At 34.5% G+C, this 57,671-nt stretch carries 49 protein-coding genes and 1 CRISPR repeat array (2 of these 50 cut by a window edge); of the genes, 30 read left to right on the top strand and 19 right to left on the bottom strand.

Features of this window, described 5'->3' with window-relative positions:
- The 3 genes from EG359_RS04870 to EG359_RS04860 form a co-directional block, all read left to right on the top strand.
- Positions 1-114, top strand: partial view of a cryptochrome/photolyase family protein gene (locus tag EG359_RS04870; protein ID WP_228434879.1) — the 3' portion only. 1,170 nt of this gene lie to the left of the window's left edge; only the last 114 of its 1,284 coding nucleotides appear in the window; its start codon lies beyond the left edge, outside the window; its stop codon occupies positions 112-114.
- A 35-nt stretch (positions 115-149) separates the two neighbouring features.
- Entirely contained in the window at positions 150-1,178 is a 1,029-nt protein-coding gene (gene hemH / locus EG359_RS04865) for a ferrochelatase (protein WP_076351421.1), read from the top strand.
- Positions 1,179-1,241: 63 nt separating this feature from the next.
- Entirely contained in the window at positions 1,242-1,922 is a 681-nt protein-coding gene (locus EG359_RS04860) for a MarR family winged helix-turn-helix transcriptional regulator (RefSeq protein ID WP_076351423.1), read from the top strand.
- A 165-nt stretch (positions 1,923-2,087) separates the two neighbouring features.
- On the opposite strand, the gene EG359_RS04855 is transcribed toward EG359_RS04860, so the two are convergent.
- The gene (locus tag EG359_RS04855) at positions 2,088-2,327 is read right to left on the bottom strand and encodes a hypothetical protein (protein WP_076351425.1); all 240 of its coding nucleotides are present in this window, start codon (positions 2,325-2,327) and stop codon (positions 2,088-2,090) included.
- Positions 2,328-2,582: 255 nt separating this feature from the next.
- On the bottom strand, positions 2,583-3,425 hold the full coding sequence (locus EG359_RS04850; RefSeq protein ID WP_076351427.1) for a M12 family metallopeptidase: 843 nt from the start codon (positions 3,423-3,425) through the stop codon (positions 2,583-2,585).
- 571 nt (positions 3,426-3,996) lie between these two features.
- On the opposite strand from EG359_RS04850, the gene EG359_RS04845 reads away from it, so the two are divergent.
- Positions 3,997-6,174, top strand: a complete 2,178-nt coding sequence (locus EG359_RS04845) for an ATP-binding protein (protein WP_076351429.1) — start codon at positions 3,997-3,999, stop codon at positions 6,172-6,174.
- A gap of 213 nt (positions 6,175-6,387) precedes the next feature.
- Here EG359_RS04845 and EG359_RS04840 read toward each other — a convergent pair whose 3' ends face one another.
- From EG359_RS04840 to EG359_RS04815, 5 genes are all read right to left on the bottom strand, one after another.
- On the bottom strand, positions 6,388-6,747 hold the full coding sequence (locus tag EG359_RS04840) for a prevent-host-death protein (RefSeq protein ID WP_076351431.1): 360 nt from the start codon (positions 6,745-6,747) through the stop codon (positions 6,388-6,390).
- A gap of 320 nt (positions 6,748-7,067) precedes the next feature.
- Complete coding sequence (locus tag EG359_RS04835; RefSeq protein ID WP_076351433.1) at positions 7,068-7,622, bottom strand: DUF6705 family protein; 555 nt, start codon at positions 7,620-7,622, stop codon at positions 7,068-7,070.
- Between the two features lie 17 nt (positions 7,623-7,639).
- Complete coding sequence (locus EG359_RS22365) at positions 7,640-8,944, bottom strand: hypothetical protein (protein WP_076351435.1); 1,305 nt, start codon at positions 8,942-8,944, stop codon at positions 7,640-7,642.
- A gap of 370 nt (positions 8,945-9,314) precedes the next feature.
- A complete protein-coding gene (locus EG359_RS04820) occupies positions 9,315-9,761 on the bottom strand; it encodes a KTSC domain-containing protein (RefSeq protein ID WP_076351437.1) in 447 nt (148 codons plus the stop codon).
- Positions 9,762-9,879: 118 nt separating this feature from the next.
- Entirely contained in the window at positions 9,880-10,548 is a 669-nt protein-coding gene (locus EG359_RS04815; RefSeq protein ID WP_076351439.1) for a hypothetical protein, read from the bottom strand.
- A gap of 582 nt (positions 10,549-11,130) precedes the next feature.
- Here EG359_RS04815 and EG359_RS04810 point away from each other — a divergent pair.
- Both EG359_RS04810 and EG359_RS04805 read left to right on the top strand, forming a co-directional pair.
- Entirely contained in the window at positions 11,131-11,784 is a 654-nt protein-coding gene (locus tag EG359_RS04810; RefSeq protein ID WP_076351441.1) for a TetR/AcrR family transcriptional regulator, read from the top strand.
- 231 nt (positions 11,785-12,015) lie between these two features.
- A complete protein-coding gene (locus EG359_RS04805) occupies positions 12,016-12,654 on the top strand; it encodes a TetR/AcrR family transcriptional regulator (RefSeq protein WP_076351443.1) in 639 nt (212 codons plus the stop codon).
- Between the two features lie 621 nt (positions 12,655-13,275).
- Here the strand turns inward: EG359_RS04805 and EG359_RS04800 are convergent.
- From EG359_RS04800 to EG359_RS04790, 3 genes are all read right to left on the bottom strand, one after another.
- Complete coding sequence (locus EG359_RS04800) at positions 13,276-14,481, bottom strand: MFS transporter (RefSeq protein WP_076351445.1); 1,206 nt, start codon at positions 14,479-14,481, stop codon at positions 13,276-13,278.
- 88 nt (positions 14,482-14,569) lie between these two features.
- On the bottom strand, positions 14,570-15,481 hold the full coding sequence (locus EG359_RS04795; protein WP_076351447.1) for a helix-turn-helix domain-containing protein: 912 nt from the start codon (positions 15,479-15,481) through the stop codon (positions 14,570-14,572).
- 98 nt (positions 15,482-15,579) lie between these two features.
- Complete coding sequence (locus EG359_RS04790) at positions 15,580-16,092, bottom strand: hypothetical protein (RefSeq protein ID WP_076351449.1); 513 nt, start codon at positions 16,090-16,092, stop codon at positions 15,580-15,582.
- Between the two features lie 113 nt (positions 16,093-16,205).
- On the opposite strand from EG359_RS04790, the gene EG359_RS04785 reads away from it, so the two are divergent.
- From EG359_RS04785 to EG359_RS04770, 4 genes are all read left to right on the top strand, one after another.
- A complete protein-coding gene (locus tag EG359_RS04785) occupies positions 16,206-17,621 on the top strand; it encodes an aminotransferase-like domain-containing protein (RefSeq protein ID WP_084180274.1) in 1,416 nt (471 codons plus the stop codon).
- Between the two features lie 484 nt (positions 17,622-18,105).
- Positions 18,106-18,282: a histone H1 gene (locus EG359_RS04780; RefSeq protein WP_076351451.1), complete on the top strand. Its 177-nt coding sequence runs from the start codon at positions 18,106-18,108 to the stop codon at positions 18,280-18,282.
- Between the two features lie 287 nt (positions 18,283-18,569).
- Complete coding sequence (locus tag EG359_RS04775; RefSeq protein ID WP_123867273.1) at positions 18,570-19,685, top strand: hypothetical protein; 1,116 nt, start codon at positions 18,570-18,572, stop codon at positions 19,683-19,685.
- Between the two features lie 176 nt (positions 19,686-19,861).
- Entirely contained in the window at positions 19,862-21,433 is a 1,572-nt protein-coding gene (locus tag EG359_RS04770) for a M20/M25/M40 family metallo-hydrolase (RefSeq protein ID WP_076352076.1), read from the top strand.
- Positions 21,434-21,517: 84 nt separating this feature from the next.
- Here the strand turns inward: EG359_RS04770 and EG359_RS04765 are convergent, their stop codons facing one another.
- Positions 21,518-22,150, bottom strand: a complete 633-nt coding sequence (locus EG359_RS04765) for an HAD family hydrolase (protein ID WP_076351455.1) — start codon at positions 22,148-22,150, stop codon at positions 21,518-21,520.
- Between the two features lie 49 nt (positions 22,151-22,199).
- Complete coding sequence (locus EG359_RS04760; RefSeq protein ID WP_076351457.1) at positions 22,200-24,323, bottom strand: Tex family protein; 2,124 nt, start codon at positions 24,321-24,323, stop codon at positions 22,200-22,202.
- 214 nt (positions 24,324-24,537) lie between these two features.
- Between EG359_RS04760 and cas9 the strand changes: the two genes are divergently transcribed.
- The 4 genes from cas9 to EG359_RS04740 all read left to right on the top strand — a co-directional run bounded on the left by cas9 (position 24,538) and on the right by EG359_RS04740 (position 32,492).
- Positions 24,538-28,347 carry a type II CRISPR RNA-guided endonuclease Cas9 gene (gene cas9 / locus EG359_RS04755; protein ID WP_076351459.1) on the top strand — a complete coding sequence of 1,270 codons (3,810 nt, stop codon included), beginning with the start codon at positions 24,538-24,540 and terminating at the stop codon, positions 28,345-28,347.
- A 5-nt stretch (positions 28,348-28,352) separates the two neighbouring features.
- Positions 28,353-29,246: a type II CRISPR-associated endonuclease Cas1 gene (gene cas1, locus EG359_RS04750; RefSeq protein WP_076351461.1), complete on the top strand. Its 894-nt coding sequence runs from the start codon at positions 28,353-28,355 to the stop codon at positions 29,244-29,246.
- Positions 29,243-29,581 carry a CRISPR-associated endonuclease Cas2 gene (cas2, locus tag EG359_RS04745; protein ID WP_076351463.1) on the top strand — a complete coding sequence of 113 codons (339 nt, stop codon included), beginning with the start codon at positions 29,243-29,245 and terminating at the stop codon, positions 29,579-29,581. The genes cas1 and cas2 overlap by 4 nt, the downstream gene beginning before the upstream one ends.
- Positions 29,582-29,638: 57 nt before the next feature.
- A CRISPR array of direct repeats spans positions 29,639-31,533; the repeat unit is 47 nt; unit sequence GCTGTGACTAATCACGAAGATAATAATTTTTGAAAGCAATTCACAAC.
- Between the two features lie 284 nt (positions 31,534-31,817).
- The gene (locus EG359_RS04740; protein ID WP_076351465.1) at positions 31,818-32,492 is read left to right on the top strand and encodes a YceI family protein; all 675 of its coding nucleotides are present in this window, start codon (positions 31,818-31,820) and stop codon (positions 32,490-32,492) included.
- 131 nt (positions 32,493-32,623) lie between these two features.
- Here EG359_RS04740 and EG359_RS04735 read toward each other — a convergent pair whose 3' ends face one another.
- Positions 32,624-32,980, bottom strand: coding sequence for a hypothetical protein (locus tag EG359_RS04735; RefSeq protein ID WP_076351467.1), 357 nt, complete (start codon positions 32,978-32,980; stop codon positions 32,624-32,626).
- A 141-nt stretch (positions 32,981-33,121) separates the two neighbouring features.
- Here EG359_RS04735 and EG359_RS04730 point away from each other — a divergent pair, with 141 nt between their 5' ends.
- From EG359_RS04730 to EG359_RS04695, 7 genes are all read left to right on the top strand, one after another.
- The gene (locus tag EG359_RS04730; protein WP_084180275.1) at positions 33,122-33,373 is read left to right on the top strand and encodes a DUF1294 domain-containing protein; all 252 of its coding nucleotides are present in this window, start codon (positions 33,122-33,124) and stop codon (positions 33,371-33,373) included.
- Positions 33,374-33,619: 246 nt separating this feature from the next.
- Entirely contained in the window at positions 33,620-35,425 is a 1,806-nt protein-coding gene (gene typA, locus EG359_RS04725; RefSeq protein WP_076351471.1) for a translational GTPase TypA, read from the top strand.
- A gap of 141 nt (positions 35,426-35,566) precedes the next feature.
- Positions 35,567-37,177: a glycoside hydrolase family 10 protein gene (locus EG359_RS04720; RefSeq protein WP_076351473.1), complete on the top strand. Its 1,611-nt coding sequence runs from the start codon at positions 35,567-35,569 to the stop codon at positions 37,175-37,177.
- Positions 37,178-37,486: 309 nt separating this feature from the next.
- The gene (locus EG359_RS04715; RefSeq protein WP_076351475.1) at positions 37,487-38,038 is read left to right on the top strand and encodes a ferritin; all 552 of its coding nucleotides are present in this window, start codon (positions 37,487-37,489) and stop codon (positions 38,036-38,038) included.
- Positions 38,039-38,237: 199 nt separating this feature from the next.
- A complete protein-coding gene (ychF, locus tag EG359_RS04710) occupies positions 38,238-39,329 on the top strand; it encodes a redox-regulated ATPase YchF (RefSeq protein ID WP_076351477.1) in 1,092 nt (363 codons plus the stop codon).
- A gap of 481 nt (positions 39,330-39,810) precedes the next feature.
- Positions 39,811-40,749: a helix-turn-helix domain-containing protein gene (locus tag EG359_RS04700; RefSeq protein WP_076351479.1), complete on the top strand. Its 939-nt coding sequence runs from the start codon at positions 39,811-39,813 to the stop codon at positions 40,747-40,749.
- A 90-nt stretch (positions 40,750-40,839) separates the two neighbouring features.
- Positions 40,840-41,604 (top strand): SDR family NAD(P)-dependent oxidoreductase, encoded by a 765-nt coding sequence (locus EG359_RS04695; RefSeq protein ID WP_076351481.1) that lies wholly within the window; start codon positions 40,840-40,842, stop codon positions 41,602-41,604.
- 82 nt (positions 41,605-41,686) lie between these two features.
- Here the strand turns inward: EG359_RS04695 and EG359_RS04690 are convergent, their stop codons facing one another.
- A complete protein-coding gene (locus EG359_RS04690) occupies positions 41,687-41,902 on the bottom strand; it encodes a hypothetical protein (protein ID WP_076351483.1) in 216 nt (71 codons plus the stop codon).
- Between the two features lie 113 nt (positions 41,903-42,015).
- Positions 42,016-43,164 (bottom strand): methionine aminotransferase, encoded by a 1,149-nt coding sequence (locus tag EG359_RS04685; protein ID WP_076351485.1) that lies wholly within the window; start codon positions 43,162-43,164, stop codon positions 42,016-42,018.
- Between the two features lie 243 nt (positions 43,165-43,407).
- Between EG359_RS04685 and EG359_RS04680 the strand changes: the two genes are divergently transcribed.
- From EG359_RS04680 to EG359_RS04640, 9 genes are all read left to right on the top strand, one after another.
- Positions 43,408-43,947 (top strand): DUF2867 domain-containing protein, encoded by a 540-nt coding sequence (locus tag EG359_RS04680; RefSeq protein ID WP_076351487.1) that lies wholly within the window; start codon positions 43,408-43,410, stop codon positions 43,945-43,947.
- A gap of 222 nt (positions 43,948-44,169) precedes the next feature.
- A complete protein-coding gene (locus EG359_RS04675) occupies positions 44,170-46,059 on the top strand; it encodes a DNA topoisomerase IV subunit B (RefSeq protein WP_076351489.1) in 1,890 nt (629 codons plus the stop codon).
- Between the two features lie 83 nt (positions 46,060-46,142).
- Entirely contained in the window at positions 46,143-46,559 is a 417-nt protein-coding gene (locus EG359_RS04670; protein WP_084180276.1) for a hypothetical protein, read from the top strand.
- 8 nt (positions 46,560-46,567) lie between these two features.
- The gene (locus EG359_RS04665; RefSeq protein ID WP_076351493.1) at positions 46,568-49,159 is read left to right on the top strand and encodes a DNA gyrase/topoisomerase IV subunit A; all 2,592 of its coding nucleotides are present in this window, start codon (positions 46,568-46,570) and stop codon (positions 49,157-49,159) included.
- 16 nt (positions 49,160-49,175) lie between these two features.
- Positions 49,176-49,736, top strand: a complete 561-nt coding sequence (locus tag EG359_RS04660) for a hypothetical protein (RefSeq protein ID WP_076351495.1) — start codon at positions 49,176-49,178, stop codon at positions 49,734-49,736.
- Between the two features lie 10 nt (positions 49,737-49,746).
- Complete coding sequence (locus EG359_RS04655) at positions 49,747-50,388, top strand: rhomboid family intramembrane serine protease (RefSeq protein ID WP_076351497.1); 642 nt, start codon at positions 49,747-49,749, stop codon at positions 50,386-50,388.
- Positions 50,389-50,418: 30 nt separating this feature from the next.
- The gene (locus EG359_RS04650) at positions 50,419-51,507 is read left to right on the top strand and encodes a helix-turn-helix domain-containing protein (protein ID WP_076351499.1); all 1,089 of its coding nucleotides are present in this window, start codon (positions 50,419-50,421) and stop codon (positions 51,505-51,507) included.
- 159 nt (positions 51,508-51,666) lie between these two features.
- Positions 51,667-52,452, top strand: coding sequence for an SDR family NAD(P)-dependent oxidoreductase (locus tag EG359_RS04645; protein WP_076351501.1), 786 nt, complete (start codon positions 51,667-51,669; stop codon positions 52,450-52,452).
- The gene (locus EG359_RS04640; RefSeq protein WP_076351503.1) at positions 52,449-53,420 is read left to right on the top strand and encodes an NAD-dependent epimerase/dehydratase family protein; all 972 of its coding nucleotides are present in this window, start codon (positions 52,449-52,451) and stop codon (positions 53,418-53,420) included. The genes EG359_RS04645 and EG359_RS04640 overlap by 4 nt, the downstream gene beginning before the upstream one ends.
- A gap of 91 nt (positions 53,421-53,511) precedes the next feature.
- On the opposite strand, the gene EG359_RS04635 is transcribed toward EG359_RS04640, so the two are convergent.
- The 4 genes from EG359_RS04635 to prmC form a co-directional block, all read right to left on the bottom strand.
- On the bottom strand, positions 53,512-55,071 hold the full coding sequence (locus EG359_RS04635) for a lectin-like domain-containing protein (RefSeq protein ID WP_076351505.1): 1,560 nt from the start codon (positions 55,069-55,071) through the stop codon (positions 53,512-53,514).
- Positions 55,072-55,078: 7 nt separating this feature from the next.
- Positions 55,079-55,654 (bottom strand): hypothetical protein, encoded by a 576-nt coding sequence (locus EG359_RS04630; RefSeq protein WP_076351507.1) that lies wholly within the window; start codon positions 55,652-55,654, stop codon positions 55,079-55,081.
- 768 nt (positions 55,655-56,422) lie between these two features.
- On the bottom strand, positions 56,423-56,782 hold the full coding sequence (locus EG359_RS04625; RefSeq protein ID WP_076351509.1) for a DUF4180 domain-containing protein: 360 nt from the start codon (positions 56,780-56,782) through the stop codon (positions 56,423-56,425).
- Between the two features lie 41 nt (positions 56,783-56,823).
- Positions 56,824-57,671 carry the 3' portion of a peptide chain release factor N(5)-glutamine methyltransferase gene (prmC, locus tag EG359_RS04620; RefSeq protein ID WP_076351511.1) on the bottom strand. The gene runs 1 nt beyond the window's last position, so only the last 848 of its 849 coding nucleotides appear in the window; the start codon is cut by the window's right edge — 2 of its three bases fall inside, at positions 57,670-57,671; it ends in the stop codon at positions 56,824-56,826.

Here is a 57,671-nt window from a genome sequence, read left to right as displayed (position 1 = left end):
GCTCAATATATCAGAAAGTGGCTTCCGGAAGATTATAGGGAAGAGCCCATCGTGGAACACAAAAAAGCCAGAGAAAGAGCATTAAAGGCTTACAAAGAAGCTTTGGCAGAATAATCTTAGTATAATTATTCACTAATAAATAAATAACATTGGCTAAAAAAGGAATTTTATTGATCAATCTTGGTTCTCCGAGATCTACTGCGGTAGAAGATGTAAAGGAATATCTGGATGAATTTTTGATGGATGAAAGGGTAATTGACTATCGTTGGATCTTTCGGGCACTTCTTGTTCAGGGAATTATCCTGAAAACAAGACCTGCTAAATCTGCCGAAGCCTATAAAACGGTATGGACTGATGAGGGTTCGCCATTGATCGTTATTACGGAAAAGATTCGCAAAAAGCTTCAAAAACTGATGGATGTGCCTGTGGAAATAGGAATGAGATATGCGGAACCAAGCATTGAAACAGGTATCAGGAATCTTGTTGAAAAAGGAGTCACAGAAATTGTACTGTTTCCTCTTTATCCACAATATGCAATGAGCACCACTGAAACTGTTATTGAAAAAGCAGAAGAGATCAGAAAGAAAAAATTCCAAGGTGTAAGAATCAACTACGTACAACCTTTTTATAACCGGGATCTGTATACGGACTGTCTGGCGGAAAGTATCAGAGAGAAGCTTCCAGAAAATTTTGATGCTTTATTATTTTCTTACCATGGCGTTCCTGAACGGCATATTTACAAAACAGATCCAACAAAGACGTGTAATATGAACGATTGCTGTTATAAAGACACGAATCCCAGTCATTCATTTTGTTATCGACACCAGTGTTTTAGTACTACCGATAGGGTTGCCAGAAAGCTTGAATTGCCCAAAGATAAAATAATTGTTTCTTTTCAGTCCAGATTAGGAAAAGACAAATGGATAGAGCCTTATACGGACCATACCTTGGAAACTATTCCACAAAAAGGAATTAAAAATCTTGCGATTGTTTGTCCGGCGTTTGTTTCAGACTGTCTGGAAACTCTGGAAGAAATCTCTGTTGAAGGAAAAGAGCAGTTTCTGGAAGCTGGTGGTGAAACTTTCACCTATATACCTTGTCTGAATGATGAGGATCGTTGGATTGAAGTCGTTCGTATATTGTGTGAAGAGCAGCTTAATCAATTCTATTTACTATAGTTTTGATCATATATTGCGTAACTCTTTAAAGAATTAGGTATTTTTGTAAACTATTTAACGGATATGAATTATACACTTATTAAAGATTTTATAGACTTACTACAGGAGTTTGAAGCCGAGGTTCAGGTTTGTCCTGATTTGTATCCGGGAACGATTCAAGGTTTTAAAGCATGGATTTCTGATAAGGATAATAGTAAGCCGGAAAATCATTCTGAAGAACCTTATTGGGATGGGAAAGAAAATGGAAGAACCCCGGAAAGTGCTATAAGTACATTGCTTGTTCATCTTAACCGATATGCGAAAACATACTCAAAATCTGCAATCTCAGATTCAGAATTCTCTACCCAGGAAGACTTTATTTATTTGATTAATCTGAAAGCTTTTGGTGAGATGAGTAAGATGGCACTTATCAAAAAAAACATTCATGATAAACCCGTGGGTATGCTTATTATTGGCAGACTGCTACGCCAGGGACTTATTGAACAAACAGATTCTGATTTGGATAAACGCAGTAAGTTAATCCGTATTACTGAAAGAGGATTATTGATCCTGGAAAATCAAATGGAAAAGATTCGTCAGGCAACCAATATCGTAGCCGGAAATCTCAATTATCATGAAAAGATGGAACTTATCCGTATTTTAAATAAACTGGATCGCTTTCATTACCCTATTTTTTCACGAAATATTAATGCTGATCAGCTCATCAATACAGTGTATAATGAGTATACATTTAAGGATTCTTAGTGTTTACTTTAAAATTTAATGGGTAATCAAATATTTCAATTCATTTAGTGATACTGCTGTAGTATTGCAAAATGTAGGGGATATTTAAAAATTTAGTCAAGTCCTCATAAAGGTATTCAGAACTGTGTCTTTTTGGTCACTTTTAACCCCTTTTCAGTTTTTTTTTTATTCATCTGAGGTTGGGATTCTCTCAGAAAATTGAGGGTGTTCAGTATTGTGAACATCAAAAGTTATGTCTCTAGGTTCATCTGTTTGAGTATATCGCCAAAACCAATGCTTTTCTCCATTTGTAATGGTGTAATCAATCCATAATAAAAGCTTTTCCTCGTATTTATTCCAAATTACGAAGTAGTAACCGCTTTCAGTCGGTTTTTCTGTTGTAAAATTTAATTCTCCAAAGAACATAAGTATGTTATTTTTGTTGTTTTCTAGTCATCCACTGGGCTGCTTTTAGCTTAGCGGGTGATAATTTTATTTCTATTTTTCTTAATTTGGATTTTTATATTTGGGTGTAAGAGATAGTTCTATATACTTTTCTCGACTCATTTAATGTAAATATAAGAACATAAATCAGAAAATCTATTTTGCTCCATTATAAACAAAAGCAAAGTCTACCCTGATTTCACACAAGGTAGACTCATATTGAGATAAGTAGATTTCTTATTTTGGATATACTGTTCCGATAAATTGTTTGTCTGTTGCAGATAAAACGGTATTGTTACCCACACTGAATCCGTTTGTGGTTAGCGTTGAGCTGATGCTATAATGCATAATAGATTGGGTGTCATAAGCGCTATATTGTGTTTGTGAAGTTGAATACTTTGCAAAAAGGTTATTGTCTACCTGAGCTTGAGTCCAGTAATTTGGAGCACCTGCATAATAGGCATATACTTTTGGCTTATCCCACGGAATAGCTGCTAAAGGATGCTGATGCTCATGAATCATCCCAAGAGCATGGCCAAATTCATGAATGACTGTTCTGCTGAATTCGGTGTCACTTGTGGTATCGGTAAACCAGCCGAAGTTCATGGTTTCTTTATTGGATGCTATACTAAGAGCATCTTTTCCTATATATGAATAAGATCCGGCACCAGAGGTAAATGTTACACGAATCTGCGGTGTTCCGCTGGTAACAAAATTAAAAGTAATATTGGCATATTTGGACCATTCCTTAGCGTATTGTATCACCTTGTTGCGAACGTAAGTGCTACCTCCGTAAAGACCTACCGTGATAACACTCCCATTTGTCCATTTTTTATTGGTAATAACTGCTCCCCTTGAAGTTGTTCCGGGAATATGATCCTCTCCGGGAAGATAAACATCTTTACACATTTGTGTGTTTTCGAAACCTGCGGGAATATCTGCTTTTGGAATGGTTTGTAGTGCTGAAAGCGATTGTTGGTCTTGTGGTATTTTTTCATCCACATTATCATTGGTAGTATTACATGATACTATAGCCATTGAAATAAATGATCCTAATAAAATTTTCTTGTGTAATTCCATAATGTTGGTGTTTTATGTTGATTAATTTTTTTTAATGAGTAAGAAAATAGATAATCCATTATGTGTGAATTAAAACTATAATAAAAATTAATTCTCTTCCTTTTTTTCTTTTGTAAATTACGATTAGGGTATATCTACACAGGTACTACATTAACTTAATTGCCTTTCTATAAAGGGATTTCATACGTGTAGAGTTATATAATTTCAATCTTATACTGTCTCATATTTGCATTATTGTATTGTATATTAAATAAAATTAAGCGTATTATGAGTACGAATTTCGCTAAATAATTTCATTTTAGTTAAGTTTTGTTTATGAAAAATCAAAATTAAGTGATTTAAGTGCGTAGTTGTTTTTGAGGAAAAGGCGAAATGAAAAGATGAATCTTGAGTTTTACTGATAATGATAATAAGATTTCAATTGAAGAAATAAATTTCTGTATTTTAATTATAGTTTAGTATTTTAGTAAATATATTCGATATCGTTTATTCAGCGTGTTTAGCTGTATTCTTAATCATAACACTCTTAAAGGTTTTTGAATATTACAGTTTTATTTTAAATAAGGAAATTATGCTTCAGGTTGGATGTCATGAAGAGCAAATACATCTTTGCGGAAAAATCCAGTATTTTGGTTATCTATTTGTTTTTGAAAATGATATATGTATTGCAGCCAGCAGTAACGCGGTTGAAATTACAGAGCTTTCCTTTGATAAAATATTGGGGATTACAATAGGTCAATTGCTGAATTTGATTGTTGATGACGGCAGATTTATGATCCCTGAAATAGAGAAACATACATCTGTCCCACTTAAAAGGTTTACAGAGCGTATTTCTATTCATAATCAAGAATACTATATCTGTATTTATCAATATGATAAAAAAATATTTTTTGAAATTGAAGTTTGTAATGATTATGTGGTAAAATTTACAGATTTAAATAATTATGCAAAGGAACTTGAGCGTAGTGAAGACGGTTGGCAGACACTGACCGGTCTGATCAAAGAAATAACGGGTTTTGACCGTGCAATGGTTTATCAATTCCTTGAGGACAATAGCGGACAGGTAATTGCAGAATCAAAAAATGAAGAACTATCCTCTTTCTTGTCATTTCGATATCCTGAATTTGATATCCCTATACAGGCTCGCGAGCTGTATGCAAGGTTTCCTGCCCGTAATGTTTCGAATGTAGATGGGCGAATATTTGATATTCTTGGAGTTTCTCCTGATAAACTAGATTTGAGCTATTGTAGCCTTAGAGCTTTTTCGCCTATACATCTGCAGTATCTTCGTAATACAAATACCTATGCCAGCGCTAGCTTTTCAATCATAATTGAAGAAAAACTTTGGGGATTGGTTACCTGTCAAAATATAAAGCCTAAACATGTTGATCTTGAACAGAGAAACTTATGTGCTTTCTTGGCGCAGTATGCTGCAAACTGTCACCTTTTGGAGAATCAAAAAGAATTGATTACTGCCCATAAGATCATGGCAGCTGTTGAAAGGGATCTTAAAGCCGAACTTTTACTACAGTATGATTTTGAGGGTGTTCTAAAAAAATATGCCCCAAAAATCATGGATATTGTTGCGGCTGACGGTATTGTTCTGAAGTATAATGGTGAGTTGAGCCGTATAGGGGAGGCTCCCGATAAAAATGGAATAAAAATAATAGATGATTCTCTTTTAAATAAAGAAGAGGAAGGTTTTTTCTCTACAAACCAATTTAATTACCTTCAATCAGGATATGAGGATGATACTTACTTTCCTGGTGTGATTCGGATCAGTTTACTTCCTGGAAATAAATGGTTTCTCTACCTTTTTCGAAAAGAAAATATTGTTGAGGAAATATGGGCCGGAAAGCCAGAAAAATTTTTTATAACACCTGAAGGAAGCCAGGTTTCTTATCCTAGTCCACGAACATCTTTTGAAAGCTGGAAAAAAATGACCAAAGGGGCGGCTACAAACTGGAAAATAAGAGAACTCGCATTTCTTGAAAAAATAGCATACGTTATCCGACAGGCAATTACCCAAAGAGCTGGGGAGATCTTCAAATTGAACAGAGAACTTATCCGTGCAAATAGTGCGTTAGATACCTTTGGGTATATACTCACTCATGATCTTAAAAATCCTCTGGCGATGATTAATTTGTCAGCAGATATGATTCTTAACCGCGAAGAAGACAAAAGCAAATTGTTCAATAGGCTGGCAACTAATATTCTTAATTCAACTCGGCTTATGACCGAGATGATGGATAAGGTTTATGAACTTTCACAGTCTACTTACATCCATTTTGAGCTTGAAATGATTAATCCGGAAAGAAAAATAATGGATATTTTGGAGAACACAAAGAAACAATATGAAAGTGAAAATCTTAAATTTATTCTTGGGGAAACAATAGCAATTCCGGGTGAAAGAACACTCCTTTATCAAATGTTTTTAAATCTTATTGGTAATGCTGTTAAATATAGCTCTCAAGAAGAATACCCTCTTGTAGAGGTTAAAAGCTATAGAAAAGGTTTATCGGTTATCTATGAAATTCGAGATAACGGTATTGGTATTGATTTGAGTCATGGGGCCAATATCTTTGAAATTTTTAGACGAATGCCTAATACTGTAGGATTTGAAGGGGCAGGGATTGGATTATCCATTGTGAAAAGAATAGCAGATCGTTTAGGAGCTAAGATCTTCGTTGAGAGTAAGATGAATATAGGAACTTGTTTTTTTATTGAATTTACCAACGTTCCTCTATAATAAAGGCTTTTAATGCTTTTTGAACGTTAGGGATTTAAAATTTTAGTTTTCACTATGATGAATATATTGTTATAAAATTAATCAGGAATAGGATTCATGAAAAATAGCCCAATTAATCTAATAATCAGAGTGTAGCAGAAATAAAAATAGAGTAGAATTGAAAAAAAGACACGAGCGTTGAGCCCGTGCCATAGAATTTAATTACCGAAAATATTAATTCAGATTATAATTAGCAATAACTAAGCTCAAAATGAAATGAACATAATTCTGCTCAGCCTCTTTTCTATTGATCAGTTTATTTTTATACTCATAAGAACTCAAAACCCTCGTTAGTTTTTGATAGGTTTCAAAATCATCTCCCTTAATCTTCACCCTGATGTTATTGTCCTTTCTTTTAATGAGCTCATTGTCTATAGTTCTTACTTTAAATAAAACTTCACACAGTGTTGGACGAGACTTCATAGACCCAATAAATCTTTCAACAACATTAATCTTAAATGCATCAAATAGGATGTTGTGAAAAACAATTTTAGAGTTAGGCTCTTGAGTATTGAGCTCAAGCTTATAATTCATTATTTTAAATTTTGGTAAATATAGGCTTAATTATAACAAATAACAGCGTATTTTAATAGAAGGTTCCCATCATAATGATTGAATTTTATTCAATACATCATAAATAAGGCATTGAGAAAATATAGTTTTTGTTGATAATTAATTGAAATATAGGATTCTAATTCAACTAAGAGAGCGATTTTAAATGAAGACTTAAAATGTTATATGAAATAATAATTTTTCAGTTAAATATAGTTCAGGATATGAAGATAGTATGATCTATAAGCTAACTGTATAAGAAAAGCGCTCTAATTGAGCGCTTTTTTTGTATTTAAAATTATTTATTGTTTTGTTAGAATAATAGTTTTTGGTAAAGCTTCTGGAATTTGGGTGTTGTAATATGGACATTCGTTTGTTATCATGTTACTTCCATAGTTAAGTTTCCAATTAAGTTGTGTCTTGGATGAATCTGTGAAATTAATAGCTATACCACCTGTAATATCACATAGGTCAGAATCAATATATGATAGAGAGTATTTATCACCATATTTTCTAAAGCTAACACCTTTTATTTTTGAATTATCATCTGTGAAATTAGTATTATCAAAAATTACATTTCCATTTGAATTTATCACTTTAAACTTTCCAACTAAATAATCTCTATAACGATTAAATTTAGGATCATATTTATGAGTAAGCTTTGTAAAAGTTATAAAAATGGTTTTATTATTCCAATTTCCTTTCCAAGTACCCTCATAAAAGGGAAGTTCATTGTTAGTATCTTTCTCATAAGAATTAGCATCAAGGCTAATTTCTGTTGGTCTAAGTGAGTAAATTTGTTGTGCATTGTAAAAAGTACCAACAAAAAAGCATATAATAAAAAATATATTTTTCATAATTATTGAAATTAATTTTAACAAGGGGTTGGCTTAGCAGGCTTGTCTTTTCCATCATAATTTAGTTTTGAGGGAGTGCCTGTTTCTTTTTCACTTTTATATATATCTAACCCATCGACTTTTACAACTTGTTCTAAAAACTGTGTAAATAACTCTTCTATTTTTGTAGGATTATTAAGTTCTTCCTGAGTTAGACGTTCAAATGTATCAACATACCATGAATTCCAATTACCTAACGAATTTGAATTCATTCCTGTATTTCCATTACCAGAATACTTGAGAATATAATTTCCTTGAGAAGTAATAACCATTGCATATGCATCCGTTATTGATCCTTTTGATTTTGCATTACCTACACATGTAGTCAAGAATGTTGAAACATCCATCGGTGAAAATATTTTCACGACTCCTTGTTTATCCAAATGAGTATGCATAAAACCAAAATATTTATTTCCTTCTGGCATTTTCACATTACCTTTGTCTGTATTGGCCAAAGTTTCATAATTTGTTTTTGGCTGACCATAAGCAGATGCAAACCCTGATTCTTTATCCTTATCAAACTTATCCTTAGTATCTAAGTCTTTTACTTTGTCCTTAAATTCAGTACTTTGGTTTTGTTCTTTCATTTTCTCACAAGGATTCTGAGTCTGTGGCGTGTATGGATTGCCACCACCTCCACCATTTCCTCCAAAATCCCCGTTTCCGCCTCCCATGTCATGTCCGGGATTACCAAGGCCACCGTTTCCACCCCATCCGTCATACATATTCAATTTTACAGGTCTTGTTACAATAATAATAACTTCTCCCACATCAATTGGATTGTTGCTATTTCGGGAAATCGTCTTGGAGTCATAATAGTCTTGAAATTTATTAATAAGATAAAGAACATCAGAATTTGTGTTTTGGTGAACATCAAAATAGAGATAATCTCTCTCTCCATTTACCACTCCGGCTATTACAGCCACTACTTTTCCATCCTTGAGCATAGGGAAAAATAGAAGTTTCCTATTGTCTCCCTCATCTCCTCCTATATCTTGAGAAGATACGCTAAGATCCACTGTTCCATACTTGTTTTCAAGTTCTGTTTTCTTTTCGGGATACTTCTCAAAGTAAGCCAACATTGAGTTTCCAAAGGGTATTGCATAATTACTGGAACCTGCATTCTTTGAAAGACTTTTTTCCTTTTCAAAGCGTTCAAAAAACGAGATTTTTTCCTTTTGGGTTTGTTCTGTACCTGTTAGCATCTCATCTGTCCTGCATGAATTAAGGGAAACAGATAATGTGGAGAGCAATAAAAGCCCATAGACTAAATTTTTCTTCATAAGCATTTGTGTGTTTGTAAATATAATAATTAATTCTATTTGATGTGATTTTTTATCACGTGATAAAAGTAAATTAATTTTTAATAATCATATTACGGGAATCCGTAAGGAAATAAAAATTAAAAATGCACTCGATTGAGTGCATTTTTAATATGGTTTAAATGGTCTTTAAACACTCTTTAAAATGTTTTGAATTTTTCAGTTGAATGTCGGTAGACATAGCGATTATTTTTTTTTACTTTTCGTTTCGCCGATTATGTAAATGTGAAGTAGGAAGTAACACAATTTTTTCCTCCTTTTATTTTTGTATAAAAAAAAGACTTTCGGAATAAATCGAAAGTCTCTTTTTTTTGTTTTTTTGAATGAAAAATTAATCTTCCATAGCCTCACCAGCTTTTCTGTAGATAAAGTTTCCATAAATGTGTCTTCTTGCAAAACGGCTTGGTGAATCTGCATTAACCATTTTTATATAAGTATTTCTTGGTACACCTATATATTCATACATTTTTCCATTCAAATGCTGAATGTTCAAAATCTGTTTTTCAAAATAGAAATCATGAATATTAGACTTCGTTATGGTTTCAGTATATTCTTCCTTATATTTTTCCTGTGTTTCCTGGTTGATGCTAACCAAAAAATGATAGGCTTCAATTACAGCCTTGCTTTTTTCTTCAGCTTCCAGTTTTCCAGTTTCATCATTAACAAATTTATCAGGATGCGAATCTTTCATCGTATTTCTGTAAATTACTTTTAGTTCTTTTAAAGTTACATTTTTGTCAACCCCAAGAAGCTTTCTGTGCTCACCAACTCTTTTCATAATTTGAATCCCTATTTTCGGGGTGCAAAATTAAGTAAATTAATTCTAAAAATCATAACTTATTCATTATTAATTTATTTGAAACCCCAAAAGCAGGTTGTAACTTAATTTAAACAGGTTATTCAAGTATTGAACCGTCAGAATATACAATTTTCTGAACATCAAAGTCAAAACTTAGGTCTTCAAGCTTTGCAGCGGCTATTTTTTTATCCTCATTAGAAAACTGGTTATAGTCAAAAGCAGCATCACCCTTAAAAGTAGCGTTACCTGCAATTCTGTCATCTGTAAAGTCCATGCTATAAGAATCTCCAATTTGTTCCCCTAAGGAGTTATAGATCTTGAAGCTAATTTTAGCTGCCTTTATTTCCTTTGTAGATTTATTTTGAATGGCATATTTGAATAAGTTGTAATCATCTAATCTTCCGGCTTCAAAGTTACTCGGAACATATTCTTTATCAAAGATTGTTACGATAAGCGCTTCTTTCATTTTCTGCTTTCTTGCTTCAGCTTCTTTTTTTGCCTTTGCTGCCAAAGCTTCTTCCTCAGTCTTAAATTTTTTGGCTTCATCCAGAATACCCTGATAGGTCTTGTTTTCTAAAGATTCACCTTTCAGCTTAGCTCTTATCAACCATCCGGCAAATAATCCGGCATCTTGTTCGTTCCATTTTTTGCTTTCCCCAATCTCTTTTAGGTCTTCAGCCATGGTAGCTTCATTATATTTTTTGCTTGTTGGGTTTGAGCAGGCAGTTAGAAATACAAGCCCACATAGTACCAAAATTTTTTTCATGATTTAGTTTGTTTAAATTGATTGATAGTTTTTATAATATTTATTAAAGATAAAAATGTAAATATCGTAATGTGTAAACCGAATAATTTGTAATAAATAGTTCGGAAATATAAAGATAGCATCATTAGAAACCTTGTGTTTCTGTTAGTGTTGTATGTTTTTACCTTTTAGTCTCTGAATATTTTATAATTCTTGTAGGTTTTAATTAGAAAAGTCTTTTAACGAGAGGATCATTCAGTTTAGATTTATCTATTTATACAGTGTTTGGCATGTATACTGTGGCAAAAGTTTTACTGGATGATCCTGCACGAAATCTGGAATTCTGAGCAATTACGATTTTAGTATCAACATTTGTGTTGCTATTCCAAGAGCAACACAAATGTTTCTATTTTCCTTAGGTCTGAATGTTGTTGGTTTTAAATGGACAATAACGTCATCAAAATTGGTCATAGTTTTTTTCAATCTAAATAGTGTTTTATATATGTAAAATGGTTTGGTTTGTGCAAATATATAAAATAGGACACTTGTTAGTGTCTAAAATAATTAAAAATTTCATAAACTTGTATAATTGAATGTTTAATCATGGAAAGAAAATCAGCAGCAGGCAGTATCCGAAACAAGGAACGCAGTAAAAAGAAATTCTTGGATGCAGTTGGAAAAATTCTGAAAACCAAGGGTTATGCAGGATTAAAGGTAAATGACATTGCTACTACGGCAGGTGTAGATAAAAAAATGATTTATACATACTTTGGCGGTATGGATGGTCTGATAGATGAGTACATTCGGTCTCAGGATTATTGGATTAATGCAACAACAGATAAAACAGACAAAATTTTACCGGATATAAAAGACGGTGGAGAAGCTTTTATCAAAGAAATGCTACTTTCGCAGTTTGATTATGTATACACCAACAAAGAAGCCCAAAAATTGTTGCTTTGGAGTTTGTCTGAACCTCGAAAGTCATTAAAAAAGCTAATTGATACCCAGGAAGAAAACGGTGAACATATTTTTAAATATATTTTTCATCCTTATTTTAAAGGAAATTCACAGGATTTTCGAGCGATTATGGCAATCATGGTTTCCGGGCTTTATTATCTGAATATGTTTGCTTCTGTGAATGGCAGTATCTTTTGTGGCCTGGATATGAATAGTCCCGAAGGGCGTGAGAGAGTTAAAAGGGCGATCTCCTTTATGGTAGAACAGACCTATGAGAATCTTAATTCTCAAGAAGATTGAGGACAAAACTTCTATTTTTAAATAAAAACAGCATCATTAGAAATCTAGTGATGCTGTTACTTTTAGTGTTTTTACCTTAGTGTTTCGAAATTCTTTACATTTTTTTTCACCCAGATCGTTTTTGAAAATATATAGAATGGTTCTTAGTTGATGCAAATATACAAAATAAGACACTAACTAGTGTTTAAAATGATTAAATTTTCTTAAACTTGTAGGATTGAATGTTTAACCATGGAGAGAAAGTCAACAGCAGGCAGTATTCGGAATACGGAACGTAGTAAAAAAAAATTCTTGTATGCCGTTGGAAAAATTCTTAAAACGAAAGGACATGCAGGTCTAAAAGTCAATGATATCGCTTCTACAGCCGGGGTTGATAAAAAAATGATCTATACTTATTTTGGCGGTATGGATGGCCTGGTGGATGAATATATCCGTTCAAACGATTACTGGAGTAAGATCACTACTGAAGAAATTGAAAAGATGAAGCCAAAGATAGATGATGGAGGGAGATCATTCATGGAGGAAATGTTACACTCACAGTTTGATTATATATATAAAAACAAAGAGGCGCAAAAATTATTGCTCTGGAGGTTATCCGAATCTCGAAAATCATTAAAAAAACTCACAGACAAACAGGAAGAAAACGGAGAATACATATTTAAATTAATGATGGATCCTTATTTTAAGGAAAATTCAAAGGACTTTCGGGCGATTATGGCAATAGTAGTTTCGGGTCTTTACTATCTGAATTTAAGATCTTCTGTGAACGGCAATATTTTTTGTGGTGTAGATCTCACTTCTACTGATGGACGGGATAACATCAAAAGAGCAGTATCTTTTTTAATAGGGCAGGCCTATGATAATTTGTAATGCTAATAATTTCAATAGTTAGTAAACGTCTCTTCTTGTGCCAACAATCAGAATGAATCCTTTTTTTAAATAAAAACAGCATCATTAGAGTTCTAGTGATGCTGATACATTTAGTGCTTTTACCTTAGTATTCGAAATTTTTTTTTCTCAACCTAGTGTTAAAAATATATAGAATGGTTTTTAGTTTGTGCAAATATATAAAATAAGACACTATAAAGTGTCTAAAATTATAAAAATTTTCTAACGTTTTATAATTGAGCCATTAATCAAGGAGATGAAATGAGTACTAGTTGGCTTTTGCAAAGAAAATGGATACTTTAAGAAATCTGAAAATAAAGATTATCTGCATTGATTGTATATGAAATCCAAAAACTAATAAAAATTAAAAAAAACAGTAAGTGGTATGCTTATTTTTAACCTATCATCTATCAACATTAATAGTCAAAAAAGCAGAGGTAAAACCTTGTGTACTTTGCTCCACATAAAAATGGCAAATGCTTATTAATGGAAATTATACCGAGGGAAGCATTTCGGTTTATCCGGTTTCAGAGAATGGGTTTGTTTTGAAAAAATACCTGGAAAATCTTAAGTAATAAGATATCCAAAATAAAAAAGCAGAGATTAATTCTCTGCTTTTTCTTTTTTTACGGCTTGGTGCATCACAAGAATAATCCCGAGGAGTAAACATGCGATAATGAGATAACGCCAGGAAAGATCTTTTTGCTCTGTCACTGTTCCGCTTATGGAAATAATAAAGCTGGTTATTGAAGTAATTACATACACCAATCCGCCCATTAAACCACCTGCTGTTCCTGCATTTTTAGGGAAGTATAGCATACTTGTGGTGAAAAATGAGGTAAATAAAATTCCGGAGCAGATATGAATAAAAAAGGCAAAAGGAATCATAATGAAAAGACTTTCTGCAAAGTAACTGGTGATAATTAAACCTGCAATCAGAATCAATTGAAGCAAAATTGGCTGTAGAATTCTCGGTTTAAAATCCAATGTAAGCCTGCGTTTTCCAATAAAGCCACCAATCATCCATGAGAATCCCAGGATTAGGGTGCAATATCCTATCACTACAGGAGTAAAATGAAAGGTATTTTCAATAATAAACGGTCCGGTAATATTAAACAGCATCACAATCGAATAGCTTAATCCTAAGATGAAAATTCCCAACATAAAGATTCTGTTTTTAAGCATCATCTTGTACAGGCTGATATTTTCTGAAAGGTCCAGTTTCTTTTTCTGTGGAAGACTTTCTCCACTAAAGAACCATTCAAAAAGGAATAAAAATCCCGCATAAAAGGCCAGGAAATAGAAGTTAGCATGCCAGTTGAATAGCTTTTCAAGATAGCCTCCAAGAAAAGGAGCCAGAATAGGGCCGCAGGACCACACAATGGTAAAATAACTTAGATAATGCTTTACCTTTTCTGAGTCATAAAGATCTACAAAAATAGCACGGGTAGCTACCACAAGAACAGAAACAGCAGCTCCTTGAAGAATACGGAGCAGGCATATTAAAAAAATACTGTTAGTCATGGTGATTAAAATACTACTCAGTATCAAAATAAATAAGGCAATCAGCTTAGGACGGTAGCGTCCAATGCTGTCCAAAATTCCACCTACAAATAATTGGGAAATCCCATAGCTCAGCAGGTAAGATGTTAAAGTAATCTGGATATCTTTTTCCGAAACCATCATCTCCTTAGCCATGGAAGGAAAAGAGGGCAGGTAAATATCCGTGACAAACCCCGAAAGAGGAATAGACACAAAGGCCATAATGGTAATTAATCTGATGCGTTGTTCAGATGCTTCTCTCAACATATTCATTCTTTTTTACAATGCAAAAATAGTTCAAGAAATAGAAAAACCAATTTTAAAAGACAAAGTAAAAATTACAAAATTCAAATATTTAAATAGCATTCTTAAATTTTAAAGGAGAAACCTGAGCATGCTTTTTAAAGAAGTTGTTAAAGTGAGAAGGTTGTTCAAACCCCAGAGTATAGCCAATTTGAGCAATGTCCCAGTTAGTATATTTCAGCAGGTTTTTAGATTCTTCAAACATTTTTTCCTTAATAATTTGTGTTGTAGTAAGATGGGTTACAGATTTTACTGAAGAATTCAAGTGATTAACATGTACATTAAGGTGGTCTGCAAAGTCAGAAGCGGTTTTTAAAGCCAATGGATAGGCAGGAGAGTCCAAAGGGAACTGTTTGTTAAGAAGCTCATCAAATAGTCTGTACAAGCGGACGTTGGCTGGAAGTTCACCAAGGCTTACATCTTCTACACGGCTTTCTAGGGCAAGATGCAATACAGAGGCAAGATTACTTTTAATGCCGCTGCAACGAAACGGATAAGCAGAATGGTTTAGCTTATGCATCTGCTCAAAATACATATTGGACAACTGCGTTTGCTCCTCATTCAGAAAGATAAAAGGCTTGCTCCATTCTTTAAAGAGCGAAGTTTTTTTAAATAAATTAAATTCTGGATTTCCATTAAAAAATTCCTGATTGAACAAACAAAAATACCCCTCCTGAATATTATCCCCACATTCCCACGAATAAGGGATATTGGGAGACGGGAAAAAAAGCACCGGACGGTCAATATATAGTTTATGCAGGCCATAATGAATTGTTCCTTTTCCTATCATAAAACAGATTTTATAATAATCCCGACGGTTATAAGGACTTTTGAAGCCACAATACTTCCGTGGAAATATATTGAAATGAGACTTTCCTTTTTCAAGCTCTGAATATGACATTTCCAGCAGGTCCTTTCGGGTGCGCTTGTAATAATCCTCTATGGTTTCCAGTTGATCGCTCATTACTTTAAAATTATAAAAATCAAAGATAGGTAAATCTTTTGTCTTTAGATTTGCCTTTGGATAAGTTTTATAGGATCAGAATTCTTTTAAAGTTTTTTCTAATTTTTAGTGATTTGTAATTCCATAATATAAGAGGGGAGTAGGAATGGATCTGCCTGTGAGTTTTCCTTAATAACAAAACCAGACTCCTTGAAAAACTCCAATAAAGGATCCTCTGTGATGATATTAGTCCATAGGATGTCCGTAAATGATGCTGCAGATCTGCATTTTTTCCAAAGAGATTCCCTAATTTCAGGCGAATTATATTCCTGAAGAACAACGAAGTTAAGTTCTGTCATCCTTTTATCTTCTGAAAAACCAGGGTATATGGAACCGCTTTTCAAAATGCAATATCCCACCGGATTTTGATCTGCATAGGTAATGATAAGCTGATTAGACAGATTATTCAGTTCATTAATCATTTTTCTCGGATCCCAATCCTCAATGTATTTTCTGATGCTTTCCTCTGAAATAAGATTGTTGTAAGTATTGCTGATCGAAGATTTAATTACTGTAAAAAGATTATCAACTCCCTCGTCTGAGCCTATGGTAAATTTTGAAATGACTTCCATTCTTTTTTTATCAAAATTATAAGATTAATCTATTCAGAATAGGTACAGTTTGTTAAAATATAACCGATACAGATGGGTATTTTGTAAATTTGTTCAGTACAGATTGAGATAGCATGATGAAGTCTTATAAATATGAAGTTTTTACAAAGGGGATTGAGGAGCAAATCCGCAAAGGGGCTTTGAGGGCTAAGGATCGCTTGCCTTCCGTCCGCGAAATAAAGGAAAGGTACAATCTAAGTACAAGTTCCGTACAAAGCGGTTTTGAATCTCTTATGATTAAAGGTTTAATTGAGAGTCATCCACGCTCAGGATATTTTGTTGCAGAGATGAAAGAAGGCTGTATTTCGGAAATAAAGACAAAGCTTTCTCCGGTAGTAAGGGATGAGGTATTCATGAAGAACATGATGCTGACATCCAAGCAAACTTCCGAAGCGACTTCCTTTAATAATGCGGTGCCGGGAGATCTCCTGATTCCACAAAAACTGATCCTCAGGACAATGCAAGAGGTTATTCGTGAAAAAGGAGCATCATTGCTGAGGTATTATCCCTCCAACGGGCTTGAACCATTGAGGAAACAGATTGCTCAGAGAATGGGAATATATGGCTGTACATTAAACCCCGAAGAACTGATTATTACGGATGGCGCCTTGCAGGCATTAACAATTGCATTAAGCTCTGCAACGAAGGCTGGAGATGTTGTGGCTGTGGATAGCCCGTGTGTGTTTTCTGTATTGGAGGTAATTACGAATCTGGGACTAAAGGTAATTGAAGTTCCAGCTAATGATCATAATGGCTTTGATTTGAAATATTTTCAAAAGGCTTGTGCGGAAAATAATGTGCGTGCCCTAGTGGTAACTCCCAATTTTCATAATCCTACAGGAATAATGATGAGTGACGAAACCCAAAAGGAATTGTTAAGAATAGCAGAAGCCCATCAGGTATGCATTATTGAGAATGATATCTATTCTGATCTTTATTTTGGAGAAGAGAGACCATCCAGTATTAAAAGCTTTGATAAAAAAGGATTGGTAATGATTTATTCTTCATTTTCAAAGACATTGGCACCTGGGATTCGTTTGGGTTGGCTGTATGCAGGTCATCATTATTCAAGAGCAGAGAGGACAAAGTTTGTATTAGGAAGAACGGTTTCTCCAATTTATCAGGAGCTTGTTCTTAGGCTTTTGCAGGAAAAAAGGTATGAAAGACACTTACGTTCATTCAGGAAAAAGTTACATCAGCAGGCAGTTCAGCTATTGGATGTTTTAAGGGAATACTTTCCTCAGGACTCATACTTTCTTCAGCCGCAGGGAGGATACAGTATTTGGGGACAAATGCCGAAAAATATGAATATGCAGAAATTCTATCAATACTGCGATGATCATAAGGTTCTGTTTACTCCCGGAGATACATTCTCACTTACAGATCAATATAGCCATCATTTTCGGATTGTTTTTGCAGAAAGAATTACGCCAGAAAGTATTATTTTACTGGAAAAAATAGGCAAAAAAGCACACGATCTTCTTATTTAATACTAAAGTTGTTTAGACTTAACCACAAAAGTCACAAAAGATTTTATTTTTTTAACACTTGAGTACACTTTAGAAAGTGTAAGAGATACTGTATCATTAAGTTCACATAAGATGAAAATCCTTGATTTTCAACAAAACTTTACTTCTTACACACTAATTATATCACTTAAATAGCTTAAGTGTATAGAAAGCTTTTGTGACTAAGTTTAAACGGACTTATGAGTAGAGAAATTACTGTCTGCCTTTTTAGTTTGTTTTTGATAGCGAAAAAGAAGTGCTTTTTGAAACATTCCCAATCTCTTGAGAACCTGCTCTCAGGTGATGAAATAGGCTTTTTTAAAGATTTTGAGGGTGTTAACTAGAGAAAAATCTACGTTCACATAGAAATATGTTGAAAAAATAGCTTTTTGCTCTAAATTTTTTTCACTGTAGTTAGGCTCGAATCACCATAAAACCTATATTTGCAGCCTAAATTTTTAAATAAATGAAAGAACTAATTGAAAAAATCAACGCGGAATTTGAAGCGTTCACAACTGAGGCAAACCAACAAGCGGAAAAAGGAAACAAGGCAGCTGGAACAAGAGCTCGTAAATCAGCTTTAGAACTAAGCAAATTGTTCAAGGATTTCAGAAAAGTTTCTGTAGAAGAAGCTAAGAAGTAATTCTCCTTTAGCCGGCTTTTGTAGCCGGTTTTTTTATGTCCTGATTTCATCTCAGGCAGATATACATTGTACGTAAAGTGATTTTCCATTTGTATATTCTAACCAGCTCACTTTCATTTCCTTTATTCATCTTTCAGTTTGTTGTATATTAATTTTTACACCGTACAGTGAATACGTTGTAGATAATTTGTATTTTAGGGACATCAATGGTATAGGTTGTTATGAAACATTATTATTTCTTTTTGGTCCTGTGTTTTGGAATTTTTTCTGCTCAAAAGATTAGGGTAGTGGATTCGGAAACAGGAATCCCGGTTCCCAATGCAAGAATTATTTCACAAGAGCAAATTGTTTATACTAACGAAGATGGCTATGCTCCTATAGGCCAAGGAGCTGTTAATTTTGAAATTTCAGCCTCTGGGTTTCAAAATGCAATATTTCCTCAATTTAATTCCTCAATAAAGCTGAAAAGAGCTTATAAAAATATTGATGCAGTAAAAATGGCAAGTGTAGATATCAGGGAAATCTTTGAAGATGTAAATAAGAACTACAAGAAAAGATATTATAAAGAACCATCCGTTTATGATGTGGTATATAAAGAGAAAAAAAGTGATAACAATAAACTTTATTTTCTGACCATTGCAGAGGCTAAATTATGGAGTAAAAGTAATTATTACAACTATAAGGACGGATATCAAAAGGATTATGACAGAATCCTGCAAATGCAGCTGAATAATGTAAAATATTTAAAAAATATAAAGTCAGACGATATTTTTATTCCTGGGACCAATGATTTTTCACATGAATACATGGGGAATTATTTCTTCAATTTTGAACTGAACCGTGTTTTATTTCATCTTAAAAATAAAGGAACAAAATATTCAGGATGGATGGTCTTTGAAGAGGGTGATGAGCAATTAATTACTTTTAAGATTAAATCATTGGAAGGGATTGATGTGAAAGGGGAGTTTAAGTTTAATAAAGCAGATAAGGTGATTACCTATTTTGAAATACAATACTTGCAGGAAAACGTCCCAATGGTTAAGAGAAAAACCGCAACCGGAGAAGAATATGATTATCAGCTGGGAAATGCAGTGCTTATTTTTGATTTCTATAAGAAGAATGGAGTCTATGTGCCTGCATTAACGCGTCTTGAAGGGAATAAATATATTGCTTACTACAAAGGAGTAAGGCATGAGAAGAGAACCAGCAGGGAGCTTATTTATAATACCTTTAAAAAATCTGATGCAGACGGGCTTAATCCAAAAGTAGATTTTAGCAAAAATATCTGGGATAATGTTCAGGTAAAGGAAAATAAAAACAATACCATTTTGCTTTCTGAGCAGGAACAGGCGTTTGTGAATGAGGAGTACGGAACCGGCTCAGATAGAATGATATATCCTTAAATTCTTTTTTAAAATAAAGTATATCTTCTCATCTGTAAATTTTAAAGAGATATTTGTATTTATGTTCTTCGGCATTCATGCTAAAGGCGAAATCTCTTGCAGATAAAGCAAATTTTAGCCCTATTCCTTTACCATCTCCACAATTTCTTTTATCTTTAAACCAATCAATAAATATTATGAGGATAAATAGATTTTTTGCAGTACCAGCTGTAGTGTTGGCTGCCCAATTTTCATGGGCTCAGGTAAAGGTAGATCCAAAAGAAAACCTTAATCCTATCGTAAAAAGTTTTGTAGATGAAGTAAATAATAATTCTCAGCTGGAGGGTATGGCTTATGAGCTTCTGGATGGTATAGGACCACGTCTTGTAGGAACTCCGGAAATGCTTGCCGCTAACGAATGGAGTGCAGAAAAGCTTCGTTCTTGGGGAATTGAAGCGAATCTTCAGCAGTTTGGAACATGGAAAGGGTGGCAAAGAGGAACTACGCATGTTGATATGATATCTCCACGTGTAAAGTCATTGTCAGCAACGCAATTGGCGTGGAGTCCTGCAACTAAAAAAGCTGTAGAGGCGGAGGTCGTTGTTTTGCCAAAAGTTTCTTCCAAGGCAGAATTTGATAAATGGCTTCCCTCTGTAAAGGGAAAAATAGTACTGATGGCTCAGTATCAGAAGATAGGACGTTCTGATGAACAGATCAAGGAATTTGCAACCCCGGAGCTTTATGAAAAACTTAAAGCAGAAAAAGATCAGGCTGCCAAGGATTTTACAGCGTATGTGAAAAATATCGGATATGATAATAATACACTTCCGGAAGCTTTGGAAAAGGCGGGAGCAGCAGGAATTGCTATTTCAAACTGGACAGGAATTATGGGCGCTAACAGAATCTTTGGAGCAAAGACCTCTAAAATCCCAATGATCGATATTGATGTGGAAGACTATGGAATGCTTTACAGAATGGCTGAAAAAGGAGCTCAACCTAAAATTAAGATTGATGCACAGTCTAAAATACTTCCTGACGCAAAAAGCTTTAATACCATCGGAATCATTAAAGGTAAGGAAAAACCTGAAGAATATGTAATCCTTTCTGCTCACCTTGATTCTTGGGATGGTGCTCAGGGAGCGACTGATAACGGAACAGGAACGCTTACCATGCTTGAAACCATGAGAATTCTGAAAAAATATTATCCAAATAATAAAAGAACAATCGTTATAGGGCTTTGGGGAAGTGAAGAACAGGGATTAAATGGATCCAGAGGTTTTGTAGCAGACAACCCACAGATTATAAAAGGAGTGCAGGCAGCTTTCAATCAGGATAACGGAACCGGACGTGTGATCAATATCAGTGGTCAGGGATTTGTAAAGGCTTATGATTATATCGGAAAATGGCTTGACGGCGTTCCAAAGGCAGTGAGAAGTCATATAAAAACTGATTTCCCGGGAATGCCTGGAGGTGGGGGTTCTGACCATGCTTCATTTGTAGCGGCAGGTGTACCTGGATTTTCTCTAAGTTCCTTGAACTGGGGATATTTTGGATATACCTGGCACACCACAAAGGATACCTATGACAAGATTGTATTTGATGAGGTGAAAAGCAATGTTATCCTAACGGCTGCATTAGCATATATGGCCTCTGAGGATCCGGAATTCACCAACAGAGAAAAAAGAGTGATGCCTAAGGACGAAAAAGGTGGTACGGTACAATGGCCGGAAGTAAAAGAGCCTAGAAGAAGTTCTAAGGACTATAAATAAGAACGGTAAAAATACTTACAAATATAAAGGCTGTCTCCATGGAGACAGCCTTGTTTTTTATTCGAGAACTCTTTTCGATTTTAATTAAACATAAAGTTCCAAGTCTGAGAATTTTGAAATTGAGGGAGAGTGGGGTGTAGCCAGCTTACCAAATCCATATTCACAGAAGATAAAAGCTAATCCATTGGCTTTAGCAGAGTCATAATCCGTCTGTGTATCACCAATGTATACAGAATCTTCGGTAGATAAGTGGTTTCGCTCCATAACGAGCTTAATATTTTCGGATTTTGGCTTTTGCGTTCGTCCATGAGATTCAAAATCTACAAAGAGATCATTGAATTGATAATACTCTAGAAAGGATTCAATATAACCATCCTGACAGTTGCTGACGATAAATAGGTTGTGCGTATTGGCCAGGCTTTTTAAAGTAGCTTCAACATCATTATAAAGAATCCCGCCCTGTACACGAAGAACCTTGTTTTCCTGAGCTACAATCTCGGAAAGAATCTCTTTAGCTCTTTCATCTGAAATTCCGGGAACAATATCCTTGACAATATCATGAGCCAATAAACCCATGTACTGATCCATATCTTCGGGTTTCAACTCTCGTTTTACCAGCTGATGTTTTCCTAAGACCTCATTCCATATTCCAATAATGGTAGCCCTAGGATCCCACAAAGTACCATCCAGATCGAATATTAAATTTTTTGTACTCAAATTATACTGCTATTTTATGTTTAATGGGGTTAATTTTCAAATTAAGAAGTTACAAAATCATGCTCAGCTGAACTCTTTTTCTTGCTTCATCCACTTCCGTTACTTTAACTCTGACATGCTGATGAAGCTTTACTACTTCGTTAACATCAGATACAAAGCCTTCTTTCAATTGTGAAATGTGAACCAGTCCACTTTCCTTAATTCCAAGATCCACAAAGCATCCAAAAGCAGTGATATTGTTAACAATTCCCGGTAGAATCATACCTGCCTTTAAATCTTTAATGCTTTTTACATGAGGATCAAATTCAAATACCTTTGCTGCTTTCCTTGGATCTAATCCCGGCTTTTCCAGCTCCTTTAGAATATCCTTGATCCCCAGAATTCCAATTTCTTCCGTAATATAGCTTTCAGGCTTTACCAAGGCTATTTTTTCCTTATTGGCGATGAGGTCATGAGTTTTTATTCCGAGATCCTTAGCCATTTTTTCAACGATTCCGTAGGCTTCAGGATGTACTGCGGAATTATCCAATGGATTTTTAGAATTGGAGATTCTTACAAAAGCTGCTGCCTGCTGGAATGCTTTTTCTCCAAGTCTCGGAACTTTTTTAAGCTGTTTTCTATCTTCAAAAGCTCCGTTTTCAGCTCTGTAATTAACAATGTTTTCTGCCATTTTTTCTCCGATCCCTGAAACATAGCTTAATAAGGACTTACTAGCCGTATTGATGTTGATTCCCACAGAGTTTACACATCTCATTACAGTAGAATCCAATTCATTCTTTAATTGGGTTTGATCCACATCGTGTTGATACTGCCCAACACCAATGGATTTTGGATCAATTTTCACCAACTCTGCCAAAGGGTCAGAAAGTCTTCTTCCGATAGACACTGCGCCTCGCACAGTCACATCATAAGTTGGGAATTCATCTCTGGCAATTTTACTTGCTGAATAAACGGATGCACCTGCCTCAGAAACCACAAAAACCTGTAATGGCTTATCGAAAGCAATTTTCTTTATGAAAAATTCTGTTTCTCGGCTTGCTGTTCCGTTTCCGATGGAGATGGCTTCAATATTATAAGCATTCACCATAGAACGGATCTTTTTCATGGCCATTCCTGTTTCATTTTGTGGAGCGTGAGGGTAGAGGGTTTCATTATGAAGAAGATCTCCCTTTTCATCAAGACAAACTACCTTGCAGCCACTTCTATAACCCGGATCTATAGCCAGAATCCTTTTTTCTCCCAATGGTGGAGCTAGAAGTAACTGGCCTAGATTTTCAGAAAAGATTTCAATGGCTTTTTTATCAGCCTTTTCTTTGGCTTCCTGTAGTGTTTCATTAGAAATGGCAGGCTCCAGAAGTCTTTTGTAGCTGTCTTTTATGGCCAGGGCAATCTGTTCCGAACTCTCATTATTAGATTTGATAATGGCCTTTTCAATAAAGTCAATAGCTTCTTCCTTATCAATACCGATATTCACTTTTACAAAACCCTCCGTTTCTGCTCTTAGCATGGCTAAAAGTCTATGGGATGGAGTTCTGGAAAGGCTTTCTTCCCATTCAAAATATTGGGAGAACTTCTGGGCATCTTCTTCCTCTTTTTTAGCCTTTACCACCTTGGAAGTGATGATAGCCTTACGTTGATATAATCGGCGAAGATTCTTACGAACATACATATTCTCGTTGATCCACTCTGCCATGATATCTCTGGCGCCCTGAAGAGCTTCTTCTTCAGTAGAAACGTCGTTGTTTAAATATTTTGAAGCCAAAAATTGAATGTCATTATTCTTTTGGCTCATAATGATCTTGGCTAAAGGCTCTAGTCCTTTTTCCTTGGCAGTATCAGCTTTGGTTTTTCTTCGTTTTTTAAAAGGAAGATATAAGTCTTCCAATTCCTGTATATCAAAGCTTTCTTCAATTCTCTGTCTGAGTTCAGGGGTTAAAGCATTCTGTTCCTCTATAGATTTTAAAATAGATTCTTTTCTTTTAACAATTTCTTCAAACTGCTTACTAATCTTTGAAATCTGCTCAATCTGTGTTTCATCCAGATTTCCGGTCTTATCTTTTCGGTAGCGGGAAATAAAAGGAATGGTGCAGTCTTCTGCTAATAATTGTAAGGTATTGTTGATGCTCTTTTCTGAAATATTGAGCTGTATCTGTATGAATTCTACGGTCGTCATTGTTCTGTTTTCGGATAGCTAAAATAGGGTTTTGAAATGAAAAAAGGCGAGTTGCCCCGCCTTGAATGTTTTCACAACGGAATAATCCTTATTGTGAATTGCTTTTCAAAATTATTAAGACAAATATAGAAGAAAAAATCTTTATTATAATTATGGGAATCCGTAATTAGGATGTTTTTTTTATTTCTATTTTTATGTAGTATCAAAAATTAGAATGATGATTAAAAATATACTTGGATTAGACTTAGGCACCAACTCCATTGGTTGGGCTTTAATAGAAATTGATGAAAATAATATTCCTATTCGCATTATTGCCATGGGTTCTAGAATAATTCCTTTATCAACAAATGATAAAGAAGAATTTCAAAGAGGTTTGTCAATTACCAAAAATCAAAGCAGAACAGTAAGCCGTATTCAGCGAAAAGGTTATGATAGAAAACAATTAAAGAAAAGTGATTTAAAGAAAATTCTAAAAAAATACAATATTTTCCCATCAGAAGAATTATTAAAACTTCCAATGCTTGATTTATGGAAACTAAGAAGTGATTCTGCTAACCCCAATGAAAATATTTCTGCTGAACAATTAGGACGTATTCTCTATATGCTTAATCAGAAAAGAGGTTATAAGTCTGCTAGAAGTGAAGCTAATTCCGATAAAAAAGATACAGATTATGTTCAGGAGGTAAAAGGACGCTATACTCAGTTGAAAGAGAGAGAACAGACTATTGGGCAATATTTTTATGAAAGGCTTTCTACTGCTTTTTCGGACAAAGATAATAGACAGTATTTCAGAGTCAAAGAAGAAGTGTATCCAAGAGAAGCTTATATGGAAGAGTTTGATACTATTATTAATGCTCAGAAAGGCAAGCACGATTTTCTTACAGATAAAGTGGTTCATCAATTAAGAAATGAAATCATTTATTTTCAAAGGAAGCTGAAATCCCAGAAAGGATTGGTGAGTATTTGTGAATTTGAAGGTTTTGAAAAAACTGTTTTTGATAAAGAAAAAAACAAAAATAAGGTGGTGTTTGTTGGACCGAAAGTAGCTCCTAAAACGTCTCCTTTGTTTCAGCTTTGTCGAATTTGGGAAGTTGTTAATACGATTACCTTAAAAGTGAAAAATCCAGAAAGAAGCAAATATAAATGGGGTGAAAAAATTCCGGATTTAAAAGAGAAGGAAATTTTAGCAGATTATTTATTTAAAAATGAAAGCCTAAGCTTGAGTAAACTTCTCGAAATTTTAGAACTAAAAAAAGAAGATGTATATGTGAATAAGCAAATCCTGAAAGGTATTAAAGGAAATGAGACGTATGCAACTCTTCATAGTATTTTAGGCGATAATGAACTTTTGAATTTTGATGTATCCATCATTACTTCAAATCATACTGCGATATTTGTAGATAAGAAAACAGGTGAAATTCTTGAAGAAAGAGCAGGTCTTGAACTTGATGCATCATTGGAAAAAGAGCCGTTATATCAACTATGGCATACCATTTATTCTCTGAAAGATTTAGATGAATGCAAAAATGCTTTAATTAAAAGGTTTGGTTTTGATGAAGAAATTGCCGAAAGGTTATCTCGTATTGATTTTAATAAGCAGGCTTTCGGGAATAAATCGAATAAATCGATGAGAAAAATTCTTCCATTTCTGATGGAAGGCTATGATTATTCTCAATCCTGTAGTTTGGCGGGTTATAATCATTCTAATTCTTTGACGAAAGATGAAAGAGAACAGCAAATTACTTTAGACCGATTAGAACTTCTTCCTAAAAATAGTTTGAGACAACCTATTGTTGAGAAAATTCTGAACCAGATGATTAATGTAGTTAACGCAATTCTTGAACAATATGGAAAACCAGCTGAAATTAGAATTGAACTTGCTCGTCAACTTAAACAAAGTAAAGACGAACGAAACGAGACCGATTTACAAAATGCTAAAAATAAAAAACTCAATGAAGAAATTGGAAAAAGATTGACTGAATTAGGACTTCCTGTAACCAAGCGATATATTCAAAAATATAAATTCATATTTCCATCACTTAGTAAAAATCTGAAAGATGCTCAGGTTAACAATCAATGTATTTATTGTGGAGAAACTTTCAATTTAACAGAAGCTTTGAGTGGAGACGCTTATGATGTGGACCATATTGTTCCGAAAGCTTTATTATTTGATGACTCACAGGCCAACAAAGTTTTGGTTCATCGAAAATGTAACTCTACAAAGACTAATCAAACTGCGTATGATTATATTGCTACAAAAGGTGATGAACAGGTTAGAGTTTATTCAGAACGGGTGGATGACTGGTTCAAGAGAGGAATTATCTCTTACAGTAAAATGCAAAGGTTAAAAGTGTCACACAAAGAATATCTTGAAAGGAAAAAAGTTGGAAAAGAAACAGAAACGGATAAAAAGCTTTGGGAAAACTTTATCGACAGGCAATTGAGAGATACTCAATATATTTCTCGTAAATCAAGGGAGATTTTGCAGAAAGTATGCAATAATGTAACAACAACAGAAGGTGGAGTGACTGCTAAACTCCGTAATTTATGGGGTTGGGATGATGTTTTAATGAATCTTCAAATGCCTAAATATAAAGAATTAGGGCAAACCGTCACCAAAGAATGGACAAGCGAACATGGAAAAAGAAAACATCAAAAAGAAGAAATAGAAAACTGGACAAAAAGAGATGATCATCGCCATCATGCTATTGATGCTTTGATAATAGCTTGTACAAAGCAAGGCTTTATTCAACGGATAAATACTTTGAATTCGAGTGAAACAAAAGATTTGATGGTAAAAGAAGTTGAGGAAGCTAAAATAGAATTTAATGAAAAAACTACACTTTTAGAAAAGTATCTAAAAACTCAGAAACCTTTTAGTACACAAGAAGTGATGCAAGAAGCAGACAGGGTTTTAATTTCTTTTAAAGCAGGTAAAAAAGTAGCAACAATAACTAAATTTAAAGCGACAGGAAAAAATAAAGCGACAGGTGTGATTGTTCCAAGAGGAGCTTTACATGAACAATCTGTTTATGGGAAAATAAAAGTAATTGAGAATGATAAACCTTTAAAATATTTATTTGAAAACTCAGATAAAATTGTAAACCCAGGGATTAAAAATCTTGTTGAAACAAGGCTTTCAGAAAATGAAAATAATTCTAAAAAGGCTTTATCAACATTAAAGAAAAATCCGATCTTTTTCAATGAAGAAAAATCCAAAATTCTGGAAAAAGCATCTTGCTACAATGATGCCACTGTTTTGAAATATAAGTTACAAAATATAAAAGCAAGTCAGGCTGATGATATTGTTGATGAAAGAGTGAAATTTTTAGTAAAAGAAAGACTTCTTCAATTTGGAAATAAAGAAAAAGAAGCTTTCAAGGATACACTATGGTTTAATGAAGAAAAACAAATTCCGATTATAACGGTTCGTTTGTTTGCCCGTCCGGATGCTAATAATTTACAGGCCATTAAAAAAGATGAAAATGGAAAGGAGATAGGATTCGTTGTAACAGGAAATAATCATCATATCGCTATTTATGAAGATGAAAACAACAATCTTGTTCAACACAGTTGTACATTTTGGCACGCAGTAGAAAGAAAAAAATATAATATTCCTGCTGTTATTGGAAATTCATCAGATGTTTGGAGTCAATTATTAGACAAGGAACTTCCAATGTCATTTTTGGACAAATTACCTCCGGATAAACTCAATTTAAAATTCAGTATGCAACAAAATGAAATGTTTATTCTGGGCTTATCACAAGAAGAATTTTACGAAGCAATAAAAAATAATGATAAATCTTTATTGAGTAAATATTTATACTTAGTTTGGAGTATTTCTGAAAATAACTATTGGTTCAGGCATCATTTAGAAACTAAAAATTCTGATTTAAAGAAAACCGATGGCGTTAAAGAAAGTAAAAGACTTTATAATATTAGAAGTTTGGGTTCTTTGTTTTCTTTAAACCCAATAAAAGTCAGATTGAACCATTTAGGAGAAATTACCAAAATAGGAGAATAATAATTATGATTACTCGCTCCATATACATCGGCAATCCCGCTTATCTTAAACTTAAAGATGAGCAAATGTATATTTTAGAACCCTCCACTAAAGAAATGAAAGGTAAAGTTCCGGTGGAAGATTTGGGGTTGCTGATGTTGGATCATTTCCAGATTACGATTTCACATCAGTTAATTCAGAAAATGATGGGAAACAATGTGGTAATAGTGAGTTGCGATGGCCATCATTTACCACACGGAATTATGCTTCCGTTGTATGGCCACACTGAACATTCCGACCGGATCAAAGACCAGTTAGAAGCCAGTGAACCCCTCAAAAAACAACTTTGGAAACAAACTGTCGAATGTAAAATTGAAAATCAAAAAGAAGTTTTAAAACGGTTAGGAAATTATTACGAACCAATGATGGGTTATCAGAATAATGTGAAAAGCGGTGATAGTACCAATATGGAAGGTATTGCGGCGCAACATTATTGGAAGCACCTCATCAGTCTGGATTTTTTGAGACAACGCTTTGGAGATTCACCCAATCAATTTTTCAATTTTGGGTATTCGGTTCTCAGAAGTATTTTAGCAAGAGCAATTGTTGAGACCGGATTGCTTCCTGTTCTTGGAATTTTCCATAAGAATAAATACAACCCTTATTGTCTGGCCGATGACCTGATGGAACCTTATCGTCCTTTTGTTGATTTATTAGTCATGCAATGGCTGGCAGTCAATCCTGAAACTGAAGAATTAACTAAAGAATTTAAAGCTTTCATTTTACAGATTGCAACCAAAGATGTGAAAATAGATGATAAAACCAGACCCTTATTGGTTGCGGTAAAAACAACCGCTACATCACTGTATAGATGTTATACAGGAGAAAAACGCCTGATCTCTTATCCTGAGCTGATATGAATGCCGAAAGGTTTAATGCATACCGAATTATGTGGGTTTTAGTATTATATGATTTACCGACAGAAACTAAAGCCAATATGAAAGACGCCAACCGCTTTCGTAAATCTTTGCTTGATGATGGCTTTACCTTATTTCAGTTTTCAATGTATGCGAGGCATTGTCCAAGTCGTGAAAATGCTGAAGTTCACATTAAAAGAGTGAAGTTGATGCTTCCAAAAGCAGGTAAGGTTGCTATTATGTGCATCACTGACAAGCAGTTTGGAGATATTGAAATATTTTTTGCCAGAAATAAAGAAGAGCCACCTCCAACCTTTCAACAGCTTGAGTTATTCTAAATTTTGAATCCTAAAAACAAAAACAATCTGCTGATTTTCAGTAGATTGTTTTTTGAGGCTGTGACTAATCACGAAGATAATAATTTTTGAAAGCAATTCACAACATTGTAGTACAGCTCTACTTCCTGTAACATGCTGTGACTAATCACGAAGATAATAATTTTTGAAAGCAATTCACAACAGCGCAAATATTGTGATTATGAGACAGGGTGCTGTGACTAATCACGAAGATAATAATTTTTGAAAGCAATTCACAACTGTACCGCATCGCAGGTATTCTTCACAAAAGCTGTGACTAATCACGAAGATAATAATTTTTGAAAGCAATTCACAACGTGACACGGTTGTACCGTCTTTATTTACTAGCTGTGACTAATCACGAAGATAATAATTTTTGAAAGCAATTCACAACTTGTCGCGAAAATTCATAATACCTTGCCCGGCTGTGACTAATCACGAAGATAATAATTTTTGAAAGCAATTCACAACCTCATTTTCTACTATATTTTTTAAAATTTGGCTGTGACTAATCACGAAGATAATAATTTTTGAAAGCAATTCACAACGAGTGTTGTAGGTTTCTGTTTTTATACTACGCTGTGACTAATCACGAAGATAATAATTTTTGAAAGCAATTCACAACATGCGTCAATTGGTGGTACAGAATTAAAATGCTGTGACTAATCACGAAGATAATAATTTTTGAAAGCAATTCACAACGAATATGAACAAAGAACAAAACTTTGTAATGCTGTGACTAATCACGAAGATAATAATTTTTGAAAGCAATTCACAACAATGTAAGAGATTTTGAAGGGGAAAAAAGAGCTGTGACTAATCACGAAGATAATAATTTTTGAAAGCAATTCACAACTAGAATGCCAATTAGAAAATAATAATATGAGCTGTGACTAATCACGAAGATAATAATTTTTGAAAGCAATTCACAACTAAAGTAAAGACTATAACAGGAGTTAAGCCGCTGTGACTAATCACGAAGATAATAATTTTTGAAAGCAATTCACAACCCTGTTCTTAAATAAATTAATATGTTAACTGCTGTGACTAATCACGAAGATAATAATTTTTGAAAGCAATTCACAACCGCTTTTATTACACTTTTTGTTTTGAGAAAGCTGTGACTAATCACGAAGATAATAATTTTTGAAAGCAATTCACAACAGGACAAGTTAAAGCCTTATCGGAAATTTCGCTGTGACTAATCACGAAGATAATAATTTTTGAAAGCAATTCACAACTTTCCAGTTACGACGCTTTGAAGCTTTCCAGCTGTGACTAATCACGAAGATAATAATTTTTGAAAGCAATTCACAACTATCTATATTGAACCCTGTACGCTATTATAGCTGTGACTAATCACGAAGATAATAATTTTTGAAAGCAATTCACAACTATATATGAATAGATTCAAATCAGTTGATGGCTGTGACTAATCACGAAGATAATAATTTTTGAAAGCAATTCACAACTCACTACTTATCAAGAAACTTGCTCAGGAGGCTGTGACTAATCACGAAGATAATAATTTTTGAAAGCAATTCACAACTCGGTTAAGGGTATAGCGATGTTAGTGGGAGCTGTGACTAATCACGAAGATAATAATTTTTGAAAGCAATTCACAACGCAATGATTAGGGTTCCTGAGAACTTTATTGCTGTGACTAATCACGAAGATAATAATTTTTGAAAGCAATTCACAACTAAAAATGCTGACGGTTCGGAAACTCTTAAGCTGTGACTAATCACGAAGATAATAATTTTTGAAAGCAATTCACAACAGCATATCTACATGCATCAATAAGGTGGTTGCTGTGACTAATCACGAAGATAATAATTTTTGAAAGCAATTCACAACTGCAACAAATGAACTTCCCTCTGAATTTTGGCTGTGACTAATCACGAAGATAATAATTTTTGAAAGCAATTCACAACGCCATATGATGTGGGGTTGACAGTTTTAGAAGCTGTGACTAATCATGAAGATAATAATTTTAGGAAATTTTTTCACCATTTTTCTTATCCAAAATTCTCAATTATCATTGTAATAAGCAATAAATTCACTATTTTGCTGTTTGTTTTTCTTAAATGAACAATAAAATATAAAAAAAATCATTTCTTGATATATGTTAAGATGACAGAAATATGGTTTTTCTATTTTTGTATCCGAAAAACAACAAGAAAAATTTCGATTAAACTTTTTTAAACAATTCAATAATATGAAAAAACTTAGTGTAATTGCATTAGTAGGAGTAGGATTGCTAGCAGCATCTTGTAATAATAAAGAAAAAACAGAGACAGCGGTAGCTACTGAGCAAGCTGTTGCAGAAAGCAAAGGAGAAGTGTTGGCAGTAGATGCAGCAACTTCTATCGTTAACTGGAAAGCATTCCATAAAGGAGGTTTTGCTCCTCGTTGGGGAACTCTTAACGTAAAATCAGGGGATCTAAGCATTGAGGGTGGACAAGTTGTAGCTGGAAACTTCAATATTGATATGACTTCCATTAAAGTTGATCCGGCTTCAGTAACTGAAAAAGATAAAAAACCGGCAGATCTTGAGGCTCACCTTAAAAATCCTGATTTCTTTGATGTAGCTAAAAACCCTGCTGCAGACTTTAAAATAACAAGTGTAACAGACCTTAAGGAGGCTCCAAAAGATGCTGTTGCAGGTGCTAACAAGACAGTAAGCGGAAACCTTACATTAATGGGAAAAACGATGAATGTTACTTTCCCTGCTAAAGTAGATGTAGTAGATAACACTGCAGCTATTCAGGCTAAATTTACTGTAAACAGAACAGATTGGGGAATTAAGTTTGGTACTTCTGAAGCAGATCCTGCAGAATGGATGATCAGCAAAGATATTGAGATCGCAATCGATGTAAAAGCTAAAAAATAATTAGCCGGATATATTATAATTACGGAGCTGTCTGATTAAGGCAGCTCTTTTTTATTTGGAAAATTCTCCATATTCACTAATGAGGAATACATTAAGTAAGGATTGTTTATTTTAAAACTCTACAAAAGCAATCAATTCAGCTCCCATGAATCCTGAATACGTACGCAATACTCACTTCCCAGATATAAAGGATTACCATGTTTTTCAGACCAAAACCCGTCCAATATATTTTGGCTTAAACAACGGTATACCGCAACACCTTTATAGATTTTATGATCTTCTCCTTTGTAGTTAAAGTTAAGTACTAAGATGCGGTCTTTATAAAACCCAGTTCCGTTCTGGGTATGTTCGCCAATCGTCCATTGGGCAATAATGCGGGCATTTTCATCAACAGATAAGACTAATGTACCATGATAAGAAACCTGATCAGACTCTTCCTGATTGCTCCCTTTAATAGAATAAGTTCCTGCCAAATCATATACTGTCATTGCTTCTTTTTTATGGGTGGCAAATTTAAAAAATCTTATTTTGATAAATACTACAAATTATGTGTAACCAACAATACTTTAAATTCTAAACTTTTTCTATCATCAAATTAAACTTTACTTTTGCAGCAAATTAAATATAAAATGATTCCTTTTCTGCTGATCGCTAACCTTATTACATTCGGAGTTTTTGGATTTGATAAACTGCAGGCCAAAAGACATCAATGGCGAATTTCAGAGAACGTTCTTTTAGCACTTTCATTGATAGGAGTTGTAGGGGCAGCTTTCGGAATGATTGTGTTTAATCATAAGGTTTCCAAAAAATCTTTTCTGGTTAAATTTTTTTTGGTGGTTTTAATTGACCTTGTTCTGCTTTATCGCTTGATAAGGCATTGATAAGTAAATGCTTAATGAAGTTAACTGTTGCTTTTTAAGACTGTTAATTAACACAATTTATTTTTGCGAAAAATTTTATTGAAATAAAGTTAAAATAAACCAGTAGTAGAACTTAACGTATTATATTTTTCGACATATTTTAAGAGGGAATTATCTAAATTTCTCATTATGAAATTGTTAAATATTGCATAAAGATTTTAATTAATTCATTTTAAATCACTATTTTTGCACCCGTAAAAATCCTATATGCAAAACATTAGAAATATTGCGATTATCGCACACGTTGACCACGGGAAGACGACTTTGGTTGACAAAATCATTCACGCTACCAATATTTTCAGAGAAAATCAGGAGAGTGGAGAATTAATTATGGATAACAATGATCTTGAAAGAGAAAGAGGGATCACCATCTTATCCAAGAATATTTCTGTTACCTATAAAGACACAAAAATTAACGTAATTGATACTCCTGGTCACGCGGATTTCGGTGGGGAAGTAGAAAGAGTATTAAAAATGGCTGACGGAGTTATTTTGTTGGTGGATGCGTTCGAAGGACCAATGCCACAAACAAGATTTGTACTTCAGAAAGCTTTGGAATTAGGTCTTAGACCATTAGTTGTTATCAATAAAGTAGATAAACCAAACTGTCGTCCGGACGAAGTTCACGATCAGGTATTTGATTTATTCTTCAACCTTGAAGCTACTGAAGAGCAGTTGGATTTCCCAACTTTCTATGGTTCTTCTAAGCAAGGTTGGTTCAACACTTCATTAGAACAAACTGAAGATATTTTACCATTATTAGATGGGATTTTACAATATGTTCCTGAACCAAAGGTAACTGAAGGAAACCTTCAGATGCAGATTACTTCTTTAGATTTCTCTTCTTTCCTAGGAAGAATTGCAATCGGAAAAGTAACAAGAGGAGAGCTTAAAGAATCTCAGTGGATTGGTTTAGCTCAGGCAGACGGAAAAGTTGTAAAAGGGAAAGTAAAAGAACTTTACGTTTTCGAAGGATTAGGAAAGAAAAAAGTAACTGAAGTACAAGCTGGAGATATCTGTGCTGTAGTAGGTTTTGATGCTTTCCAGATCGGAGATTCATTTGTAGATCTTGAAAACCCTGAACCATTGGAAAGAACTGCAATTGATGAGCCTACATTGAACATGACGTTCTCTATCAACAATTCACCTTTCTTCGGTAAAGATGGTAAATATGTAACATCTAATCACCTGAAAGAAAGATTAACAAAAGAATTAGAGAAAAACTTGGCATTAAGAGTTCAACAAACTGACGATGCAAATACTTTCCTAGTTTTCGGTAGAGGTATTCTTCACTTATCTGTTTTGATCGAAACAATGAGAAGAGAAGGGTATGAGATGACAATTGGTCAGCCACAGGTTATCCTAAGAGAAATTGATGGTGAAAAATGTGAGCCTTATGAATCTTTAGTAGTAGATGTTCCTGAAGAATATGCTTCAAGAGTTATCGATTTAGCTACTCAAAGAAAAGGAGATCTTCACATTATGGAAACTAAAGGTGAAATGCAGCACATGGAATTCGAAATTCCTTCAAGAGGTTTGATCGGATTACGTTCTCAAATGTTGACAGCTACTGCAGGTGAAGCTATTATGGCACACCGTTTCACAGAATATAAGCCTTTCAAAGGTGCTATTCCTGGAAGAAATAATGGAGTATTAATCAGCAAGACTCAAGGTCCAGCTACAGAATATTCTATCGCTAAACTACAGGATAGAGGTAAGTTCTTCGTTGATCCGGGTGAGGAAATCTATGCAGGAATGATTATTGGTGAGCAAAACAAACCAGGAGACTTGGTAGTAAACATTGTAGAAGCAAAACAGTTGAACAACATGAGAGCTTCTGGAAAAGATAAAGATACGGGTGTTGCTCCGAAAATCTTATTCTCTCTTGAAGAATGTATGGAATATATCCAAGGTGATGAAGCTATTGAGGTAACTCCAAACTTCATCAGAATGAGAAAGAAAATCCTTTCTGAAGAAGAAAGAAAAAGAGTTGAAAGATCAGCTAAAGCTTAATAGCTTCTGATTTGAAACTGTTATCATATAGAAAAGCCTCGAATTTTTCGAGGCTTTTTTTCTAAATAATCGGAAAAATTGTTTATTTTTTCAGATGAAAATCCAAAATATCAAAATATAATTTAAAGTAGTTTTGTGACTATGAGAATGAATAAATTAAAACTTATCGTTTTATTAGGAGTTTTTGCGTCTTACAGTACCTCATGTTCAGTTCAGAATAATGTAACAAAGACCCCTCCCGCTAAAAATACAACAAAACCAAATACCAATACAACTCAACCTAAACCTTCTGTAGTAACTAAACCAACAACAGGAACGGCTCAAGCAGAAGAAACTTTCAGAACCAATCTTCCGGAAATTAAAAGAGAATTCCGTGGTGCATGGATCGCCAGTGTAGCCAATATCAACTGGCCTTCAAGAAACGACCTTACAGTTGAGCAACAAAAAGCAGAAGCCATCAATATGCTGGATATGTTGAAGAATAACAACTTCAATGCTGCCATCTTTCAGATCAGACCCTCAGCAGATGCTTTATATACAAGTAATATTGAACCTTGGTCGTACTTTTTAACAGGAGAAACAGGAAGAGCTCCTTATCCTAATTATGATCCACTTCAGTTTTGGATTGAAGAAGCCCACAAAAGAGGCTTGGAGCTGCATGTTTGGTTAAACCCTTATCGTGCTCATCACACTAACGGAGGTTCAGTGACAAAGCTCTCAATGGCTAATACACTTTCTGATATTGTAGTAAGATTAAAGAACGGAATGTATTGGTTTGATCCGGCAAATCCAAAAACACAAGGACATGTTTCCAATGTAGTAAAGGATATTGTAAAAAGATATGACATTGATGCCATTCACTTTGATGATTATTTCTATCCATATGCAACCTATAACAAAGGTGCCGATTTCCCTGATTACGCAAGTTGGAATACATACGTGAGCAATGGCGGGAGCCTATCAAGAGCAGACTGGAGAAGAGATAACGTTAATAAATTTGTAGAGCGTATCTATAAAGAAATTCATGCAGAGAAAAATAATGTAAGATTCGGAATCAGCCCGTTTGGAATCTGGAAGCCGGGTTATCCAGCAGGAGTTGTAGGATCCTCACAGTATGACGAGCTATATGCAGATGCTAAATTATGGTTAAATAAAGGGTGGATAGATTATTTCTCTCCACAATTATATTGGCCGATTGATTCAAAAGGACAGGCATTTGAATCATTGCTAACCTGGTGGCAGTCTGAAAACACAATGAAGAGACATCTATGGCCAGGCTTAAATACAGTTGAAATTAAAGTATCTGACCGTCCTACAGAAATTAAGAACCAAATCGAAATCTCCAGAAAAATTCTGAAAAATGATGCCGGAGAAATTCACTGGAGTATTGCCGGACTTACAAAAAATCCAGGAATGCTTCCTACTTTGAAAAGTGGTCCATATAATGAAAAGGCATTAATTCCTAAATCCCCATGGATTAAGGCTGTGCCATTGCAAACACCAACATTGTTCATCACAGATAATGGAAGTTCTGCACAGGTAAGCTGGAGTACAAAAAATGTAGCCGACGTTTTTCAATGGGTACTTTTTACCCAATATAACGGCGAGTGGCAAACAGAGATTCTAACGCTGGATACTCTTTCAAAAGACGTTCCTAAGTCTAAAGATGGTAAAAAGCTAAATGGAGTAGCCATTAAGGCCATTGATAGATTAGGAAATGAAAGTGATTACATGGCAAAGAAGATCAGATAAGATAAAAATGACGATGATGTTTTATAGCAGACACCATCAAAATTTTAAAATAAATAAAAGGGGTTTAACGTAAAGTTGAATCCTTTTTTATGGTTGAAAAATATAAATCATTTTTTTATAGTGTTTTATTATTGCTCAAAAAATAATAATATATATAAATGTAATATTTTAGAATAACTATAAATTATTACATTAAGTTTCTTAAAATCAGCTGATTAAATTTAATTCTCGTTTCGTTTTTTGTAAATCATAAATCTTAGCGGAACCATTTTTGCATGAATAATCTCATAATCACCAAAATATAACATTATGAATACTAACAGACTTTCCGCAAAAGTGGAAAAAGCACTTAGTGATCAAATGAACAAGGAAATTCATGCATCACACATTTTTTTATCTTATGGAATTTGGGCAGACGATAAAGGTTACCAAGGAATTGCCAATTTTCTGTATAGACACTCCCAGGAAGAAAGAAACCACTCAATCAAGTTCATGGAGTACATTTTAAACAGAGGTGGAAAGCCTAAGGTTAATGCCATTCCTGCACCTCCGGCTGATCCGGAATCACTTACAGCTTGCTTTGATGGGGTTTTTAAACATGAAGTAGATAATACAACAGCAATCTACAAAATAGTAGATCTTTCCATGGCCGAAAAAGACTGGGCAACATGGAACTTTATGCAATGGTTTGTTCAGGAACAGATTGAAGAAGAGACCCTTGCCCACAACTTAATTGATAAATTGAAAATTGCAGGTGGCGATCGTGCAACAGACGAATCCTTATTTACCTTAGATAAAGCTTTACAGGAAGCACCGAATGATGTTCCTCTGGCTCAGGAGGCTACAGGAGATCGTCCATAAAAACAATAAATAAAACCAAAACTGTTTGAAAATCTGTCAGAATACTGGCAGATTTTTTTATTATGAAACTCCCTTTAATTTCACTATCTTTGCACGCTGAAAGTTAAAGACTCAATAATTTTAAGAGAAAAGAAGCAATTCCTTTAAACTCTAAATATTGATCTTTAGCCCCTAAACCTTAAACTTTGAATTTTACAATATGAAATGTGGAATCGTAGGCCTGCCGAATGTAGGTAAATCAACACTTTTTAACTGTTTGAGTAACGCAAAAGCTCAATCAGCAAACTATCCTTTCTGTACTATTGAACCTAATCTTGGAACGGTTTCCGTACCAGATCAGAGATTATTTGAATTGGAAAAAATAGTAAAACCGGAAAGAGTTTTACCGGCTGTAGTTGAAATCGTTGATATTGCAGGTCTTGTAAAAGGAGCTAGCAAAGGAGAAGGATTGGGGAACCAGTTCTTAGCTAATATCCGTGAGTGTGAAGCAATCATCCATGTTTTGAGATGTTTTGATAACGGAAATATCATTCATGTTGAAGGTTCAGTGGATCCACTAAGAGATAAAGAAATCATCGATATCGAATTACAACTGAAAGACCTTGAAACAGTAGGGAAAGCAGTTGAAAAAGCTAAAAAATTCATCAAGTCTGGTAAGAAAGAAGATCTTTTAACTTACGAGACACTTCAAAATCTGCAAAAATTCCTTGAAGACGGGAAGAATGCAAGAGAATTTGCAGTAGATGACTTTGCAAAGTCAATCATTGGCGAAGTTCAGCTTTTAACTAATAAACCTGTACTTTACGTTTGTAATGTAGATGAAAACTCTATCAAAAACGGAAATGACTGGATTGGGAAAATTGAGGAAATGGCTAAAAATGAAGGCGCTGAAGTTGTAGTTTTAGCAGCTCAGATTGAAGCTGATATCAATGAACTTGAAACTTTCGAAGAAAGAGAGATTTTCCTTGAAGAACTAGGTCTTACAGAACCTGGAGTAAACCGTTTGATCAGAAAAGCTTACGATTTATTAAAGCTTCAGACTTACTTTACAGCAGGTGTTAAAGAAGTAAGAGCTTGGACTATCGGACAAGGATGGACGGCTCCTCAGGCAGCTGGTGTAATTCACACAGACTTTGAAAAAGGATTCATCCGTGCAGAAGTTATCAAGTATGATGACTATATGACGTATGGTTCTGAAGTAAAGATTAAAGAAGCTGGAAAACTTTCTGTAGAAGGTAAAGAATATGTAGTTCAGGATGGTGATATCATGCACTTCAGATTCAACGTATAAAAGAAAAAATATTAAAGTTAGTTTATAAAAAAGCGCTTCTATGAATTTGGGAGCGCTTTTTGCCTTTTAATAGATAAACCAAGTAGTGAAAGGAAATATATTTTGATGATTAGTATAATAGTTTCCTAATGTTAGAAAGCTATTTTTTATTGTACTATTTAATCAAATGGTAAAGGGAGTTCGGGAACATATCTGCACTCTCGCTCGGCACAACTACTTCCCGTCATTCTGCAACGGCCTGTGGTGAGATCAATGCATCTGGCTAATCCGCCGGTAATGGTTTTCAACTCTTTTTTGTTCAGCTTTTTGCCTATCTGTGAAATTTGAATTCTCATTGGTTTGGTTTTTAATGTGTTAACAGTTACTAATATAGGGGGATATTCTAATATATATCACTGGATATAGAAAAAATAAGATAGCATTTTATTTTCATTTCATTAAAAATCAACTTTGTATATTTGAATTTTACAAATCATCTGTCATGGAAAAAATTGCCCATTCTTCATTGGAAGACTTTTATAGGGAGATGACTGCCAAGCTGGGGAAGAATCTTGAAGACATCTTTCCCAAAGGTCTTCATAAGGATATCGGACATTTCAATGTATTTGATATTGCACAAACTATTGAAAGGGTAAAAACTACCTCAGAAATGCCTTACAACAGGAGAAAATACTACAAGATTAGCTTGATCAGAGGAAATAATCGGGCAGAATATGCAGATAAAGTAATATCCATCAAACGGAACGCCTTATTATTTGCTACACCAAAGGTTCCTTACCATTGGATCCCTGAAGATAATGAACAGTCCGGAAGTTTCTGTGTATTTACTGAGGATTTTCTTATTAAGGGCAGGTCTTACAACGGTTTGGAGAACTTGCCTATCTTCCAGCCGGGAGGTATTCCTGTATTTGAAATTGAGGATGAGCTGGCAGATGAAATAAGTTTGCTCTTTAAAAAAATAAAAAAGGAAATTGATTCAGATTATGTATTTAAGTATGATCTGATCAGAAACTACGTATTGGAATTGATCCATTATGGACAAAAACTGCAACCGGCAACAAAAATTTCCACTTCAAATGATGCCTCCCTCAGGGTAGTTTCCTTATTTATTGAACTGTTGGAGAGACAATTTCCCATTGAATCCATGGAGCAGAGACTTCAGTTGAAAACGGCAAAGGACTATGCAGAAAGGCTGGCTGTACACGTTAATTATTTGAATAAAAAATTAAAAGAAAGTACAGGAAAGACCACGACGGAATTTATTGGAGACCGTATCATTCAGGAGGCTAAGATACTTTTAAAACAAACCCAATGGAATGTCTCTGAAATATCCTATGCGCTGGGTTTTGAAGAAATTGCCCATTTTTCAAACTTCTTTAAAAGAAAAACATCATACACACCGTTGGAATTTCGGTCATGATTTGAATTTTGCAAATTTCAGATTGATTCAAGCAAACAAGGCCTGTAGAAAATACACCAACTTTGTATCATCAAAATAATCAAAATAAAAATGGACACAAGAACAAAAATTGTATTGATAACAGGAGCTAATCGTGGATTGGGTAAAAATTCTGCCCTTAAAATTGCTGAGAAAGGATTAGACGTCATCATTACCTATAGAGGCAATGAAGAAGAAGCCAGAGCGGTTGTTAACGAAATAAAAGGCATGGGTAGAAATGCTGCTGCTTTTCAATTGGATACAAAGGATCATAAAAGTTTTAATGCTTTTGTAAAAAATGTTACAGATCATTTACAAGAGACAACAGGAAGTTCCAATATTGATTATCTGGTGAATAATGCAGGAACGGCTTTGTATTCACCCATTACAGAAGTTACAGAGGAACAGCTTGATGATATGGTGGATATCCACTTTAAAGGAGTATTCTTTTTGACTCAAAAATTATTACCTTTTATTAATGATGGCGGTGGAATCGTTAATATTTCTTCAGGATTGGCAAGATTTGCAACTCCGGGATCTTCTGTTTACGGTTCCATCAAAGCAGGTGTAGAAATGCTGACGAAGTATATGGCTAAAGAGTTAGGCTCAAGAAAGATTAAAGCGAATGTAGTAGCACCGGGAGCTATTGAGACTGATTTTGGAGGTGGAAGAGTGAGGGATAATAAAGATATCAATACTATGATAGCAGGCGCTACGGCTTTAGGAAGGGTAGGTCTTCCGGATGATATTGGTGGAGTAGTGGCTTTTTTATGTAGTGAGGATGCTGGCTGGATTAACGGACAGAGGATAGAAGTTTCAGGAGGAATGTTTTTATAGGACTTTCTTCATCATTCTTTTTGGTTTTCTTAAAAAATAAAAGAACCAACCGTTGTAGGTTGGTTCTTTTTATTATAGTCTATTATAAGCTTCCGGGATCAGGAAAAATTACAGGGCCATCAGGATCTATAGGTTCCAGAGGTATAGGAAGCTGGCATTTATCTTCCCTACATCCTGGTCCAATAAATACACAGTATCCTGAAGAATTTGTGCATCTTACATTGCCATTACCTCCGCTAATTACTCTCAGTTCACTCTTTGTTAATTTTTTTCCTATTGATAAGATTTTACTTTTCATGATTCTGGTTTTTAATAAGTTAATATTACGAATATATGAAAAGTTTCAATATTAAATCACCTATTGAAGATAAAATGTAAATGCAATATTCGATTATTGTTTATTTTTTTTAACTAAACCTTTGAAAGGTTCTCAATGGCTCTTTCCAGAGTTTCCTGTTTTTTAGCAAAACATAATCGGATCACATTTTCATTGATTTTGTTTTTATAAAAAGAAGAAAATGGGACACTGGCTACTTTATGGTTGATCGTTAATTCAGTAGCAAAATCAAAATCATTTTTATCCGAGATTTTATTATATTTCAATGCCTGAAAATAAGTTCCCTCACAATCTAGCAGTTCAAAGGATGTTCCGCTTAATCCTTTTCTTAAAAAGTCTCTTTTTTCTTGGAAAAATTGATTGAGGTGGGTATAATGTTCATCATTTTTCATGTACTCCGCCAGTGCAAGCTGAATAGGAGTATTTACACAGAAAACATTGAACTGATGCACCTTTCGGAATTCATCCGTTAAAACTTTTGGAGCAGCACAATAGCCAACCTTCCAGCCTGTAACGTGAAAAAGCTTACCAAATGAGGCAACTAGCAGACTTCTTTCTTTAAGTTCGGGATATTTACAAATACTTAAATGCTGCTCTCCGTCAAAAACAATATTTTCATAAACTTCGTCGCTTAAAATAAGAATAGAAGTTCCCTTTACCAGTTGAATCAGTTCCTGAATATCTTTTTCCGTTAATATTTTACCGGATGGATTGTTGGGATTATTAAGGATGATCATTTTGGTTTTGTCACTAATCAGTCCTTTTACAGCAGTCCAGTCAATTTGATAATCCGGAGCTTTCATTTCAAATCGTTTCACAATACCACCGAAAAGCTCCACGGTAGGCTCATAGCAATCATAGGCAGGCTCAAAGATAATGACTTCATCCTCTTTCTTGATAAAAGCAGCAATTGCCGTGAAAATAGCCTGGGTTCCTCCTGCGGTAACGGTTATTTCCGAATCAGGATGATAGGTTGTTTGATGGCTGTTTTCAATCTTTCTTGCAATTTCCTCTTTCAAAGCAATCATTCCTCCCAATGGGGCATACTGGTTGAAGCCTTTCTTGATAAAATGATCTACATAGTTCAGAAGTTCAGGATCCGGCATGAAATCGGGAAAGCCCTGCGATAAATTGATGGCTTCATTTTCATTGGCCAGCTGTGTCATTTGGCTGAAAATAGTAGTTCCTACATTGGAAAGTTTAGACAAAGGAAGTTGTATCATAAAAACGATTTTATGAATCCGAATTTAATGAAATATTTAAAACATTTTAAGATTAAAATATAAAAAGCGGGTATAAAAAATGGAAATCCGCCAGATCTGCAAATCAGCAAAGCTTTTCAATAACGGTTATTTAGAAAACATGATTTTTAAACAATTGTTTAGGAAAGTGTGATTTTTACTTTTTATTAACTTCAGGGATGCCTACATTTGTTAGACAAATAACCAGGTTAAAACCCAATAAACATGAATATTAAGAAAATTGAGCTTCCGGAAAAATCAGTTTTATCCAAAGAAAAAGAAAACTTTGATTATATCGATAGCTTCGAAGGAAAATTAACAGATACACGCCGCAGTATTGACATTACCGAAGTGGGTAAAGCTTTTTTTACAAGCGGGCCAAAATGGGGAAAGAAAATGTTTGCATTCCGAAATAAGGTTGTCTCATTATTCGGATTGAAAACCGGTACGGAAGCCACCCCTGCCAAGGCTTCTGATGACTTTACATGTGAGATAGGTGAACGTATTGGGCTTTTTAAAATATTTGGTAAAACGAATAACGAAATTATTTTGGGAGAAGATGATAAGCATCTGGATTTCAGGGTGTCTCTTTTATTCGATAAAGATAAAGGCCAGAAAGATGTAGATTTTCTTACAATCTCCACCACTGTAAAATACCATAACTGGCTGGGAATACTGTATTTTCTGCCTGTTCGTCCTTTTCATAAGCTTATTGTTTCTGTCATGCTCAAGAATATGATAGGTCAGTTGGAAAACGGGAAGTAGTACTATTTTGATGAATTTCCTTATTAGCTTTACGATTGTCAATAGGCTGTAAAATAAAATAAACCTGAGCAGGAACGCCTGCTTATTATTCTTAATTTATTTAAGTCCACTTTTTTGATAGATCAATCCTAATTTTAGGATAAATGTTGATAAAAAAATGAACTTTAAAATTCGGATAATTTTGTACAATTTCGTACTTTTGTATGTTTGCTGAAATCATATATGTCACAAGAAATAAATCCAACCTACTCCGAAGATAATATCAGAACCCTCGATTGGCAGGAACATATCCGTCTGCGCCCCGGCATGTACATCGGGAAGCTCGGTGATGGTTCTTCCGCGGATGATGGTATTTACATTTTACTTAAAGAAATTCTGGACAACTCGATAGATGAGTTCAGGATGAGATCCGGAAAAAGAATTGAAATAAAACTGGACGATGGTAAGGTTACCATCCGTGACTTCGGTCGTGGAATCCCGTTGGGAAAAATGGTAGATGCTGTTTCCAAAATGAATACCGGAGGTAAATACGACAGTAAGGCGTTCAAGAAATCTGTCGGACTGAATGGGGTGGGTACCAAGGCAGTAAATGCTCTTTCAGAGTATTTCAGGGTACGTTCTTTCCGTGACGGAAAGATGAAGGCAGCGGAGTTTTCCCGCGGTATGATTAAAGAAGATTTTGATGAAAAGGAAACTTCTGACAGAAACGGGACTGAAATTTCATTCGTTCCCGATGGGGAAATATTCCTGCATTTCAAATATAGAAAAGAGTATATCGAAAGAATGCTCCGCAACTATGCCTATTTGAATCCGGGACTGAAAATTCTTTTCAACGGAGAAACTTATTTTTCTGAAAATGGTCTTAAGGATTTGTTGGAAGAAGAATTAGAAAGCGAGATTCTTTATCCGATTGTTCATTTGAAAGAGGAAGATATTGAGGTTGCAATTACCCATTCTGACAAGTCTCAAACAGAAACCTATTTCTCATTCGTAAACGGACAGAATACAACGCAAGGTGGAACACACCTTAATGCTTTCCGTGAAGCATATGTGAAGACAATCCGTGAGTTTTTTAATAAAAGCTTTGATGCTTCCGATATTAGAAAATCTATTATTGCAGCAATTTCCATCAATGTTGAGGAACCGGTATTTGAATCTCAGACCAAAACTAAGCTGGGATCCAATGATATGGGACCTAATGGTCCTACCGTAAGAACTTTCATTATTGATTTTCTTAAAAGTAAGCTGGATAACTTCCTGCACAAGAATCCTGAAATTGCAGAAGCAATTCAAAGAAAGATATTAATCTCAGAAAGAGAAAGAAAGGAACTTTCCGGAATCCAGAAGCTGGCAAGAGAAAGAGCCAAAAAAGTATCTCTGCACAATAAAAAACTTCGTGATTGCAGACAACATTACAATGATCAGAAAGCAGAAAGAAAAGGAGATACACAGATCTTCATCACCGAGGGAGATTCTGCATCAGGATCTATCACAAAGTCCAGAGATGTTGAAACACAGGCTGTATTTTCACTAAAAGGTAAGCCTTTGAACTGTTATGGTCTTACGAAGAAAGTGGTGTACGAAAATGAAGAATTTAACCTTCTTCAGGCTGCTTTAAATATTGAGGAAAGCTTAGAAGATCTAAGATATAATCAGGTAATCATTGCAACCGATGCCGATGTGGATGGAATGCACATTCGTCTATTGATGATCACATTCTTCCTTCAGTTTTTCCCTGATCTGATTAAAAATAACCACCTTTATATTCTTCAGACCCCTTTATTCAGGGTGAGAAATAAAAAAGAAACAAGGTATTGCTATTCAGAAGCAGAAAGAGTAAAGGCACTCAATGATCTTGGTAAAAATCCTGAAATCACTCGATTTAAGGGACTAGGGGAGATTTCTCCGGATGAATTTAAACACTTTATTGGTAAAGATATCCGCCTGGAACCAGTAGTAGTAGGAAAAGATCAGACCATAGAGCAGCTACTGGAATTTTATATGGGGAAAAATACCCCGGACAGACAGGCTTTTATCCTTGAAAATCTGGTGGTAGAAGATGATACGGATATTGATAAAAAAGAAATTTTGAATGACGTAGACAGTTTATAGACTGGTGACAACATAAGAATCAAATGAGACTAAGTAACCGTAATAAAATATCAATTTATAATTCTTTAAGTACCCTGCTACTCATGATGGTAGTATTTGGAATACTTGGGTTTCTGGCTAATAAATATAGATTTAATGTATTGGGAGATGAGAGTTATTTGCTCATTATCATACCTGTATTAATGCTGATTGTTTTTTACCTTAGTGGAAGACAGATCTTCGAATATGATAGCGATGGAGAAGCATTGAATTTTAAAAATAGAAATATAATTCCTTTTTTAAATTCTCCTCTTCATGATGAATTTCCAAAATATAAACTGATAAAATATGATGTAGTCACTATTTTCTTTATCAAAAGATTATACATTACACTTTCAAGTAAGAATAGTGGTTCCACCATACTGAAATACCAGATTTCTTACTTGAGCAGAAAAGAAGTAAATGATTTAAAACTCTCTCTGAATAAAGTAGTGAAAGCTAATAAGGAGAAAAAAGATTAATATAACAGATGACGACAGAAGAATATTCGCATGAGGGTGAAAGCTTAAAGAAAGTTTCCGGTCTTTATAAAGATTGGTTTCTGGATTATGCTTCCTATGTAATTCTGGATAGGGCTATTCCTTCCGTATATGATGGGTTGAAGCCTGTGCAGCGAAGAATCATGCACTCTATGCGGGAACTGGAGGATGGCCGTTACAATAAGGTGGCCAATATCGTGGGAAATACCATGAAGTATCACCCTCACGGTGATGCGTCCATTACAGATGCCATGGTACAGATCGGTCAGAAAGAACTGTTGATAGATACTCAGGGTAACTGGGGGAATATCTATACAGGAGACTCTGCAGCGGCAGCAAGATATATTGAGGCCAGATTGACGCCTTTCGCTCTGGAAGTAGTATTCAATCCTAAAACAACCGAATGGACGAAGTCCTATGACGGAAGAAATAATGAACCCATTGATCTTCCGGTTAAGTTTCCATTGCTTCTTACCCAAGGGGTAGAAGGAATTGGGGTAGGACTTTCCACCAAGATACTTCCACATAACTTCAATGAACTGATCAATGCATCTGTAGCCTATTTAAAAGGAAAGAAATTTGAGCTGTATCCGGACTTTTTAACAGCCGGATATCTTGATGTTTCTGAATATAATGATGGTCACAGAGGAGGAAAAGTAAGAGCCAGAGCAAAAATTACCCAGACAGATAAACATCTTCTGGTGATTTCAGAGCTTCCCTATTCCAAAACAACAAGTGATCTTATTGACTCTATTTTAAAGGCCAATGAGAGAGGTAAGATCAAGATCAAAAAGATTGAGGATAATACTTCTGATAAAGTAGAAATTCTGGTTCATATTCATAATGATGTTTCTCCGGATAAGACGATTGATGCTTTATATGCATTTACCGACTGTCAGGTAACCATTTCTCCGAATGCTTGTGTAATTGTAGGAGACAAACCTATGTTCCTGAACGTTTCGGAGATTTTGAGAATGAATACGGATCATACCGTTTCATTGTTGGAAAAAGAACTTGAAATAGAACTTCACGAACTTCAGGAAAGCTGGCATTTTTCATCCTTGGAAAGAATCTTCATCGAAAACAGAATTTACCATGATATCGAAGAAGTGAAAACCTGGGAAGATGTCTTAAAAACAATTGATGCCGGATTGAAACCTCATACCGGACATCTTTTACGAGCGGTTACAGAAGAAGATATCCTAAGATTAACAGAAATCAGAATCAAGAGAATTTCAAGATTCGATTTAGATAAATTTAAAGAAAACATTGCCTCTCTTGAGGGCAAAATAGAGCAGGTAAAACACCATCTTGCCAACCTGATCACGTATGCTATTGATTATTATTTAAATATTCAGAAGAAATACGGAAAAGACAAGCAAAGAAAAACCGAGCTTAGAATTTTTGATACCATTGATGCTACTAAGGTTGCTGTTGCCAATGAGAAGTTCTATGCGAACTTTGAAGAGGGCTTTATCGGAACCTCATTGAAAAAAGATCAATATTTATTCGACTGTTCGGATATTGATGATATCATTACTTTCCGAAAAGACGGTAGCATGAAGGTGGTAAAAGTGGAGGCCAAAACATTTATTGGAAAAGATATTCTTCACGTTGCTGTTTGGAAGAAAAACGACAAGAGAACGGTTTATAACATGATCTACCGCGAGGGAAGAGAAGGTCCGTTTTACATGAAGCGTTTCTCTGTAACAGGAGTCACCAGAAATACAGACTATCCTTTGGCTTCTGATAAGAAAGGTTCAGAAACATTGTATTTTTCAGCTAATCCTAATGGAGAAGCGGAAACAGTAACTGTACTTTTAAAGCCAAACCCAAGAATCAGAAAGAATAAAATGGAGATCAATTTCTCCGAGCTTGCCATTAAAGGGCGTGATTCTAAAGGAAATCTGGTGACCAAATATGCTGTGAAGAAAGTCGATATGAAAGAAGAGGGTGTTTCTACACTCGCTCCGAGAAGAATCTGGTTTGATGATACTGTAAGAAGACTGAATGCTGATGCAAGAGGAACATTATTAGGAAGCTTTAAAGGAGATGACAAGATATTGACCATTAATACGAATGGTGAAGTAAAGCTGGTTTCATTTGATTTAGGAAACCGTTTTGATGATGAATATCTGGTTCTTGAAAAATGGAGACCATCACAGCCCATTACCTGTATTTATTACGATGGGGAAAAGGATATTTACTTTATCAAGAGATTCCTTTTGGAAAATACGGTTAACTTACAAACCTTTATGCCGTCTGAACATCCAAAATCATTCATAGAAAATGTGATTATTGCCAATAACGTTACTGCAGAAATAATTTTTGCAAAAGATAAAGGGAAAGAACGTGATCCGGAAACCATAAATATAGATGAATTTATTGCGGTAAAAGGGATAAAGGCCATAGGAAACCAGTTTACAAAATTCAAGGTAAAGGCCATTAATATTACGATTCCGGAACCTGTAGAAGAAGAACCGGAAGTCTATGAAGAACCGGAACAAACAGGTGATATGGATGAAGATGGGGGGATCATCGGAAATTTGTTCCAGGGAGAGGGAGATAGCGAAACGGAATAAAAACCCATCTCAATCCATGAAGAAATATACATTTTCTACCCTGTTGCTGATTGCTTTACTTAGCTTTTCATGCAAAGAAAAGAAAACAGTAGTTACAAAGGTTGTCACTACAAAATCAAAGTTAGCTACTGATACTCATGATAGTATTCAGGAAGATAAAGAAGACGAAGATGAAGTGAGAAAAAGCGATTTGGATTATGAGGTGGTAGATCCTAACAGTTTTAAAAAATGGAAAGGAGCGTATTTTCTTGAATACAAAGATTATGCAGGAGAAGGAAATGCTGTTATTAAAGTAAAGTTGAAACTGGATGATCCGGAATTCAACAATCTTTGGATTTGGTGGGAAGCTCCTAATGAAAAGAATAGTGATACCATCAGTGTATTTGGAAGTTTTGGTAAAGCAGATAATATCAATACCAAAATTAAGTTTTTACCGGAAGTTGAGACTGGAGACGGAAGAGGTATAGAGAAAGATTATTTCTTGTATGAAAAAGATAACAAGTTTTACATCAAATCGAGGATGATTCCTTCCGAAAACGGTATCATTAAAAAGCTTCCCATTCAAAAAATAAAATAAAAAATACCAGATGAGTATAGTAGTTTTAATTATCATAGCAATCACATGTATCTTTAGTTACATGGGATTCAACAATACCAGTTTATTTGAAAAATATAAATTCAATGTTGGGGCAATTGCCAACAAAAAAGAATATATAAGATTAATTAGTTCTGCATTTTTGCATGCAGACTTTATGCATTTATTTTTCAATATGCTTTCACTATATTTCTTTCAGGGAGTGGTGATCCATTTTTTTGGAGAGATAGGATTTTTAATCATTTACTTTGGATCAATGATTCTGGGGAATCTATTTAGCTTACAGATTTATCAAAAGCAACCTTGGTATTCCGCAATCGGAGCCTCAGGAGCTGTTTCGGGTATTATTTTTGCTTCCATAGCAATGGCCCCAAGTGAAATTAGTGTCAACTTTTTACCGGGATGGCTGTTTGGAACTCTTTATTTCGGATATTCAGTATATATGATGCTGAATCCTAAGCAATGGGATAACCTTGGGCATGCAGCTCACCTTGGAGGTGCCTTTTTTGGGCTTGTTTACTCTGTAGCAATGCATCCGCAGCTGGCAATGAGCAATTTGTTCTATCTGGGCGTAATGTCGCTTCCATTAATTTATTTGGGTTATCAGATCTTTGTCAGGAAACGAATAGGATAAAAACTATTTCTAATTAAAATATCAAAACCAATGAACACATCAGAATTTAATAGTTTCATCGTGATACTTATCTATGGTTCATTGGTTTTGCTTTCTTTATTAAAGCTAGCCAACCCTTTAAAAGTTAATAAAAAAGCTAATTTTTGGTTTGGAGTCTTTCTTTTCCTCTGGTCCACATTTTGGATGGACGAGGTGCTTTTCCTGATTACCGGTTCAGTTATTGAATTTCATTCCCTTTTTCTGATAAGATCTATACAATATCTGACCCCGATTTTTTTCTACCTAAGTGTATTATTCTATACGAACCCGTCCTTTAGGTTTAAAATAACAGATTTTAAATTTCTACTGTTGCCGGCAGCATTTTTAGCTTGCCTTGTATTAGTAAGACTTGGGTACAAGAATCCGTTTGAATCCTTGGCTATCATCCTTATTTTAGTTCAGGCATTATTTTATACAGGGCTTTCCTACATTATCATCAGAAAACATCAACGAAAAATTCAACAGTTCTCCTCCAATACAGAAGGAATTGATCTTAACTGGCTTGAGTATATTATTCTGGTGCTTTTTGCCGTGAACATTATCTATGTAATTTATAACCTGTTTTATGATCCAAAATCATTGAACTTCTTTATCAATACAGTTTTTTTACTTGTTATATACTGTGTTGGCTACTATTCCCTGAAAGAAAAAGAGATTTATCCCTTGGAAGAAAAACAACGGGAAGAGCTCATTTCCATTAATGAAGATTCAGATTCAGAAGACGTAAAAAGAAAATTGATTTCTGATGAGGAACTGCTAAAAATTAAATCTCAGTTGGAAATGATAATGAACACCCAAAAACCTTATCTGGACAGTGAGCTGAACCTTATTAAACTGGCTGAAATGCTATCTGTTTCCACTCATCATTTATCCTATGTAATTAATACCGGTTTCGGAAAGAACTTTTTCCAGTACATCAATGAATTTAGGGTAGAATATGCCAAAAAACTTTTAAAGGAAACGGACAGCAAATTATCAATTTTAGGGGTTGCCTATGAATCAGGATTCAATTCCAAAACCTCATTCAATACAACTTTCAAAAAACTGACCGGACAAACTCCTTCCGAGTTCAAAAAATAGGTTCCGATTTATAAAGTTTTACTTTCAAATTGTATTTAAAATATTGAATTTTAATAAGTTGTGGGCTTTTGTTTTTTGATTTAAAATAGGTTCGCTCAGATAATTCGGAACATTAAAAGGGTATTCCTACGATAGCTTTGTACCGTAAAATTTAATCTTATGGATACCAAAGAATCGTACGCAGTAGTTACAGGAGCCAGCCAAGGCTTAGGAAAAGCATTTGCTGAAAATCTGGCAATGAAAAACATTAATGTCATTTTGGTAAGTCTTCCGAACCAGAATCTAAAAGAACTTTCCCAACAGCTTGAAGAAAAATATCAAATAAAGGCACACTATTATGAAGTAGACCTTTCCGTCAATGAAAATGTATTAAAGCTCACAGAATGGCTTAATTCATCTTTCAATATCCATATTTTGATCAATAACGCAGGGCTTGGTGGAACCAAAAGATTTACAGAAGCAAGCTCAGATTATATCAATACAATTCTTCAGGTCAACGTAGCAGCAACCTCGCTTATTACGCATCAACTTCTGCCCAATCTGTTAAGACAGCCCAAAGCTTATATTTTAAACGTTTCTAGTATGGCGGCCTTTTCTCCCATTGGCTTCAAGACAGTTTATCCTGCAACAAAAACCTTTATCCATTCATTTTCAAGAGGATTACATGAAGAATTAAAAGATACCAATGTTTTTGTAAGTGTTGTAAACCCCGGAGCTATGAAAACCAATGCTGATGTCTGTAAAAGAATTGAAAAGCAAGGTTTCTGGGGCAAAATGACACTTTTAAACCCTGATAAAGTAGCTTCCCGATGCATTCAGCAGTTATTTAAAAAAGATTCCGTAATTATGGTGAACCCAATAAGCTGGCTGGTGATGAAGATTGTCCCGATATGGATCAAGCTTCCATTGATGACCCAAGCCATAAAAAGAGAGATCGAAGCATGAAAAACGTTTTTGTAACCGGAGCTACTGGACTTCTGGGAACCAATGTTATTATTAAATTATTAAAAGATGGTTATACTGTTATTGCTCTGGTGCGCAAGAAAAGCAACTATTTGGGCGAAGAAAATGAAAACCTGAAACTGGTAGAAACAGACTTTTCATCCGATCTTTCCACATTTCTTAAGGAAACTGACTGCGTGATTCATATTGCTGCAGAAACGCGACAAAATTTGCTCAGTTACGATGATTACAGAAAAGTAAACTATGAAATGACAGCAAATTTAATCACTCAGGCAGCGGCCTGCGGAGTAAAAAGATTCTTGTTTATAAGTTCTGCCAATACATTAGGCTATGGAGATGAAAAACAACTGGGGAATGAAGATAAAGAGCAAAAGTATCCTTTCACAAAAACCTTTTATGCTCAAAGTAAACTTGAAGCTGAAAATTTTCTTTTACAGAATCATAAGAAAATTGATGTTATCATTCTGAATCCAACTTTTATGATTGGAGCTTACGATACCAAACCAAGCTCCGGAAAACTAATCTTTTGGGCCTGGAAAAAGAAGTTGGTCTTCTATCCGAAAGGGGGAAAGAACTTTGTTCATGTAGAAGATGCCGCCAATGGAGTAGTAGTTGCTATAGATAAGGGAAACAATGGTGAAATATATCTATTGGCCAGCGAAAACTTAAGCTATAGGGATTTTTTCAAAAAAGTAAACAGGATTACAGGGCAGAATCCCATGATGATCCCGATTCCTAATAGAGTTTTGAGTCTTCTTGGGTTGATAGGAGATGGTTTGAGGATGTTGAAAGTAAAAACAGGGCTTAGTACTTCCAATATGAATGCACTCCAGATCTGTAACTATTATTCCAATCAAAAATCAGTAGAGAAACTTGGTATTCAGTATCAATCCATTGATAATGCCATAGAAGACGCAGTTCAGTATTTTATTAAAAAGAAGATGCATTGATTTTATAGCATTTATTAATACAAAAAAACCAGCCTTTAAAGAGCTGGTTTTATACATTTAATTTTTATGTTTTAGTATTATCCGGTTGGTATTAACGAGGATAATCTATCTTTTGCGTTACATTTTTATTAGAAATAACACAAGGCTTGCTGCAATTATTGGAGTTTGAGATATTTACTTGTATCAATGCAGGCATTGACCTGTAATCTTCATTGTTATAAGGACTTTCAGTTCCATTTCTACCACCCCCTTTGATATCGTATCTTATTTTAGCGATTCCTGTAAATCCATTAGCAGGTCTGAAAGAAACTTTCCCTGTAGATGGGTAATATGTCCATGTTCCCTCACTGTTGGTGTAAACATTGTTTACTATATTGGGAATCACACTTCCATTGATATCCAAAAATCGGAATGATTTAAAATCAATATTATCATAAGAAGCAGTTGGCGGGTTTTGACCATTGATGGAAGAATAAGCAGCATCATTAAGTAAAGGAGCGTACATCGATTTTATTTTTGGACATCCTGCAAATAAATCATCCGTTACTTCAGCGGCATAAGGCTTGCTGACTCCTAGATTTTTTAATAAATGTATGTTTTTAGCATCCCCGGTTGACGCAGCAAAACCAATTCTAAAAGTTGCAGGAGGAGAAGTATCCAACGTTCTTACCTGATTAGTTTGTGTTGCATTTTCCGTATATTTTAAAGATGTGGGATAATAATAATTATCAATAATCTTTTCCTTAACATTTCCATGTTGTATTTCTAAGGTTACATTATAACCTCCCGATGGATTAGGAACTAGTGTTACAAATGCTTTACGGTATCTGGCATCGTTGTCATCTTTAGGAATTGTAGTTCCACCACTCTCCATGATAAATTGATTAAAGTTTGGATTTTGAGCAGCAACATGTTTCCCTGTTTGAACATCCAGATATACCGAACGATTACTACTTGAGGGCGCTGTATTGGTTGCCGTACTGTAAAGTAATGGATAACCATTGTATCCTGCAGGCTCAGAAGATGACAGGTACTGATTGCCACGCTTTCCTCTTAAAGTTACATTACTTCGCCAATTCGCAATTGATACATCAGAAAGTCCATTTCTAGTCCTGTCTCCCTGGCGGAATCTGGTTTTAAAATTTCCAAATTCATCCAGCCCTATTCCTAGATAGGCGCCTCTTAATCCCTCAAGATTTCCTCCTTGGTTTGAGTTTCTCAGAACAAAAGTATAGCCTAGTCCTCCTCCAAAGTATCCAAGGTTAAGTTGATCTTTAGGAATTGATCCATCTACTAAAAATATAGATATACCATCTCCACCATTGGAGTCTCCACCATAAATTGCATATTCAAATTCAAACTTAATTCCTTGGTTGCTTTTAAATATTTTATCAGCCAATATCACTCCTCCGGAAGTGTTGTTAACATTTCGGGTTAATCGTAATCCATCGGTAGTAAAGGTTGCATCATTCTGAACCCCACTTGTGGATACTTTATACGCCTCTTGCGGCTGTAATCCTTGTGTGAAGCTTACAAAATACGGATAACCTGTCCCTTGTTCATTTTGTGCTGAAATATGTTGAGAAAAAATAAACAGTAAAAAAATAAACAAAAATCTTTTATGTTGTATAATTAGGTTGCTCTTTATCATAGCTTACTTATTTTACAACAAAAACAATATTAATAAAAGAACAATCTGTTGCTGCGGCTCTCACATCATAGGTCATTACTCCAGAATCCGAAATAGAAATATTACTGAATACATTAGGATCTGCATCCGTCACATAATAATAAAGGTCTTTGTTTGATGGGAAAAAAGGAATTGAGGCAGGTGCACTTGCGCTTTTTGCCTTCGGAGATCCAAATTGATTCTTATAAAGGGTATATAAATCTTTTGTTTGGCCATTAGCATTCTGCGATGTGTCGAAAGAAACACTCGGCATATAAAACATCTTAACAGCATTATTGCTGATACATAACCAATCCGGAGCGGTAGGAGTACCTATATTTTGGCTCAGGCACTTCTTATCTGTATCATAAATGAGAAGAGAATTGGCAGGTTTGGATATAGCATCTCTTTTTGCGGTAGTAAGCCTTGGGATTAACATTCCCTTATTTTGGCTATAAACATCTAAAGCTGCACTTTCATCAGGATTAGAAATATTAATCCCTACCTGTGCGTGCGCAGACATACCAATTAGAAAAATCGAAATTTGTAAAAGAAAAATTTTCATTGCTTGTGAATTTATTTGTGTGTTAATAATAATTTTTGACAATATTAATTGCCTAAAAATACCTGAAGTACTTTTAGTTTTTTAAATGGATATTGTTTTTTTTTGATTTTAGATCACGTATTAATCTTAGAAATTGATTTTTATATCAACTTCTTTGAAAATAATGGATCGTAAGTTCGTGAGCATAAAAGAATAATAGTAACAAAAACCAAAGGTTTTTATTGTTATAGTGTTATTTTTATTATGCTGATTTTGCTAAGAAATTCAAATGTGATTAGCAAATAATTGACTACGTCGAAACCGTAGTTTTAGTGTCTAAAATAATGATATTCATAATGCTTGTGTTTATGCAAAAATATGAATTAATTATATTATTTCATTACTTTCTGTCAATTAAATTTTAATTAACCTTACTTTTTAATTAATAATTGATTTTTGTTTGGTTTTATTTATTCATATAGCAATTTTATTGATTTTATTTTTATATAATGCATTTATCAAGTGAACTAAATACATGATTTTTTTTAATTATTAAGGGAAATCTGGTTGTAATTTCGATTTCAATGGGTGATTTTTATGAAGATGAAAGAATATTCAGCCGTGTTTTCTTACAAAAGTTTTTCAAAAAAATAATCCTTTTTGTTATGTTATAGAAGGTTAGCCCATATTCTAGAAATAAGATGGAGTAGATTTTGTGTCAGATCAGGAAGAAGATTACCTGACTAGCATAGATGAGAATTAGAATAAAGCTAAATATTACAGGAACATTTATTTTAGAAAGTTTTCCAAGGCATCTTCCAATGTTTCTACAAAATTAATATGCCCTGTTTTATTGCTTTCAAAAATAAAATCTTTCATGCTCTTGCTTTCATATTTGCTGAAATCACCGATAATCGCTAATCCGATACGGTAATTGGAAAACTTCTGCAGGATTTCCCCGGCTATTTTAGTTTTTAAATCAAAGAAATCGGGGGTGATATCTTTCTCGTAGATCATTACTTTGTCAAAGCCTTGGTAATAAATATCTCCCATTAGATCCAGCCCATCCTGTACGGATTGAATGATGACTTCATCGGAAATTACTTCCGCAACTTTTATATTGTTGATATTGTGTGATTTGATGATCATGGTTTCAAGAAATAGTTAATTTTTATGAAAGATAAATTTACTTATTTCTTTCCGCAGATAAATCTGTCATTTTCAGATAAATCCTTTACTAATTGAGCATTGGAAAAATACTCATACAATTCAAGGGTTTCAGGCCCAAGCTTTTGATTGATTTCTAAAAATAGAAGTCCACCACCGTTCAGATGATCCTTAGCGTCTTCTGCAATTTTTCGGTAAAAGATTAATGCATCAGAAGTAGGAGAGAAGAGAGCCATTTTAGGTTCAAATTCTTTCACAGAATCGGCTATTTCAATTTCTTCCTCAATTCCTATGTAGGGAGGATTTGAAATGATAATGTCATAATTTTCAGCCAATTTAAAATTAAGGTAATCCCCATGAATGAATTGAACTTTCAATTGATGATAATCCGCATTTCGTTGAGCTGTTTTCAGGGCTTTTTCAGAAAAATCTATTGAAGAAACTTCAGCGTTTGGGAAATGTTTCTTTAAAACTAAAGGAATCACACCGCTGCCAGTTCCAATATCAAGGATTTTTAACCCTTTTGCTTTAACTTCCAGCCTCTGAATCTCACGAATTGTTATTTCAAGCAGTTCCTCAGTTTCGGGGCGGGGAATAAGAACATTTTCATCTACAAAGAATTTCATTCCATAGAATTCAGTTTCACCCAAAATCTGCTGATAAGGTTTTCCCGTCTTTAATTCTGAAACCAAATTATAAAGTTGTTTCTCATCATCTATTAAAAGTTCCTGCTCAGAGAACCTTCTTTGCTGAAAGTTATCAAAACCTACAATTTTATGAATGAACAAAGATGATAAAAAAGCGCTTTCCGACTCAGTATAAAGGTCGGAAAGTTCTGCTTTAAAATATTTTTTATATGCTGAAATTGTCA

The sequence above is a fragment of the Chryseobacterium joostei genome (assembly GCF_003815775.1).
In the GTDB taxonomy this organism is placed as follows: domain Bacteria; phylum Bacteroidota; class Bacteroidia; order Flavobacteriales; family Weeksellaceae; genus Chryseobacterium; species Chryseobacterium joostei.
The sequence above is the reverse complement of the archived record's forward strand: the minus strand, read 5'-3'. Positions and strand labels throughout refer to the sequence as shown.

Excerpts from the sequence above, each read along its gene's own strand:
- EG359_RS04860 (WP_076351423.1), top strand. The coding sequence starts at position 1,242 with ATGAATTATACACTTATTAAAGATTTTATAGACTTACTACAGGAGTTT.
- EG359_RS04855 (WP_076351425.1), bottom strand. The coding sequence starts at position 2,327 with ATGTTCTTTGGAGAATTAAATTTTACAACAGAAAAACCGACTGAAAGC.
- EG359_RS04850 (WP_076351427.1), bottom strand. The coding sequence starts at position 3,425 with ATGGAATTACACAAGAAAATTTTATTAGGATCATTTATTTCAATGGCT.
- EG359_RS04845 (WP_076351429.1), top strand. The coding sequence starts at position 3,997 with ATGCTTCAGGTTGGATGTCATGAAGAGCAAATACATCTTTGCGGAAAA.
- EG359_RS04840 (WP_076351431.1), bottom strand. The coding sequence starts at position 6,747 with ATGAATTATAAGCTTGAGCTCAATACTCAAGAGCCTAACTCTAAAATT.
- EG359_RS04835 (WP_076351433.1), bottom strand. The coding sequence starts at position 7,622 with ATGAAAAATATATTTTTTATTATATGCTTTTTTGTTGGTACTTTTTAC.
- EG359_RS22365 (WP_076351435.1), bottom strand. The coding sequence starts at position 8,944 with ATGAAGAAAAATTTAGTCTATGGGCTTTTATTGCTCTCCACATTATCT.
- EG359_RS04820 (WP_076351437.1), bottom strand. The coding sequence starts at position 9,761 with ATGAAAAGAGTTGGTGAGCACAGAAAGCTTCTTGGGGTTGACAAAAAT.
- EG359_RS04815 (WP_076351439.1), bottom strand. The coding sequence starts at position 10,548 with ATGAAAAAAATTTTGGTACTATGTGGGCTTGTATTTCTAACTGCCTGC.
- EG359_RS04810 (WP_076351441.1), top strand. The coding sequence starts at position 11,131 with ATGGAAAGAAAATCAGCAGCAGGCAGTATCCGAAACAAGGAACGCAGT.
- EG359_RS04805 (WP_076351443.1), top strand. The coding sequence starts at position 12,016 with ATGGAGAGAAAGTCAACAGCAGGCAGTATTCGGAATACGGAACGTAGT.
- EG359_RS04800 (WP_076351445.1), bottom strand. The coding sequence starts at position 14,481 with ATGTTGAGAGAAGCATCTGAACAACGCATCAGATTAATTACCATTATG.
- EG359_RS04795 (WP_076351447.1), bottom strand. The coding sequence starts at position 15,481 with ATGAGCGATCAACTGGAAACCATAGAGGATTATTACAAGCGCACCCGA.
- EG359_RS04790 (WP_076351449.1), bottom strand. The coding sequence starts at position 16,092 with ATGGAAGTCATTTCAAAATTTACCATAGGCTCAGACGAGGGAGTTGAT.
- EG359_RS04785 (WP_084180274.1), top strand. The coding sequence starts at position 16,206 with ATGATGAAGTCTTATAAATATGAAGTTTTTACAAAGGGGATTGAGGAG.
- EG359_RS04780 (WP_076351451.1), top strand. The coding sequence starts at position 18,106 with ATGAAAGAACTAATTGAAAAAATCAACGCGGAATTTGAAGCGTTCACA.
- EG359_RS04770 (WP_076352076.1), top strand. The coding sequence starts at position 19,862 with ATGAGGATAAATAGATTTTTTGCAGTACCAGCTGTAGTGTTGGCTGCC.
- EG359_RS04760 (WP_076351457.1), bottom strand. The coding sequence starts at position 24,323 with ATGACGACCGTAGAATTCATACAGATACAGCTCAATATTTCAGAAAAG.
- cas9 (WP_076351459.1), top strand. The coding sequence starts at position 24,538 with ATGATGATTAAAAATATACTTGGATTAGACTTAGGCACCAACTCCATT.
- cas1 (WP_076351461.1), top strand. The coding sequence starts at position 28,353 with ATGATTACTCGCTCCATATACATCGGCAATCCCGCTTATCTTAAACTT.
- cas2 (WP_076351463.1), top strand. The coding sequence starts at position 29,243 with ATGAATGCCGAAAGGTTTAATGCATACCGAATTATGTGGGTTTTAGTA.
- EG359_RS04740 (WP_076351465.1), top strand. The coding sequence starts at position 31,818 with ATGAAAAAACTTAGTGTAATTGCATTAGTAGGAGTAGGATTGCTAGCA.
- EG359_RS04735 (WP_076351467.1), bottom strand. The coding sequence starts at position 32,980 with ATGACAGTATATGATTTGGCAGGAACTTATTCTATTAAAGGGAGCAAT.
- EG359_RS04730 (WP_084180275.1), top strand. The coding sequence starts at position 33,122 with ATGATTCCTTTTCTGCTGATCGCTAACCTTATTACATTCGGAGTTTTT.
- typA (WP_076351471.1), top strand. The coding sequence starts at position 33,620 with ATGCAAAACATTAGAAATATTGCGATTATCGCACACGTTGACCACGGG.
- EG359_RS04720 (WP_076351473.1), top strand. The coding sequence starts at position 35,567 with ATGAGAATGAATAAATTAAAACTTATCGTTTTATTAGGAGTTTTTGCG.
- EG359_RS04715 (WP_076351475.1), top strand. The coding sequence starts at position 37,487 with ATGAATACTAACAGACTTTCCGCAAAAGTGGAAAAAGCACTTAGTGAT.
- ychF (WP_076351477.1), top strand. The coding sequence starts at position 38,238 with ATGAAATGTGGAATCGTAGGCCTGCCGAATGTAGGTAAATCAACACTT.
- EG359_RS04700 (WP_076351479.1), top strand. The coding sequence starts at position 39,811 with ATGGAAAAAATTGCCCATTCTTCATTGGAAGACTTTTATAGGGAGATG.
- EG359_RS04695 (WP_076351481.1), top strand. The coding sequence starts at position 40,840 with ATGGACACAAGAACAAAAATTGTATTGATAACAGGAGCTAATCGTGGA.
- EG359_RS04690 (WP_076351483.1), bottom strand. The coding sequence starts at position 41,902 with ATGAAAAGTAAAATCTTATCAATAGGAAAAAAATTAACAAAGAGTGAA.
- EG359_RS04685 (WP_076351485.1), bottom strand. The coding sequence starts at position 43,164 with ATGATACAACTTCCTTTGTCTAAACTTTCCAATGTAGGAACTACTATT.
- EG359_RS04680 (WP_076351487.1), top strand. The coding sequence starts at position 43,408 with ATGAATATTAAGAAAATTGAGCTTCCGGAAAAATCAGTTTTATCCAAA.
- EG359_RS04675 (WP_076351489.1), top strand. The coding sequence starts at position 44,170 with ATGTCACAAGAAATAAATCCAACCTACTCCGAAGATAATATCAGAACC.
- EG359_RS04670 (WP_084180276.1), top strand. The coding sequence starts at position 46,143 with ATGATGGTAGTATTTGGAATACTTGGGTTTCTGGCTAATAAATATAGA.
- EG359_RS04665 (WP_076351493.1), top strand. The coding sequence starts at position 46,568 with ATGACGACAGAAGAATATTCGCATGAGGGTGAAAGCTTAAAGAAAGTT.
- EG359_RS04660 (WP_076351495.1), top strand. The coding sequence starts at position 49,176 with ATGAAGAAATATACATTTTCTACCCTGTTGCTGATTGCTTTACTTAGC.
- EG359_RS04655 (WP_076351497.1), top strand. The coding sequence starts at position 49,747 with ATGAGTATAGTAGTTTTAATTATCATAGCAATCACATGTATCTTTAGT.
- EG359_RS04650 (WP_076351499.1), top strand. The coding sequence starts at position 50,419 with ATGAACACATCAGAATTTAATAGTTTCATCGTGATACTTATCTATGGT.
- EG359_RS04645 (WP_076351501.1), top strand. The coding sequence starts at position 51,667 with ATGGATACCAAAGAATCGTACGCAGTAGTTACAGGAGCCAGCCAAGGC.
- EG359_RS04640 (WP_076351503.1), top strand. The coding sequence starts at position 52,449 with ATGAAAAACGTTTTTGTAACCGGAGCTACTGGACTTCTGGGAACCAAT.
- EG359_RS04635 (WP_076351505.1), bottom strand. The coding sequence starts at position 55,071 with ATGATAAAGAGCAACCTAATTATACAACATAAAAGATTTTTGTTTATT.
- EG359_RS04630 (WP_076351507.1), bottom strand. The coding sequence starts at position 55,654 with ATGAAAATTTTTCTTTTACAAATTTCGATTTTTCTAATTGGTATGTCT.
- EG359_RS04625 (WP_076351509.1), bottom strand. The coding sequence starts at position 56,782 with ATGATCATCAAATCACACAATATCAACAATATAAAAGTTGCGGAAGTA.